This window comes from Persicirhabdus sediminis, assembly GCF_016595495.1.
Taxonomy (GTDB): Bacteria; Verrucomicrobiota; Verrucomicrobiia; order Verrucomicrobiales; family Akkermansiaceae; genus Persicirhabdus; species Persicirhabdus sediminis.
The window spans coordinates 1-57,671 of the sequence record NZ_JAENIM010000046.1; the positions used below are offsets into that span (position 1 = coordinate 1).

General features: G+C 49.6%; 47 protein-coding genes (1 of these 47 running past the window's edge). 20 read left to right on the top strand and 27 right to left on the bottom strand.

All coding sequences use genetic code 11. The annotated features are described in order from the left end of the window. Window positions 1-1,138: 1,138 nt before the first annotated feature. Window positions 1,139-3,451, bottom strand: a complete 2,313-nt coding sequence (ftsH, locus tag JIN82_RS15290) for an ATP-dependent zinc metalloprotease FtsH (protein ID WP_325099526.1) — start codon at window positions 3,449-3,451, stop codon at window positions 1,139-1,141. A gap of 248 nt (window positions 3,452-3,699) precedes the next feature. Between ftsH and JIN82_RS15295 the strand changes: the two genes are divergently transcribed. After that, window positions 3,700-7,254 (top strand): ATP-binding cassette domain-containing protein, encoded by a 3,555-nt coding sequence (locus JIN82_RS15295; RefSeq protein WP_200312543.1) that lies wholly within the window; start codon window positions 3,700-3,702, stop codon window positions 7,252-7,254. 47 nt (window positions 7,255-7,301) lie between these two features. Here the strand turns inward: JIN82_RS15295 and JIN82_RS15300 are convergent, their stop codons facing one another. The 4 genes from JIN82_RS15300 to JIN82_RS15315 all read right to left on the bottom strand — a co-directional run bounded on the left by JIN82_RS15300 (window position 7,302) and on the right by JIN82_RS15315 (window position 12,042). Continuing rightward, entirely contained in the window at window positions 7,302-9,683 is a 2,382-nt protein-coding gene (locus tag JIN82_RS15300; protein WP_200312544.1) for a tetratricopeptide repeat protein, read from the bottom strand. A 594-nt stretch (window positions 9,684-10,277) separates the two neighbouring features. Further along, window positions 10,278-10,655 carry an ExbD/TolR family protein gene (locus JIN82_RS15305; protein WP_200312545.1) on the bottom strand — a complete coding sequence of 126 codons (378 nt, stop codon included), beginning with the start codon at window positions 10,653-10,655 and terminating at the stop codon, window positions 10,278-10,280. 134 nt (window positions 10,656-10,789) lie between these two features. Beyond that, window positions 10,790-11,203: an ExbD/TolR family protein gene (locus JIN82_RS15310; RefSeq protein WP_200312546.1), complete on the bottom strand. Its 414-nt coding sequence runs from the start codon at window positions 11,201-11,203 to the stop codon at window positions 10,790-10,792. Between the two features lie 17 nt (window positions 11,204-11,220). Beyond that, a complete protein-coding gene (locus JIN82_RS15315) occupies window positions 11,221-12,042 on the bottom strand; it encodes a MotA/TolQ/ExbB proton channel family protein (RefSeq protein ID WP_200312547.1) in 822 nt (273 codons plus the stop codon). 139 nt (window positions 12,043-12,181) lie between these two features. Here JIN82_RS15315 and JIN82_RS15320 point away from each other — a divergent pair, with 139 nt between their 5' ends. Both JIN82_RS15320 and JIN82_RS15325 read left to right on the top strand, forming a co-directional pair. Continuing rightward, window positions 12,182-13,732, top strand: coding sequence for an excinuclease ABC subunit UvrC (locus JIN82_RS15320; protein WP_200312548.1), 1,551 nt, complete (start codon window positions 12,182-12,184; stop codon window positions 13,730-13,732). A 140-nt stretch (window positions 13,733-13,872) separates the two neighbouring features. Then, window positions 13,873-15,588: a glucoamylase family protein gene (locus JIN82_RS15325; RefSeq protein ID WP_200312549.1), complete on the top strand. Its 1,716-nt coding sequence runs from the start codon at window positions 13,873-13,875 to the stop codon at window positions 15,586-15,588. Between the two features lie 30 nt (window positions 15,589-15,618). On the opposite strand, the gene JIN82_RS15330 is transcribed toward JIN82_RS15325, so the two are convergent. From JIN82_RS15330 to JIN82_RS15370, 9 genes are all read right to left on the bottom strand, one after another. Beyond that, window positions 15,619-16,389, bottom strand: a complete 771-nt coding sequence (locus JIN82_RS15330; protein WP_200312550.1) for an SGNH/GDSL hydrolase family protein — start codon at window positions 16,387-16,389, stop codon at window positions 15,619-15,621. 474 nt (window positions 16,390-16,863) lie between these two features. After that, a complete protein-coding gene (locus tag JIN82_RS15335) occupies window positions 16,864-19,416 on the bottom strand; it encodes an FtsK/SpoIIIE family DNA translocase (RefSeq protein ID WP_200312551.1) in 2,553 nt (850 codons plus the stop codon). A 189-nt stretch (window positions 19,417-19,605) separates the two neighbouring features. Further along, a complete protein-coding gene (locus JIN82_RS15340) occupies window positions 19,606-20,487 on the bottom strand; it encodes a S1C family serine protease (protein ID WP_200312552.1) in 882 nt (293 codons plus the stop codon). A 61-nt stretch (window positions 20,488-20,548) separates the two neighbouring features. Further along, window positions 20,549-20,944, bottom strand: coding sequence for a hypothetical protein (locus JIN82_RS15345; RefSeq protein WP_200312553.1), 396 nt, complete (start codon window positions 20,942-20,944; stop codon window positions 20,549-20,551). 11 nt (window positions 20,945-20,955) lie between these two features. Then, window positions 20,956-21,564: a sigma-70 family RNA polymerase sigma factor gene (locus tag JIN82_RS15350; protein ID WP_200312554.1), complete on the bottom strand. Its 609-nt coding sequence runs from the start codon at window positions 21,562-21,564 to the stop codon at window positions 20,956-20,958. A 141-nt stretch (window positions 21,565-21,705) separates the two neighbouring features. After that, entirely contained in the window at window positions 21,706-22,065 is a 360-nt protein-coding gene (locus JIN82_RS15355) for a dihydroneopterin aldolase (protein WP_200312555.1), read from the bottom strand. Beyond that, window positions 22,062-22,682, bottom strand: a complete 621-nt coding sequence (locus JIN82_RS15360) for an HAD family hydrolase (RefSeq protein WP_200312556.1) — start codon at window positions 22,680-22,682, stop codon at window positions 22,062-22,064. The genes JIN82_RS15355 and JIN82_RS15360 overlap by 4 nt, the downstream gene beginning before the upstream one ends. A gap of 2 nt (window positions 22,683-22,684) precedes the next feature. Then, window positions 22,685-23,047, bottom strand: coding sequence for a DciA family protein (locus JIN82_RS15365; protein ID WP_200312557.1), 363 nt, complete (start codon window positions 23,045-23,047; stop codon window positions 22,685-22,687). A 28-nt stretch (window positions 23,048-23,075) separates the two neighbouring features. Beyond that, window positions 23,076-23,309 carry a ferredoxin gene (locus tag JIN82_RS15370; RefSeq protein ID WP_200312558.1) on the bottom strand — a complete coding sequence of 78 codons (234 nt, stop codon included), beginning with the start codon at window positions 23,307-23,309 and terminating at the stop codon, window positions 23,076-23,078. A gap of 214 nt (window positions 23,310-23,523) precedes the next feature. On the opposite strand from JIN82_RS15370, the gene JIN82_RS15375 reads away from it, so the two are divergent. Both JIN82_RS15375 and JIN82_RS15380 read left to right on the top strand, forming a co-directional pair. Beyond that, window positions 23,524-24,552 (top strand): hypothetical protein, encoded by a 1,029-nt coding sequence (locus JIN82_RS15375; RefSeq protein ID WP_200312559.1) that lies wholly within the window; start codon window positions 23,524-23,526, stop codon window positions 24,550-24,552. 30 nt (window positions 24,553-24,582) lie between these two features. After that, window positions 24,583-25,182: an acyl carrier protein phosphodiesterase gene (locus tag JIN82_RS15380; protein WP_200312560.1), complete on the top strand. Its 600-nt coding sequence runs from the start codon at window positions 24,583-24,585 to the stop codon at window positions 25,180-25,182. 80 nt (window positions 25,183-25,262) lie between these two features. Here the strand turns inward: JIN82_RS15380 and JIN82_RS15385 are convergent, their stop codons facing one another. Beyond that, window positions 25,263-26,531 carry a glutamate-5-semialdehyde dehydrogenase gene (locus tag JIN82_RS15385; protein ID WP_200312561.1) on the bottom strand — a complete coding sequence of 423 codons (1,269 nt, stop codon included), beginning with the start codon at window positions 26,529-26,531 and terminating at the stop codon, window positions 25,263-25,265. A gap of 148 nt (window positions 26,532-26,679) precedes the next feature. Between JIN82_RS15385 and JIN82_RS15390 the strand changes: the two genes are divergently transcribed. Further along, entirely contained in the window at window positions 26,680-27,315 is a 636-nt protein-coding gene (locus JIN82_RS15390) for a hypothetical protein (RefSeq protein ID WP_200312562.1), read from the top strand. A 1,890-nt stretch (window positions 27,316-29,205) separates the two neighbouring features. Here JIN82_RS15390 and gdhA read toward each other — a convergent pair. Further along, a complete protein-coding gene (gene gdhA / locus JIN82_RS15395; protein ID WP_200312563.1) occupies window positions 29,206-30,582 on the bottom strand; it encodes an NADP-specific glutamate dehydrogenase in 1,377 nt (458 codons plus the stop codon). Window positions 30,583-30,938: 356 nt separating this feature from the next. On the opposite strand from gdhA, the gene JIN82_RS15400 reads away from it, so the two are divergent. From JIN82_RS15400 to nrdD, 10 genes are all read left to right on the top strand, one after another. Beyond that, complete coding sequence (locus tag JIN82_RS15400) at window positions 30,939-31,145, top strand: cold-shock protein (RefSeq protein ID WP_200312564.1); 207 nt, start codon at window positions 30,939-30,941, stop codon at window positions 31,143-31,145. A gap of 441 nt (window positions 31,146-31,586) precedes the next feature. Then, complete coding sequence (locus JIN82_RS15405; RefSeq protein WP_200312565.1) at window positions 31,587-32,561, top strand: AAA family ATPase; 975 nt, start codon at window positions 31,587-31,589, stop codon at window positions 32,559-32,561. Next, window positions 32,558-33,427, top strand: coding sequence for a DUF58 domain-containing protein (locus JIN82_RS15410; protein WP_200312566.1), 870 nt, complete (start codon window positions 32,558-32,560; stop codon window positions 33,425-33,427). Before JIN82_RS15405 ends, JIN82_RS15410 begins: the two co-directional genes overlap by 4 nt. Before the next feature lie 4 nt (window positions 33,428-33,431). Beyond that, a complete protein-coding gene (locus tag JIN82_RS15415; RefSeq protein WP_200312567.1) occupies window positions 33,432-34,199 on the top strand; it encodes a hypothetical protein in 768 nt (255 codons plus the stop codon). Continuing rightward, the gene (locus JIN82_RS15420) at window positions 34,196-35,257 is read left to right on the top strand and encodes a vWA domain-containing protein (protein WP_200312568.1); all 1,062 of its coding nucleotides are present in this window, start codon (window positions 34,196-34,198) and stop codon (window positions 35,255-35,257) included. The genes JIN82_RS15415 and JIN82_RS15420 overlap by 4 nt, the downstream gene beginning before the upstream one ends. 13 nt (window positions 35,258-35,270) lie before the next feature. Next, window positions 35,271-37,466 carry a VWA domain-containing protein gene (locus tag JIN82_RS15425; protein ID WP_200312569.1) on the top strand — a complete coding sequence of 732 codons (2,196 nt, stop codon included), beginning with the start codon at window positions 35,271-35,273 and terminating at the stop codon, window positions 37,464-37,466. A gap of 4 nt (window positions 37,467-37,470) precedes the next feature. After that, window positions 37,471-40,092: a BatD family protein gene (locus tag JIN82_RS15430; RefSeq protein ID WP_200312570.1), complete on the top strand. Its 2,622-nt coding sequence runs from the start codon at window positions 37,471-37,473 to the stop codon at window positions 40,090-40,092. Window positions 40,093-40,282: 190 nt separating this feature from the next. Further along, complete coding sequence (locus tag JIN82_RS15435; protein WP_200312571.1) at window positions 40,283-41,734, top strand: Gfo/Idh/MocA family protein; 1,452 nt, start codon at window positions 40,283-40,285, stop codon at window positions 41,732-41,734. Between the two features lie 299 nt (window positions 41,735-42,033). Then, a complete protein-coding gene (nrdG, locus tag JIN82_RS15440; RefSeq protein ID WP_234042096.1) occupies window positions 42,034-42,507 on the top strand; it encodes an anaerobic ribonucleoside-triphosphate reductase activating protein in 474 nt (157 codons plus the stop codon). 20 nt (window positions 42,508-42,527) lie between these two features. Next, on the top strand, window positions 42,528-44,309 hold the full coding sequence (gene nrdD, locus JIN82_RS15445; RefSeq protein WP_200312573.1) for an anaerobic ribonucleoside-triphosphate reductase: 1,782 nt from the start codon (window positions 42,528-42,530) through the stop codon (window positions 44,307-44,309). 60 nt (window positions 44,310-44,369) lie between these two features. Here the strand turns inward: nrdD and JIN82_RS15450 are convergent, their stop codons facing one another. Next, window positions 44,370-44,645, bottom strand: a complete 276-nt coding sequence (locus JIN82_RS15450; protein ID WP_200312574.1) for a hypothetical protein — start codon at window positions 44,643-44,645, stop codon at window positions 44,370-44,372. A 316-nt stretch (window positions 44,646-44,961) separates the two neighbouring features. On the opposite strand from JIN82_RS15450, the gene JIN82_RS15455 reads away from it, so the two are divergent. The 3 genes from JIN82_RS15455 to JIN82_RS15465 all read left to right on the top strand — a co-directional run bounded on the left by JIN82_RS15455 (window position 44,962) and on the right by JIN82_RS15465 (window position 47,709). Beyond that, window positions 44,962-45,360: a hypothetical protein gene (locus JIN82_RS15455; RefSeq protein ID WP_200312575.1), complete on the top strand. Its 399-nt coding sequence runs from the start codon at window positions 44,962-44,964 to the stop codon at window positions 45,358-45,360. A 24-nt stretch (window positions 45,361-45,384) separates the two neighbouring features. Beyond that, complete coding sequence (locus tag JIN82_RS15460) at window positions 45,385-46,638, top strand: BaiN/RdsA family NAD(P)/FAD-dependent oxidoreductase (protein WP_325099527.1); 1,254 nt, start codon at window positions 45,385-45,387, stop codon at window positions 46,636-46,638. A 90-nt stretch (window positions 46,639-46,728) separates the two neighbouring features. After that, window positions 46,729-47,709: a KpsF/GutQ family sugar-phosphate isomerase gene (locus JIN82_RS15465; protein WP_200312576.1), complete on the top strand. Its 981-nt coding sequence runs from the start codon at window positions 46,729-46,731 to the stop codon at window positions 47,707-47,709. A 261-nt stretch (window positions 47,710-47,970) separates the two neighbouring features. Here the strand turns inward: JIN82_RS15465 and JIN82_RS15470 are convergent, their stop codons facing one another. The 10 genes from JIN82_RS15470 to JIN82_RS15510 form a co-directional block, all read right to left on the bottom strand. Beyond that, window positions 47,971-48,375: a hypothetical protein gene (locus JIN82_RS15470; protein WP_200312577.1), complete on the bottom strand. Its 405-nt coding sequence runs from the start codon at window positions 48,373-48,375 to the stop codon at window positions 47,971-47,973. Between the two features lie 495 nt (window positions 48,376-48,870). Continuing rightward, window positions 48,871-49,083, bottom strand: a complete 213-nt coding sequence (locus tag JIN82_RS17390; protein WP_234042097.1) for a hypothetical protein — start codon at window positions 49,081-49,083, stop codon at window positions 48,871-48,873. A 294-nt stretch (window positions 49,084-49,377) separates the two neighbouring features. Then, entirely contained in the window at window positions 49,378-51,024 is a 1,647-nt protein-coding gene (gene groL, locus JIN82_RS15475; RefSeq protein WP_200312578.1) for a chaperonin GroEL, read from the bottom strand. Window positions 51,025-51,062: 38 nt separating this feature from the next. Further along, window positions 51,063-51,353, bottom strand: a complete 291-nt coding sequence (locus JIN82_RS15480; RefSeq protein ID WP_200312579.1) for a co-chaperone GroES — start codon at window positions 51,351-51,353, stop codon at window positions 51,063-51,065. 79 nt (window positions 51,354-51,432) lie between these two features. Further along, window positions 51,433-53,364, bottom strand: coding sequence for a molecular chaperone DnaK (gene dnaK, locus JIN82_RS15485; protein ID WP_200312580.1), 1,932 nt, complete (start codon window positions 53,362-53,364; stop codon window positions 51,433-51,435). Between the two features lie 352 nt (window positions 53,365-53,716). Continuing rightward, window positions 53,717-53,881 (bottom strand): hypothetical protein, encoded by a 165-nt coding sequence (locus JIN82_RS15490; protein WP_200312581.1) that lies wholly within the window; start codon window positions 53,879-53,881, stop codon window positions 53,717-53,719. A 792-nt stretch (window positions 53,882-54,673) separates the two neighbouring features. Further along, a complete protein-coding gene (locus tag JIN82_RS15495; protein ID WP_200312582.1) occupies window positions 54,674-56,146 on the bottom strand; it encodes a PP2C family protein-serine/threonine phosphatase in 1,473 nt (490 codons plus the stop codon). 82 nt (window positions 56,147-56,228) lie between these two features. Next, a complete protein-coding gene (locus JIN82_RS15500) occupies window positions 56,229-56,744 on the bottom strand; it encodes an STAS domain-containing protein (protein WP_200312583.1) in 516 nt (171 codons plus the stop codon). Between the two features lie 163 nt (window positions 56,745-56,907). Beyond that, window positions 56,908-57,294 carry a hypothetical protein gene (locus JIN82_RS15505; protein ID WP_200312584.1) on the bottom strand — a complete coding sequence of 129 codons (387 nt, stop codon included), beginning with the start codon at window positions 57,292-57,294 and terminating at the stop codon, window positions 56,908-56,910. A gap of 31 nt (window positions 57,295-57,325) precedes the next feature. Then, window positions 57,326-57,493, bottom strand: a complete 168-nt coding sequence (locus JIN82_RS15510; RefSeq protein WP_200312585.1) for a hypothetical protein — start codon at window positions 57,491-57,493, stop codon at window positions 57,326-57,328. Window positions 57,494-57,558: 65 nt separating this feature from the next. Here JIN82_RS15510 and JIN82_RS15515 point away from each other — a divergent pair, with 65 nt between their 5' ends. Further along, window positions 57,559-57,671 carry the 5' end (the start) of a Fur family transcriptional regulator gene (locus tag JIN82_RS15515; RefSeq protein WP_200312586.1) on the top strand. 376 nt of this gene lie beyond the right edge of the window, so only the first 113 of its 489 coding nucleotides appear in the window; the start codon lies at window positions 57,559-57,561; its stop codon lies beyond the right edge, outside the window.

The following is a 57,671-nucleotide window of genomic DNA, read 5'->3' on the forward strand; positions in this document are numbered from 1 at the left end:
AACCATACTGCACATCTCGCAATGCACAGCGCACAATTCAATCTTTCCTACTCCACTTAGTTGTTTCTTCGCTTCTGAACATGCTAGTCAGAATCGCAAATTACTTTGCTTCATCTGGCACGCTCCTTGCTTAGAACTAGGAACTAAGTTAAGTACACTCTGTAAAAGAACTAATACGAGGAGATAAAAAACCCGACTGGCTACTGGAGCTCGTCGGCGTTTGCTTCTCTCTCGTGCCCCCTTTCGGCTGGCGGGGCGCAACCTACTCAAAATTCGGATTTGCGCAAGATAAAACTACAGCGAAAGTGACAATTTCTTCACCCACCACCCGCAAAGCCCACAAAATCAACCCTTAGCGATTTTTACAAAAATCCACCACCTCAGCAAACTACCCACACCACAGCTGGCCAAAATACAATTTTGCCAAATCAACATGCACCACATCCCCAGCAAAATCGCCTAACCGCCAGCCAATTCAGCAAAAAATCCAGCCAGAAACTCCCAGCCAGCCAAGCCTCCCGCCTCACTCAATGTGAATAAGTGGTGAACAACCCCAGCGGGCTGGTCATCAACTGAAATCACCAGCGCACAAAATCTCTTCTCCTGCAAATTTCAGCCAGCTGAGGAGCTGCAGGCAAAAGATCAGTTTCGCTCTTTCAGAGCTTTTTTCTTTAGGGCTCCTTCTCCTTGGGTTGCGTTGCCCCTTCGGGGCTGCCTTACCCAAGGCTAGGCTGTTTCACGCCTTCGGCGTAGGCATGCCAGCTGGAACCGAAAGCGGTGCTAAAGCACGCACACTCTAAACACCGCTATGCCAGCAGCTGAGGATCTTAGCTATACTTTCCACTGAAGCGATGTTTACCTTTCCTGCTAGCAGGAAAGCACACCTTTAGCGCAGCGCCCCTTAGACCTTCAGCGCAGCGAACCTTAGACCTTCAGCGCAGCGAACCTTAGACCTTCAGCGCAGCGAACCTTAGACCTTCAGCGCAGCGAACCTTAGACCTTCAGCGCAGCGGACCCTAGACCTTCAGCGCAGCGAACCTTGCACCTTTAACGCAGCCCGTGCATGCTGCGCAAAAAAGCTCCTCAACGCACTGAGCGATGAGAAGCTTGGTAAAATTAAAGTTTATCTTGATTGAGCCTAGGCTGGAGCACTGACTACATCACCAGCAACTGGGCCATCATCTTCATCTTCGCCAGACTTGCGTGGTGGCTCAGGTGCAGATGTTTGATTGCCGTCTGGAGTAGGCGGCGGCGTTGGTGAACTTGGTGGGTTTGACATGGAACCTTTCTCCATGAGGTCAACAATCTGCTGGCCGTCTAGAGTTTCGTATTCAATCAATGCCTGAGTTACCAGCTCGAGGGTGTCGCGGTTGGCCACGAGCATTTCGGTCGCCTTGACGTAGGCTTCGTCAACGAGACGCTTGATCTCACTATCGATCGTATTTGCGGTTTCCTCAGAGTAACCACGGCTACCGCCAGCATCTCTAGCGTAAACGACTTCACCTTGGTCACTACCGTACTGGATCATGCCGAGTTTTTCACTCATGCCCCATTGGGTGACCATTTGGCGGGCAATATTTGTCGCCTGGCGAATATCCCCCATGGCTCCATTAGTCACATTGCCAAAGATGATTTCTTCCGCAACGCGTCCGCCCATAGCAACGACCAGCTGATCGAGCAGCTCGTTAACGCGGTAGTTGAAGCGATCTTCTGTTGGCAGGAACATTGCCATACCGAGAGCTGGACCGCGCGGAATGATGGTTACCTTATGAAGTGGATCTGTGTGCTCTAGGAGAACATTGAGAATCGCATGGCCAGCTTCGTGGTAAGCGGTATTCTCTTTTTCTTTTTCACTAAGCGCCATACTACGACGTTCACGCCCCCAACGAACTTTATCACGAGCTTCTTCCAGCTCCTTAATCGTCACCTCTTTGAGGCTACCGCGAGCGGCAAGCAAGGCAGCTTCGTTGATCAAGTTTGCCAGCTCAGCACCAGAGAAACCAGGAGTTCCGCGAGCAATGATTTCGAGATTTGTATCCGCAGCTAGCTTGATATTTCTCACGTGCACGTTGAGAATTTCTTCACGTCCTTTGACGTCAGGAAGACCAACACGAACTTCACGGTCAAAGCGACCCGGACGCAGCAGAGCTGGATCCAGAACATCAGGACGGTTAGTAGCCGCAATGATGATAACACCAGATGTGGCATCAAAACCATCCATCTCCACGAGAAGCTGGTTGAGTGTTTGCTCACGCTCATCGTGACCACCACCTACACCGTGTCCACGGTGACGACCGACGGCATCAATCTCATCGATGAAAATCAGACATGGAGCGCTCTTTTTGCCCTGCTCGAACATATCGCGCACACGGCTAGCACCCACACCCACAAACATCTCAACGAAGTCTGAGCCGGAGATAGAATAGAATGGCACATCAGCCTCGCCAGCTACAGCACGCGCAAGCAATGTTTTACCGGTTCCCGGAGGGCCCACCATCAATACACCTTTAGGTAACTTGCCTCCGAGCGTTTGGAATTTCTTAGGATCGCGCAGGTAATCAACGATTTCCCACAGCTCTTCTTTGGCCTCTTCAATACCAGCAACATTTTTGAATGTCACCTTGTTGGTCTCATGATTGAGCAGCTTGGCTTTGGATTTACCAAAACTCATTGCGCCCTTACCAGCGGACTTCATCTGCTGGCGGAATAAGAAAAAGAGCACTAAGATGATGAGCAAAATTGGCAGCAGATTGAACATCAGCATTTTCAAGTTGCCAGTCTCAATCTGAGTTTTGGCAATGCTTGAGATGAAATCTTTTTCGTCTTCTGGGAAACTTGCGTAGTTTAGATCCACTTCAAATGGCGCCAGCTTGATGTCCTTTTCATCAGGATTAGCAATGCGCTCCACCTTGTTGTAGCGGCCGAGAATATACGCAGAATCGCTACCATTGATAGAAACGATGGATAATGGCTCTTCTTTCGCATTGGCCAATACATCACCACGAGCAATACGCTCGCGAAGATCTTTCAATGTGAGAGAATCACGACCTTCAAGAGATGGCACTGCGTCAGCGCTGACGTTTGGCACATTCAGACCTCTGAGGATCTGATTAACCTCTTTGACGTTGAGCTGCTTGTCGATTGTGACCACAAATGGGAACTCCCCTTTGTTTTCGTATTTAAAGCCGTCATTTTTTGGATCGCTATAATAATAGCCTTTGAGTTTAGCAGTAATACCAGCATCCCCCACAGCAATGAGGCGATGTTTGGTATTTGGCTCCACACCTTCAGTTGGATCAGGCAAATCAGTCTCAACGACAATTTTGCCCTGATCGACCATGGTGCGGAATTCGCTATAATCAAAAACCTTGGCTTTCTCTGAGCTCATGGTCATCGCGGCAAACAATATCGTACCGCCAACTAGAAGGAGAATTAGTACACGCCAATTCATGCCCCCTGATTGTGGGTTTTTATCATTAGGTCGCACGGGAGGCCGATTTTCTGGTGGTTTCGGTGATTCGGGTGGTCGTTGATCAGACATTCTGTATCTTATTTTCGGGTAAAATCATTTATCGCACAGCGGCGAGCCAGCATAGCACAGGAATCCTGAGCAGGCTAATCAAGCAGGTGAGTTGATAGGCCGGATGGCGTGCGCAACGTAACGCAGCTTGAAAAAAAGAAAATCCTTTTTTCAACAGCTTGCGCCGAGCGCCATTTCACGCCACCATCGGTGCCGTGGCAAGCAATCAACACAAAGTCAGCCTAAAAAGTAAGCTTTTAAGTCGATTAGAGACACTTCCAGGCATTCAACGCATGGTTTCGCGCGAGCCTAGAAGCATGACACATGCTGGCTCGCTGATTGATGTTTTTGCCGCATTTGTCTCGCTGGACAATCAATTTGCCCAAGGCGAAGCCAACGTGGCGCTAGACTTACTTCGCCATGCCTTCCCCGAGGCCGACCACGGGTGGATTGCCCGCCGACTTCGCCGTGCACTGCGCTCGCCAAAGTCAATCGACGAAATCAGCGAACAGATCCAAGGGTCGATTCAAGCCGAAGAACTCGTGCACGGCTGCATGCAACTCTACTTGCTCGTAATGAGCTCGGGATCTCAACAAGTGAGCACCGCAGCTTTCAAGCAACTGCTAGACGCAGTCAATGCGGCTGATTTGGCCGAATCGATCATCACGGAATTTTCCGGCAAGGCCGATAGCAAAAAGCTGCCCTTTGACAAAATCACCCTAGCCCACCAAGACGCCGATATCCTGCTGCCCGACCACGCCATCGGCTGCGCACTGAATGCCTACCGCAGCGGCAACATCATCATCATCCGCAACATGGGCGCCGAACGACTATGGTTGAGCGGAACCTCGCTAGCATCAGGCGACTGCCTGCGCATGCGCAGCCACCAAGTGATCACCATTTCCAGCTGGAGCCTGAACTATGATGACCTGTCATTTTTCCTCAATGCCAAGCGTACAGGCGTTGGCCAGACGCTATTTTTACATGAAACGGAAAATGGCCTGAGTATCGAACGCGTAAAAAGTAGCCAGAGCTGTTTGAAAGTCACCATTGGCACCAAGGTGGAAGTGGAAGCAATCCGCGACGCGGCGCTGATCGCGCTGCAGCCGTATGCTCTTGAGCTCAACCAAGCCATCCAGCTAGCGATGAGCGAGAGCCTCAACCTCAGCTCGGGCTCGGCAATGACCATGGACCAGTTGCGGCTGCAGGCGATGAAAGTTGGTCGTAGATTTAAAATCCAAGCTGGCAAACAACAATGCCGACTCTCTAATGATGCCTCCGCGCTGAAGCGTGGCGACGTGTTATTATCCCCAGGTCTAGCTAGACGATGCATTCTCGACATTCGCTACAATTCTAACTCAGGAAGTGGTAGTGTTCGGGTGGTAGAAGCCGAGCGTACTATCATTGTGGATGGCGTGCCAATCAGACATCAGACACGCCTACACGAAGGGTCACTCATCCAGCTGAGCGCCAACCAAGCAGTACGCTGTCGATTCAAAGACGGCATTCTAGCAGAGGAAAGAAATGTCATCAACGAGCTGTCACTCAACAGCCTAACACACAGTTTTGGTTCTGGGCAAAAAGCGCTAGATAACGTGGATTTCTCCATCAAGCGCGGTGAGATGCTCTGCATCATTGGTCCCAGTGGCAGTGGTAAAAGCACTCTGCTCTCAGTCATTGCTGGCCAGCTGCGCCCCGACCGCGGGCAAATCCAGCTGAATAACCACTCACTCTATCACCAGCTCGACCGCCTGCGCCCATTCATTGCCAACATGCCGCAAGAAGAAGCGCTTAACCCGCAGCTAACGGTACGCGAACACCTCAGACACGCGTCGATGATTAGACGCCCACACCTGTCGCAGCGCGAACACGAAAAGCGCGTGGACCACGTGCTAGACGAACTTGCTCTACAACCACTCGCCCACCGTCGGGTTGGTACAGCTGGCGACAAGAGTCTATCAGGCGGAGAACGCAGCCGCCTCAACCTTGGCTTAGACCTCAGTAGCGGTGCCGAAGTTTTCCTATTTGATGAACCTATCTCCGGTCTATCATCCAAAGATTCAGAACACGTGGCTGAGTCATTACGCGCGCTGGCTAGAAATAAAATCGTCATTGCCTCATTGCACCGCCCCGGTGCCTCAGTGCTGTCGATGTTTGATAAAGTATTAGTGTTAGACAATGGCGGCAAAGTAGCCTTCTACGGATCGCCTAATGAAATGGTGCAATATTTTGCAGATGCCTGTGACGACTATCAAATCACATCAGCCAAACGGCCAGATGCGCTAGAACACACATTTTCAGCTGGCGCTGACTTTGTCTTCGACGTTCTCGAGACAGAGATGTTTGACAGCGGCGGCATGGGCGGAAATAGACGATTTTCATCAACCTTCTGGCAAGAACGCTTCGAGAGTAAAATGCTGATCACGCGGTACAACGAGCCGCAGCAGATGGATACCAAGGAAGCTGATCAACGAAAAGAAGATGGCGGCATCCCAACTCCCCTACTCAAACGCTACCAGCGCTGGAAAGAATGGCATCGATTGTTCCGCACACATTTTGAGCGATCATTTCTATCAAAGTTCCGCAACCGCGGCACCATCTATAGCATCATTTTAGAAGCCCCGCTGCTCGCCTTACTCATCGGCCTAACATTACGTGCATCTTCTGAGGGAACTTATGAATTCTACACCGGGCTACATATCCCCGTGTATCTATTCCTCACCGTCACTATCGGCATGTTCCTCGGCCTAACCAACAGCGCTAACGAAGTCTTGCGCGACATGCCCGTACTGCGGCGCGAGCGCAATACACGCTTTAACGCCTCCCTCTATCTGCTGGCAAAGTTTTCCTCTTTAAGCATCCTAGCAGGCTTGCAATGTGCCATCTACACAGTAGTTGGCCATTTCATGCTAGAAATCCATAACATGTGGTTTGATATGTGGTTATGGATGACCATGACGGCATTGTGCGGCACCTGTATCGCCCTGTTTGTATCTTCATGGGTCAATAGCGAGCGAGCAGCTCTCAGCTCAGTACCGCTTCTGCTAGTACCCCAGTTATTGTTAGCTGGCGCACTAGTACAGTTCGGCGAGATGAACCGTGGCCTGTTTCGCGGTGCTGAGCACGCACGTGCAGCTGGCGAAGAACCGATGCCAGCTAGATTCATGCCACTGCGCTACGCGTACGAAGGGATATTAGTCACACAAGCGACAGAAAATCCATTCGAGCAAAACCGCCGCACTCTGCAAGAAGCGATAGATCCACTGAGTGAGCGATCATTTAAGTTTGAGCAAAACCTCCAGCTGAACGAAAAAGAACGTGAACGACTACGCACGCTAACAAATGCCCTAACCTACCTCATGGGCACAGGTTCTAATTCCGCAAAAGAAGCCAAAGAGCTCAATAGACAAATCACAGAAATTGGCCTGCATGGCACGACTGATGACTTGGAAAAACTGCAAACCTGGCCGGAAGATGAGCATGAAGAAACCCGCGGCAGCATGGAGTTTTTTGTCAACTCACGCACTAACTTGCTAGTCGGCAAAGCAGACATCGAGCGCATCGACTACCGCAAAGAGGAAGAGAGAAATATCTTCCTAGCTGAATACAAATTTCCAGCTGGGGTAAAAATGCACACAACCAACTACTGCATTGCGGCACTGGCTATGGTTAGCTTCCTCTCGCTACTGATGAGCCGCTTGGTGCTCGCGCGCAAGATGAAGAAGACAAGCTAAGCCAGCTAGTTAGAAACTAGCTGGCTAGGAAAATTCCAGCTGGCAAATTAGTCCATTTTAAAATCAGGAAACTCACGCTTGAGGTCGTCTAAATAACGTTGAGCTTCAGCTTGATCACCCTTCTTGCTGAGTGCCTGATAGGATTTGTACAATGCCTTTGGTTTGAGATCTTTATCATCCACAAAGAGCTGAACAACCACAACATAGTAGCCAGCTGCTTTCTCGTAGTCCTGACGGGCAAAAGCAACATCGCCAAGAACCAATCGCAGCTCAGCATTCACGCGGCCTGATGGCTTCATGGCTAATGCCTGGTTAGCAATCTCCTCAGCATCATCCACACGGCTCAAGCCTAGCAGAGCAATACTTTTATCCAGCAATGCCTCAGCTTTCCAGAATCCATTGTCAGCAACATCAAGGAAATGATCGATAGAAACCAGTGCGGCTTCAAAGTTCCCATTGCGCACCTGCGACTTACCTAACAATCTCCAAAATGCCTTAGGCGTTTCGCGTGGTTCATCAGGAGTCACACCTAGCGTTAGGAACAACTCGGCATCTTTGAGCTCATCTGCTTTTTCACACTGCACGCCTAACCAACGGTAAACTGCCTTAGGTACTTGCTCGCCGAGATCTAACTCACGAACGTCGAGCACAGCTTCTTTCAGCCCCACTCTATCTTTCAGCGCGTATTCGCACATGACGATCAACATGCCAGCCTGTTTCCCGTAGGTTTGCGGCTGCATTTTCTTAGCCTGCTGGAGAGCAGGCAATGCGTGCTGGTAATCATCAAGTTTGTATTTTCCCCAGCCAACCCAATAATATGCATTCGCTTTGGTCTCATCTCCCAGTTCAGGGAAATCGCTGAGCAGGCGCTCGTAACGCAGCACCATTTCATCAAACTTCTGCTCTTCCTTTTTGATACGCGCACTGTTCTGCCATGCCAGCGCAGCTAGCTTTGACTTAGGGAACTTCTGCACTAACATGTCGAAGTCGCGCAAGGCGGCACCATCTTGGCTGAGATGCTGATAGGCTTCACCACGCTTGGCGATAGCCTGTGGTAATCTATCATCTTTAGGAAACTTGTTGATGAAATCGGTGAAGTTTTTCACTGCACCTGAGAAGTCACGCGACTCTGACAAACACCAGCCACGTTTGTAGTAGAGGCTCGCTAAGTTTGCCTCACCCACTTTGCTCGCGCGGATCGCATTGTATGAAGCCGCTGCTTGAGTAAACTTGCGCTCTGAGAATAATGTCTCAGATTTGAGCAATAGCGCCTTGTGAATCTTCTCGTCGTTAGAGTAGTTGTGAGAATAAATCTCGAGGAAAGCATCTACCTGATCTGGGATATTAACTCCCTCCATGTTATAGAAACAAAGCAGTCGCATGTAGTTTGCCTCAAAAGCTAACTCACTAGCAGGAAGCTCTTGCTCCACTTTGATGAATGTTCTAATCGCTAGATCGTAATTTTTCAGCTGATAGGCACTCTTCGCCGCAATCATTGCCTGGCGAGCGCGCAGTGATGCAGTGCCCTGAAGGTCTCCAGCGGCATAAGTTCTCAGCACCTCACTGTAGTTTTTTGATTGGTACTGGCTATTCATCAGCGCCACCTGAGCTTGTGCCATCCACTTAGACTTAGGGAAAAGCATCACCATATTGTAATACTTTTGCGCCAGCTCGTCTTGCTTCAGCTTGGAAGCAACGAGGCCAGCGTGCATGGCAGCTTCCACGCGGATATCTGGCTCAACCTGCACACCTGTGAGTGCTTCAAATTGCGGCAATGCTAAGTCGTATTTTTTCTGCTCGAGGAAGATATGCCCGAGCGCTAGCTGAGCCGCTTCGCGGTAGGTAACTGGCGCTTCAGGATCATCAACGATCTGTTTATTGATACGCTGAGCTTGGCCAACATTGCCGTCAGCACGGTAACAATAAGCCTGCATGTAGAGCGCGCGGAAACGATCTTTAGCGTCTGCCGCAGTCTTAGCTGGGATATCAAAATACTTCGCTGCAATACCAAATTGCTTTTGCGAATAGGCATCGTAACCAAGGCGATAAGCCGCAGCGGCAACAAATCGTCCTTCGCGGTGTTTGCGCACCACGTCAGCGAGAATGCGTTTGGCCTCGTCTGTAAAGTCGATCTGATAATACGACTCACCTAGATAATACTGAGCCGCTTGAGCATTGGCGTGCTCCGGGAATTGCTCCAGATAGTTTTCAAACATCGGGATGGCACGGCGGTAAAAATCCTGTGCCTGCGCACGGTTTGAGCTCGCCTTAGCCGCATCATAAAATTGTTTGCAACGATTGAAAAAGTCTTCGCCCGGATTGGCTTGCAAGGGCACCTCGTCTTCCTCCACTGGCTGAGCAACGGGAGCCTGAGCCATTACTGCTGGAGCGGTGGCTAATAGTAGAAAAATGAGTTGGCGCGTAGTCATAGAAATTTCAATGCTTTGAAGCTGCGGCAGTCTACCGACCTATACCAGCTGTGGCAAATGAAACATTCCAAATGCGTGCATTTTGACAAATCTCAAGGATCCAGCCAAGGCATACGCCATGCTAGCTCGCACTGCCTAGCGATGTAAAAAATCGCCATGATGACAACAAATACCAAATCACCAGCTCGCGGGTCAATTTCCCACCAACGCGTGATAGTCACTGACGAGCCAGACAAACACGGCTACAAAGACTGTCAAATTAGGCTTCAATGACAAATCGCAGTCGAATAAATGCATTTACCGCAAAGCGATCTCATCTTAGCTGAAAATGGCTGAATGTTCGGCCTCCGGACCCCGTATTGATCAGCGTTACTAGTTATAGTTTCGTATGTGTATTCGTTATGCGGGGGTGGGTGCCCCCGCATATTTTTTTGCCTAAAATGCACCATCTGTCAGACAGACGACATTGATCACGCTTAAGTGACCATTTTCAAAAAATAGATCTAGCTGGAAGCCAGCTAGACCTAAGAAAAAATATCTAGCTGGCAGGAAAATGTCCCCAGCTAGAGATATGTTATTCAGCTAGAAATAGGATCACTTTGCCAGCTCGGTCGTGGCAAAAGTAACATTCCACAGGCCAGCTTTTTGGCAGGCATCAATAGCAACCACCACCTTCTGATACTCAACTTTAGCATCACCAATGATCTTAACCGCTTGATTTTTGTTCTCAGCACTTAGCGCTGCTAGAAGTTTAGCCAGCTCCTTCGAGTTCACCTTTTTGCCATCGAGTGCGAACGTGCCGTTAGTATACAAGCGTAGTTCAGCTGGTTTGGCTTTTCCTGCTTCAACATGCTTTTCAGCATGCTGCTTAGATTTCTCAGCTGGCAACTTAGCGAGCTCATCACCAACAGCGGCAAAACTTATAGTCACAGAAGATATGATGGCACTGAGTGTTGCTAATTTGTAGATCATTAATTTAGTATAAAAATTTCTAACTAAAGCGTACAGAAAAAAAGATCCAGCTGGCAGCCAGCTAGATCTAAATAGTCATCCAGCTAGAAACAAAAGCTTCTAGCAAAGATTGAGTTCTATGGAAATCAACTCCCTTACGGTTGTTTCACTGAGGTAGCGAATGAAACATTCCATACGCCAGCTTTTTGGCAGGTATCGATGAGTTCAACCACCTTTTGGTACTCAACTTTGGCGTCACCACGGATACGCACTGCTTGGTTTTTTTCCACCGCGGCAATGCGGCCGAGGCGATCGTAGAGTTCTTCACGAGTATACTCGCGGCGATCAACAATGATCACACCATCTTCGCGCAGGTTGATGGTGATTTCGCCAGCAGTTTGCGTGGCATCAGCACCTTCTTCAGCTACTGGAACGTCTACATTGAGCTCGCGTTCATTTTGCGAAAACTGCCAGCTGACAATGAAAAAGATGAGCAGCAAAAAGACCACGTCAATCATGGGCGCCAGCTGAAACCCTGCTTGCTCTGGTTCTCGTTTCTGAAACTTCATAGCTCTAGATAATTAGATTAGAGGTGCAGCTCAGGACGATCATTGACCGGTAGCTCACCTTCAGGAAAATCATCTTCGTGATCTTTATTGCTAGCGTAGAGCGGGCGCGGAGCAGCGCCTCCTCGGCGGTTGTACTGCGCTGATAGAAGTGCCAGCAAATGTGTTGCAGCGGCTTCCAGCTCAGCGATGTATTTCTGAACTTGGCCGCGGAATAGTGAGTAAAAAATCGTCGCTGTGATACCAATGACGAGACCAGCAGCTGTAGTTACCAGCGCCTGATAGACACCTTCAGCTAGACCCATGTGTTGGACGCCAGCTACTTGACCTTCTGAAATACGCATGAATGACTGAATCATACCAATCACGGTTCCTAACAAACCAACCATAGGTGCAATTGTTCCCACATCCATCAGGTAGCTGATACGCTGAGTGAGCATGCCAGCTTGGCGGCCACCTTCAGCTTCAGCCACCTCACGCACATCATTGAATGATGCTCCTGGGTTTTTGGTCATGAAATCCAATGTCTTCTCGGTAACACGCGCGACACTTTGGTTTTCGCGGTTACAATGCGCAACCAATCCGAGATAGTCGCGTTTACGAATCAATGCTTCCGCAGCATTCATGAAGTTATTACTAACTACGGCATTGCGACGGATCGTTAGAATGTAAAAGAAAATAAGAATCACAGCCACCACAGAAAGCATTGCCAAGACATACATGACAAAACCGCCCATCTGCAGGATTTCTAGCAAATCCTTTTGCTGCTCTTGTGTCTCCGCAGCAGATGCGCTGAGCATGCCAAGCAGGGAGAATCCTATGGTAAAAAATGCACTTTTCATTTGATGAGTCGTGAGTGTAACGAGTATTTGCCAATGCGCAAGCGTGGGAAATCCGCAAATTAGGATTGTGGTGGACCGGCTTGCAGACTGCTGCTGCATGCACTACGCTGCCCCGCCCCGCAATCTTTCCAGACATATCATGATCGACCTAAAAGCGAAACTGCGCACCGTGCCCCACCAGCCAGGTGTCTATCTAATGAAAGACCGGCTCGGCGGCATCATCTACGTGGGCAAAGCCAAAGATCTGCGCAAACGCGTTGGCAATTATTTCATGCCATCACGCAAAATGACGGCCGACGTCAAAACGCGCGCGCTGATAGAAACTATCTGTGATTTCGACCTCCATCTGGTACGCAACGAAGAAGAAGCACTGGTGCTGGAAAGCAAGCTGATCAAACAATACCGACCGCGCTACAACATCGCACTGCGAGACGACAAACGCTACTTGATGGTGAAAATCAAACTGCACGATCCATTTCCAGCCTTCGAGATTACGCGTTTGAAAAAGGACGATGGCGCGCGCTACTTTGGCCCATTTGTCCACTCGGCGGCATTGCAGTCGACACTTGAATGGCTCAACCGCGAGTTTGGTTTAAGAACCTGCCGACCGCGCATTCCCACAGAAAAAGACTACCGCCACTGCCACGCTGATATTATTCGTAAATGCTCGGCACCGTGCATCGGTAGAATTTCCCCTGAAGCCTACCGAGAAAATGTCGCCGATGCGGTGCGAATTCTCGAAGGCAAAGGCAAGCGCGACCGCGTCAACCAGCTGAAAGAACAGATGCAATCTGCCGCCGCGAGGATGGATTTTGAAAAAGCCGCCAAGCTGCGCGACATCATCGACAACTTGGAAAAAACGCTCAACCCAACACGCCAGTTCAACAAAGCGCATTACGTACCGAGCACAGTGAATCCAAAACAAGACGTCAAGGAGCTCCAAGAAGCACTTGGCATGGACGAACCCATTCACGTAATGGAATGTTTTGATATTTCAAACGTCTCCGACAACCACATCGTTGCCTCAATGGTACGTTTTGTGGATGGCGTACCCAATAACCAAGGGTACCGGCGCTACCGCATCAAAACGGTCACCGGACAGAACGATTTTGCCTCCATGGCTGAGGTGGTGCGCCGCCGCTATTCACGCATCTTATTGGAAAATACCAAAGCCAACCCAGAGGTAGCCGCTGAGACTCAGGAGTCGCCGATAGCCGCATTGCGACGTCTGGCCAAGGAAGGAAAATCGCCCATTCACCTGCCAAATTTGGTCATCGTCGATGGAGGTAAAGGCCAACTCAGCGCCGCCTACGATGAGCTCAAACGCCTCGGACTCGCCGAGCTACCCATCGTTGGTCTGGCTAAACAATTTGAAGAAATATTCAGCCCCGGTGAAAGCGAATCACTGCGGCTCGACCACAATACCGGCGCACTCAAGCTGATGCAGCGCATCCGCGATGAAGCCCACCGGTTTGCCAACAACTACAACGAGCTCTTGCTCAGCCGGAGGATGCGCGAGAGCTTGCTCGACGACTGCCCAGGCATGAGCCGCAAACGCAAAGAGGAGTTACTCAGGCGATTTGGCAGCGTGGCAAAAATCCGCAAAGCCAGCATTCCAGCGCTCAAGGCAGTGCCGGGCATTGGTCCAAAAACAGCCGAACAAATATATCAATGGTCGCGCGGTAGCTAATTCCCCCCACTCAAGCCGCCGTGTGGCTGCAAAATCATCTTACCTACAATGCTCATTAGCCCGCTGGTGAGATAACTACGCAGCTCAGCACAAGGCTATCGACCAGCATGATTTACAGCGGCTGACATTATGTCTGTTAAATGCAATTTTTGCACTTCCCCACACGTATTCAAGGTATCACTGTGCGCGCGCGTTCATCACCTGCTCGCCGCCACATCACCACCTACCCGCCTTCAATGATTTCGCGAAATTCCATCGCCCCAATGTGGGGTCTCATGCTGCTCGTTTTTCTGACTGGATTCCAGCTCGGCTCAGCAGCAATGAAACCAATTCCTATTCGCCAAATTGAGGCCCTACCACGCACCATGCGGGTGGATATCATGTGGCAAGAATCGCTCGACCAACAAACATGGCAGCTGCCACTGGTCTACGAAATCGAGCGATCAAGTAGCAAAAATGGCAAATTTAGCAAAATTCACGACGGCTACCTTCAGCTGCCCATGTACTCAGACTACATCGGCAAAGCAAAAAAAACATTCTACTACCGCGTGCGCTCGATCGTGCCCAACCGCGGCAAAGCCAAATCCAAATCTAGCTCAAATACCTCAAAATGGAGCAAAGTAGTCAGCGCCACCACAGCGGCGTATAATAAAGAGCAATTTCTCACTGAAATTCAGGAAGCTGGATTTCGCTACTTTTACCACCACGCACATCCGGTATGCGGACTCGCGCTGGAAGGTGCACCTAACCGCAGCAAAAGCATCGTCGCCACCGGAGCGAGCTCGATGGGCATGTTCAACATCATCGTTGGCGTGCGCCGTGGGTTTATCACCCGCGAAGAAGGTGCCGCTAGAGTTTTGAAAATTCTCACCTTCCTCAATGAAAAAGCCGAACGCCACCACGGTGCCTTTTCTCACTGGATGGATGGCACCTCAGGCAAGATCGTGCGCTTCAGCAAAAAAGACGACGGTGTCGATCTCGTAGAAACTGCATTTCTAGCGCAATCGTTCATCATGATGCGCGAGGCCTTTTCTGATGACAATCCCACAGAACTAAAAATCCGTGAAACCGCAGATAAGCTGTGGCGTGATATCCAATGGGACTTTTTTGTGCAGACAGATAAAAAGTCAGGCAAAAAATACCTCGCCTGGCATTGGTCGCCAACAACTGGTTTCGAGCAAACCATGAAAATCACCGGCTTCAACGAAAGCCAGATTGTCTATCTACTGGCAATGGTTTCCCCTACCCACCCAATCTCACACAAAATCTACAAGTCCGGGTGGCAAGGTGGACGCTACTCAACACCGCGCAAAGTACTCGACGTCGACGTCGAACTCGGAGGGAAAATTGGCGGGCCATTATTCTTTCTCCATTACTCATACATGGGCTTAGACCCACGCAAGATCAGCCACAACGGCAAATCTTACTTTGACCATTTCACCGCCATCACCCAAGTGCAGAAAAACTACGCTCTGAGCATGGCCGACAAATTCAAAGGCTACGATAAAATGTGGGGCATCACCGCCAGCTACGGTCCCGATGGCTACTTTGCTCACGCACCTAACCATGGAGATAATGGCACCATCGCTCCAACAGCCGCTCTATCATCCATGCCCTACCTGCCAGACGAAGTGTTCAACTGCGCCATTGAGATGTACCGTAAGGCTGGCAAACTCTGGGGACCATTCGGCTTCTATGATTCATTCAACCTCGAGCGCAACTGGGTAGCTCCGGGATACCTAGGCATCGACGTCGGGCCAATTGCTCCGATGATTGAAAATCACCGCACTGGTATGTGTTGGAAAATATTCATGCGTGCGCCAGAGCTCAAAAAACTCAAAGGCCTCACACTCTAACGCTCGCAGATAACAATCATTTCTAGCTAACTAATCAGCTAGAACCTGTTTGATTACCTTGGCCACTTGCTCAGCCTGAGCGCGCTGCCCTTTGCTATTGTAGTGTACGTCAGTTGGAGCCTTGGCCCACTCACTCTGATGCGGCTTGCTCAGCGCATACAAATCATTGACCACAATCTCAGGGTAATCTTTCAGAACCTCAAGAGCCGCTTGGTTGTATTTCTTGGCGTCACCAGCAATGCGACCGCGAGAATTCTCTGGCACAGGAGTGGTGGTCGCAAAGATGATTTTCGCCTTCGGGTTATTCTTTTTCACGTCGTCGAAGATTTTGCGCAGATTCGCTTGGTAATCTTCTATCGATCTAACTTGCTTGCCGTCCTCAACGGTATAGTTGCCTTTTGCATCGAGGTATTTCATATCGTGCAGGCCAAAGTTCAGCTGGATCACCTGCCAATCAAAATCCCAGTGACCCTCTAACTTAGGATCACGCATCACTTCATTTAGAATCGGCATGCGCTCAAAATAGCGGCCAGTATCACCACCGTTACAATACATGCGATAGACATTAGCCACACCATCTAACTCTTCACGTAGCGGCTTCATGTAATGCATCGAAATCGAGTCACCGTAAATGAACACGTTAGGGAGCTTCTCGTTGCGCTGCGGATACGCGAATTCACTGCGTCGCATCATTTTTTTTGTCACTAACTTTGCCCATGCATCTTTCGCATCGTCAGCAGCTAGATTTCCAGAACAGACACAAACAGCAGCCATCGCTAAGGCTAATAATCTAAACTTCATGATGTTATTAATAACATCAAAACTAACTAAACAAGCCTGAATCTAGTTTCCGTCCAGTCAACCTGCCACACAGAAGCGGCATGCAACATACAGACAAAGAAAAGAAACCTTTGAGGAATAACCAATCTATGGTTTACTCTAATAGCTGAGTTTATTGGAAAATTCACTAAACCACTGACAAACAAACAAAATAACAACTATGAAAAAATTCGCAAAATGCCTCTCCATCGCCTCGCTATTCGCAGCTTCAGCATTTGCTATGAGCTCATGCGCCTCTAAGACTGAGTCATGCCCAGCTGGCTGCTCTAAGCCATGCTGCGCACAATCATGCTCAGCCAGCTGCACGAAGTCATGCTGCTCAGTTAAATAATTTCTTACACCGAGCATTTCATCCCAGCTGGCCGATGTCAGCTGGGAATTTTTTTGCTCATTTCCAGCCAGCTGGCGCTGAGCTGGAATATTCAGCAAATGGTATTACTTCGCATCGTGAATGAGAATATCGCGAGGTTTGGCACCATCTTGAGGTCCGATAATACCACGCTGCTCGAGAATATCCATCATGCGAGCGGCACGTGTATAACCTAATCTTAGGCGGCGCTGCAGCAGCGAGGTTGAAGCCTTCTGCTCTTGATAGATGACCTCGAGGCATTTCTTAATTGTTTCCTCGTCGGCGTCAGAAACGGCATTCTCTTCGTCGTCGCTACCGCCACCACTTTCGATGCTTTCTTGCACAGCTTTCTCGAATTTCTGATCCACTTGATTAGAGCAGAAATCAACAATGCGCTCGACTTCTTCGTCGGAAACAAAGGCGCCCTGAGCTCGTTCTAACTTCGCAGAGCCAGGCGGCAGGTAAAGCATGTCCCCCTTACCAACCAGCTTATCAGCACCGCCGACGTCGAGGATTACTCGGCTATCTAACTTGGATGAAACCTGGAAGGCAATTCGCGAAGGAATGTTAGCTTTGATGATACCAGTGACCACATCAGCACGCGGCGTCTGCGTAGCCACAATCAAGTGAATACCAGCTGCACGAGCCTTCTGCGCGATACGCGCGATGTTCATTTCAACATCAGCTGGCGCGGTCTGCATGAGATCAGCTAGCTCATCAATGATGATAACGATGTATGGAATGCGGTCAGGAATCTCGAGCGCAAATTCATCAAACTCTGGATCCACAGCCTCAGGACCTAACTCGCCATCAGTGAGCGCGCTAACAATAGAGTCAATGTGCTCCATGTCTGGCTCCTCTTCAGGTTCAGCTGGAGTTTCCACCTCTTCAGGTTCTGGCTCTTTTTCAATCGGTCGCTTATTGAAGCTATCGAAGTTGCGCACGCCAACTTTAGCAAAGATCTTGTAGCGGTTTTCCATCTCGTTGACCACCCAGCGCAGGGCAGCGACAACTTTCGCTGGATCGGTAACCACTGGCACCGCTAGGTGAGGCAGTGAATTGTACATCTGCATCTCTACCACCTTAGGGTCAACCATGATGAAACGTAGTTCGTCAGGGCTAAATTTATAGAGAATACTTGTGATGATAGAGTTGATGCAAACCGACTTACCTGAACCAGTAGCACCGGCGACTAACAAGTGAGGCATAGCAGCTAGATCGCCAATCACAGTATTGCCGTAGACATCTTTACCCAGCGCTAGAGGAATGCGATTCTTCGCGCTAGCAAATGATTTGTCCTGCAGCAACTCGTGCAGCGGAACAGCCACAGCCTTATTGTTAGCAATTTCAATCCCAACAGTATCCTTACCTGGAATCGGCGCGAGGATGTTGATGCGCTCAGCACAGGTTGCACGAGCAATGTCTGCTTCTAGCTGGGTAATGCGGCTAACACGCAAGCCAAGGCTCGGGTAAACTTCGTAACGAGTAATCGTTGGGCCACGGGTAATATCCCCCGGGCTCACCTCCACACCAAAGGCTTTGAGCGTTTCGACAATCTTCGACTGCACGGCTAACAGCTCACCTTTATCAGCTTCTGGCTCTTCTTCTTCGACATCGTCAATGTTGAGCAAGTCAAAACCTGGCAGCTCGTATCCTTCGTAACCGTCGGTATTCAAACCGCCAACAGCTGGCTTTTTATCAAATAGTTTATCCCCCGGCTTGGCGGCTGGCGTTTTCTTGCGCTGTGAGGCGTCGATGATCTGCGGTGGCGGAGTCGTTTTCAGCGGCAGCTCTGGCTGCGGTGACTCATCAGCTGATGTCTCAGCCGGCTTAGTTTTCGCTTTTTTCCGAGAGGCGCGTTTTTTCTTCGGTTTTTCTTCCGCGCTAATGTCGAGTTCTAGCGAATCAGAGTTGTTGCCTTCTCGCTGGCGCTCGCGCTTAAGTTTTTCTTTTTCACGCTCTCTTCTGCGTGCTTCATGACGTTCTTTAGCGCGCTTAACTTGCTCTTCAGATCTTTGCTTCCACCATGCTTTGAGTGAGCGAATGCAATGGCTAATAAAGGTCATCGGGTGAATGCCAGTCACAAGAATGAGGCTCACCAGATAGATGCATAACAGAACGATGATAGCGCCCGCTTTGTTGAGCAGGGCGACTAAGACCTTTTGACCTAGCAAATCACCTAGCAATCCCCCGGGACCGATGATGATCATTTTATCAGCCCAATCGGTAAGGATCCAATCCTGTACACCGAGAAATGCCGCCGCGCTGATAACAAAGATTCCACCGCCCAGCCAGTTCCTCCAGCTGGTCGCTTGTTCTTGGAAAATTTTAGCAAACCCCAACAGCAATAAAACTGGCGGGACCAAATACGCCGCTGCGCCACAAATTTGTAGCGTAGATAAACCTAAGATGGCACCCACGGGTCCAATCCAGTTAGTGCGAGGCAGATGCGGTTCCGCATCGGTCGCAAAGTTAGCAAACCACTTCCAATCAGTAAGTGGTAGGTCGCGTGGTGAATAGGATAACAGCGAGAGCATCAACAATGCCCCAAACCCTAGCAGGATGATTCCCTGCACCTCATTAGCCCAGGGGGGAGCTTCCTTTTGCTCTGATTTTTTCTGATTCTTTGCTGTCGCCATAATGACCTCCGTCTTTGCTAGCCGCAGCCAATCAAAATGCTGCGCCTTCGCTAATAGGTAACGCAACGCGCCTATAATTTCAATAACGCATTATATTACGCCACGCTTAAGTGACTAGACTACTAGACAACAAAGCCTTAGCAAGCAAGATTGCCGCAGTCTAATCAGCGGAGGTCGACGATGGGTCAACTATGGTGTCATGCCCGGCACCAGCTCAGGCGTGACATCTAACTCCACCAGCTGGGTCCCACGAAGAACTTTGAACTTCACGGCCTCACCGGAGACGAGATAATAAAATGCGTCGACGACGTCGGCGTAATCAGAAGTTTGGCGGTCGCCTACGCTGATGATGACATCACCTTTAACGATGCCAGCTTTGCGCGCAGGAGACGCTGGTCTGACACCAACAACCACTGGCGCTTCGTTTTGCAACTCCATTGCAATACCAATCCAACAACGAGCAACTCGCCCTTGATCTTGGCTGACATCAATGGCGCGCATGAGCACCTCGATAGGTAGAGCATAAGTGCAGCCTTCTACATCGTAAGCTGGCTGGTGAACGAGTGCGACCATGTCGCCAGCTTCGTTATAAATCGGGCTTCCAGCTACGGGAAGTTCACCGTCGTGGTTCACTCGATAGAGTGCTAGAGGAAGGACTTTTCCCTGAAATCGTTTATCTTTGCTGACCAAGCGGCTGACTTTATTTTGATCATCATGATCGAGATAGAGAGCCTGCGCAGGTTCTAGCATACTACCATTGCCAAACTTCACTTTGTCCGCGGACTTGAGTGATTCTGGCAGCTCGTAGAGAGCGATGCGGCTAACATCATCAAAGGCTAGCAATTTGAGATCTTTGTTACCATCAGCTAGTACCAACTGCGCTTTGCTAGGATCAGATCCAACAATAGCCACACTGGCTAGAATACCTCTGCTAGGCACGGGCAGCGCCATGGCTGATAGTGCCTGATCTTTAGCTTGAGGGTTTGCTAGTTCGATAGCTACGGAGTCGGCCAGCGCTGAGCTAACCATCATTGCGCTAGCCATCACAGCAGCCGAGATAGAAAATTTCATATTAAATCAATTAACAAGGAATGGGCGATTCTGCCAATGACAGAAATGGAAAAAATGATTTCTAGAAAACTTGCAGTTCCCCAACAGGCATCGCCTGTGGGCGTAGATCCACTACCTGCATGTGCTCCATCGGCTCGTAGCTATTGGCATTGCTAGCTGGCTGAACAACCAGACGGTTTGTTGGAACCTGTTGGTCATCTGGCTGCAGCGTGAATAGCAGAGCGATAGCGGCAAAAGCAGCGCCGCCAGCGTAGGCCCATTTGACACGACCAAGACATGAAAACCAAGTAGCTAGACGCTCGATGAATAATTCATGGGCTGATTGCTGCAGCATTTCCTGGCGCTGGCGCTCGCGGAATTCTGCATGAAATTGGTCAAAGAATTCATCACTAGGTTGCTCGTATTTTTTAAGAGCAATCAGCTTGGAGATTTCTGAGGTATGATCCTGTTTGTCCATGATGTGTTATTCTATTGCTTGTCGTGTTCCACAAACTCCTTGAGGTGACCTTGGAGCAGTTGGTGGGCGTAGTGAAGTCTAGATCTCACCGTACCTACCGATACGGATAAAATCTTACTAATTTGCGCGTGTGGCATCCCCTGAATGTCAAACATGGTCACCACGGCTCTATGATCGTCAGACAACATTTGCATCGCCTCGTTCAATCTTTTTTGCAATTCACCTATATTTGCTTGCCTGCGCGGGTTGGAAAAGTGTTTTTGATCAATAAATGCAGGGTCATGTTGCAGCCCTGATGAAATGTCATCATAGCTGTAGCTGGCGCGGCGCTTACGTTTTTTGAGAAAGTTGAGTGTCATGTTCACCGCAATCGCGTAGATCCATGTGTAAAAGCTGGATTTTCCCTTGAACCGCTTCAGCGATCGATAGGCTTTGGCAAAAATATCCTGCAGCAGATCACTGGTATCCTCGTTGTTTGAGGTCATGTTATAAACTAGCCCATAGAGCCGGCGAGAATACCGCTGCACCAGCACGTCAAATGCCTTGAGATCACCAGCTTGGGCTCTCGTGACTAATTCTGCATCATCACTTGCGGATTCTGTTTCTAATTCTGGCTCCATGCCTTGGGCATCTAGTTGCTAACTACGATCAATTCATTAGCTAGCTGATCAATCTAGCGGGGTATTGGCTGATATCTTATATATACCAACTCATCATGCACAGACAAACGACATCAGCGCGCGTTCAAATATTTCTACCAGTTAGCAAGAAACTCGCTCGCGCTTGATGCGCACACCGACAAACTCGGTATCCGGCAAGATGAATTTATGCAATTCCAGCTCAACGGATAAAAGGTCAAATTCCGCCAACGCCATGGTCACCACATCGTGAGCAAATGTCTCAATCAGCTGGCGAGGTTTTTCCCCAGCTAGCTGGTGAATCCGCTGAGTCAGCTGGAAATAATCCACAGTTTTGGCGATATCATCGTCCAGCTGGTCGAAGGTATTGCTAGGCTGCAGCCACAAGCTGAGCTCGAGCACCTGCGGCATAGCACGTTCTTCAGCCGGCACACCGATGTGTGTGGAAATACGTAAATTTTTGATAATGATTTGATCACTCACGACGAGATGAGCTTCTGCAATAATCCGAGATCACGCAAGATCATATCTGGCTCAGCTTCAGCCAAAGGCACCGCATGGTTGTAGCCAGTCAAAAGCGCAATCGAGCTGATGCCGCCAAATTTAGCCGTCTCCACATCATGATGCATGTCGCCGACAAATACGGTATCAGATTTTTCTAGCTGGTGGGTGTCCAGCAGCTGAGAAATGCAGTCGCGTTTATCAACAATGCCCGCGTAGATGTGCTCGAAAAATGGCCTCACCCCCAGCTGGCTAGCATTCAGGTGAAACGCATCTTCACCAATGGAGCTGAGAATAAACATGCGGAATCCTTTGCCGTGAGCAAATTGCAAAAACTCCAGCGCATGCGGCAACAAGGGAGCCTCGGTATTTGATTTGGCAAATCCCTCGCGGAAAACTGGCTCCAGCTCGTCGAGGTCCACACCAGGTAAATATTTTTCGTAAAACCCAGTATAAGGTAGCTGGAATTGACGGCGAAAAGTTTCGCGATCCATTTCCTCCACACCAAAATGGCGAAATACGTAGTTAGTAGCATCAATCACCAATGCCAAGTCGTCCACTAAGGTGCCTGACCAGTCGAAAATCCAATTTTTATACATGCTTAACCAATTTTGAAGCGGATCTGGCGCACCACATTTTTGCCGAGATCGCGCTGCAGGTTTCTGAGCAAGCGGCCACTTTGTTGTTGCAGCTCAAAACGCATCGTCGGCTGCACGACGTGTAATACCAAGATGCCGTGCTTGAGCGACTCAGGTCGCGCGTGTTTGGCGACAAATTCGCCAGCTACTGACTGCCAGACAGATTCAAGTTTCTGTTGATCAAATCCTTGATCAATGCCGGCATTTTTTAAAAGCGATTCCACATACTCCTTTGGGGTATGCAGATTGCGGCGCGGGTCTGGTCTCTCCCAGACGCCACGCCATTCACTAAGAACTTTCGCCCGAATCTTTAATGACTCGGGCAATTTTTTAGTTCTTCGAGAAGTTGACCGTTTAGGCTCCATCGTCACCAATGGCCTCAACTGGGCAACCTTCCATAGCCTCAACGCAGAGCTCACGCTCTTCATCGTTTTCTGGCTGTTTGAAGATGTATGAATAGCCTTCATCTTCTTCACGCTTGAAGTTGTCAGGTGCGGTCTCGCGACAAAGGTCGCAGTCGATGCACTGGCTATCTACATAAAACTCTCCATCAACATTCTCTGAATTACGATCTTCTTTATCTGCCATAATATTTAAAACTAGGTGGATTGCTAATTCGCCTAAATTGCCATAGCTAGCAATCTAAAATTGCAGCAATCGCTATATTTGCCGAAAAAGCAACAATACGTGCGTAGAACTAGCACAGAATACGACTTGCGGATAGTTATTTCTGGCCATCGCACTCATCTCGTATTAAATCATCTTAGGCCTATCACTAATCATCCAATTTCTTCAATCTGACATGCACAACGAGTCCCAAAATTCACCTGACCCACATCCTGCACCTGAAAATCATACTCATGATGACTTCTGGGCACTCGATGACGGACTCGACAAAGCGAGCAGCATCCCTGGTGCAAAAACACCACTAGCAGATTATCAACCGCTAGATACTGACGCGCTGGAGGAAGTAGCCGCCGCAGAGATAGATGAAGTCGCCGCCATCGCCCCAGCTACTACAGATTATCCAGCTGCCAATGCTGCTAGCCCGCGTATCGAAAAAACCGCGCCGGTTGACACGCTTCTACCAAAAGACGATCTCACGCTGGATGATGATTTTTTCGAAGACGACCCAACAGATGCGCTGGCTGAGAAATTCACCCCATCGTCACAAAGCATCCCATCACCTGCATCCGCCCAACAAGCCGCAGATCCAGCTGCCGCAGACAAACTTGTGCTAGAACTTCCAGCTGAAGAGCCAGAAGTGAAGGCTCAGCCAAAAAAATCAATTTCCGGGCTGGAGAAAATCTGCCTAGCAGGATTTGCAGTCGTGCTCGTTTCCTGCATCAGCTACGGCGCGATGGCAATCAAAGATCAAATCCCTAGCAAAGTAGTCTTACCATACACACCAGCACTTCCGCTAGAGGGAAAATTAGCTGTAATTACTGAGGTAGAAAGCTACTGGGTAGATCCATCTGTCGCCACAGCAGTAAACCTAAACACCGTGCATGCACCTGCAGTTAGCATCGAGCTAGACAGTGCTGCTAGCAAATCAGGCGCCCTGCGCGTCTTCTTCTACGACAGCAAAGATAACAAAGTGGGAGATACCAAAACCGTTGCTTTCACCAATGGCCAATTCCCCAACAACAGCAACAAAGCACTCATCGTGGGCTCCAACGGATTCCACTCACAATCTGAGTTCGACGCCTACAGGCTCGACACCAACGAAGTCTGGAGCGTGAGAATTTTTGAAGCGCCTAGCCGTGATTCACGCGGTGCAGAATTCCAAGAGCTCACCCGTATCCAGCTCACCAAATATTCCAAGGAATAGCCACCCGCTATTTCCAGCCACTTCTAAACATTGAACTTTCTCGCCCACCTGCTCTTAGCGGACCAATCTGACGCTGGTCGTATTGGTAATTTTCTGGGCGATTTTGTGCGCGGTCGTATCGACTCGCTCGACGGCCAATGGCCAGCTCAGGTGATAGATGGCATCGCCCTGCACCGCAGCATCGACCAGTTCACTGATTCACACACCGATTTCCGTGCCTGCCGCCAGCTCCTCGCTCCTGAGCGCCGTCGCTTTGCCGGCATTATCGTCGATATCTACTTCGACCACTTCATTGCTTCCAACTGGCACCGCTATCACACCGAGCCGCTAGATGACTTCATTGCGCAATTCTATCAAAGCTTGCTAGATAATCCGGCATGGCTCACGCCCATGCTCCAGCAAATCATGCCGCGAATGATAGAAGAAAACTGGCTAGGTTCTTACGGCTCGCTAGACGACCTGCGTCTCACCTTTGAACGCGTATCGTGGAGGTCACCACGCATCTCTATCATTCGCCATGCCGTTGATGATCTCGAAGCCAACTACCAGCCACTGCAGCAGCACTTCGAGTCATTCTACCCACAGCTAGAAACACACGTCGCCAGCTGGAAAAACCAGGCAAAGGGATAAAGTTCACAAGCTAACAACCATAAAAAAAGCAAGCCAGCTAGAATCAGCTGGCTTGCTTGTTTTGAAAAATAGTTAGTCGACTACGACTTAGTCTGACCATTACCACGCACGCGGTACTGGTAGGATGTCAGCTCGCGCAGCGCCATTGGCCCACGCGCATGCAACTTATCGGTAGAGATACCTATCTCAGCGCCGAAGCCATATTCTTCACCGTCGCTGAAGCGAGTAGATACGTTATGATAGACACAGGCACTATCAACGGTTCTGAGGAAACGCTCAGCGTTCTCTTCGTTAGTTGTCACAATACAATCACTGTGCTGCGAACCGTAAGTATTGATGTGAGCAACGGCAGCGTCTTGGTCAGCCACTACTTTTACTGATAGAATGTAGTCGAGGTACTCAGTGCTCCAGTCTTCTTCAGTAGCCGCTACCACTTTGTCGCCAAGAATCTGCTGGGTGCGATCATCGCCACGCAGCTCCACATTCTTTGCCCATAGCGCTTCAGCTACCTTTGGTAGAAATTCGTCAGCAATCTTCTCTTCCACTAACAATGTCTCCAGAGCATTACACACACTTGGTTTCTGTGTTTTGGCATCCACGGTGATTTTCACCGCCATTTCTTGGTCAGCTTCAGCTTCTACAAAAGTATGGCAGATGCCGTCGTAATGTTTGATCACTGGCATTCTTGCTAGAGACACAACAGTCTCGATGAGCCCTTTACCACCGCGTGGAATGATGAGGTCTAGCCATTTGTCCATACCTGCTAGAACAGCCACACTCTCGCGGTCAGTGAATGGAATCAGCTGGATCGCATTGGCTGGAAGTCCAGCTGGCTCGCCACCAGCTTGCAGAGCATCTGCAATCGCGCGGTTAGAATGGATAGCCTCAGAGCCACCACGAAGAATCGTTGCATTGCCAGACTTCAGGCATAACACAGCCGCATCGCTAGTGACGTTAGGACGGCTTTCATAAATAATGCCAATCACGCCGATAGGCACACGCACCTGTTGGATCTCCATGCCATTGCCCATGACTTTTTTATCCAGCTCTTCGCCTACTGGATCAGCCAGCTCAGCTACCTGCTCGATGCCACCAGCAATCGCGTCGATACGATCGGCATCGAGACGCAAGCGGTCCAGCATTGCAGATGTCAGGCCGCGTGCTTCGCCAGCGGCAATGTCCTTGGCATTCGCTTCGAGAATCTCACCACTGCGAGATCTCAATCCTGCTGCCATCGCACGCAAAATGTCATTTTTCTTCTCAGCGCTAAGCACTGCGAGCGCATGAGCCGCTGCATTTGCCTGTTGGCCCATTTGGTAAATAGTATCGTGGATTTCCTGAGAATTCATGCCGCCAAGGTTGAGGAATTTTGGAAAGGTGCAAGTGTAAAAACCAATTCATCGCCACCAGCTAGGAAATTTCACCCAAATATCGAGTGAAATATTTCCCACGATCTATAATCGCCAGCTGGCCACAGATTGATTAATTTACCACATCATGCCCAACGAACTTGTCCCAGCCGACCAATACAACGACCAATCCGCGCTTGTGGTGCGGGCGATTCGTGAGTTTGCCGCTCATATTCCCAAATCCGACGAACCCATCGCCATCCACCCAGACGAGCGCGCTCGTGAAATCGTCAACCGCGCGTGCATCAAAACCGCAGGAATCGCCGGCACACTGGCCATTCCTCCCGGTCCAGCTGGCATGGCTCTCATCATCCCAGATCTCGTCGCCGTGTGGAAAACTCAGCAACAAATGGTCTCCGACGTCGCCGCCTGCTACGGCAAAACTTCTACGCTAAACTCCCAGCTGATGATCTACTGCCTATTCAGACACGGCGCCGCAGTAGTCACGCGCGACATCGCCATCCGCGTCGGCGAGCGCCTGCTCATCAAACATGCCAGCCTCAAAACCATGCAGAATATTTTGGCCAAACTCGGCATCAGCGTCAGCCAGAAACTTATCGGTAAATCTATTAGCCGCTGGGTCCCACTCGTCGGCCCCGCCGTCATGAGCGGCTATTCGTATCTCGATACCAAACGAGTCGGCAAAACCGCCATCGAATCATTCCAAGGCCCCATCGAAATGATAGATGCCAACACCGAGCAGCTAGAAACCCCAGTCAGCTAGAAATCTCAACCAGCTAGAAACCCCAGTCAGCTAGAAACCCCGGTCAGCTAGAAACCCCGGTCAGCTAGAAACCCCGGTCAGCTAGAAAACCCCGGTCAGCTAGAAACCCCAGTCAGCTAGAAATCTCAACCAGCTAGAAATCCCAGCTGGGCCGAAGGTCCCAAAGAACAAAGCCCAGGGCTTCAGCCCTAGGATAAGTCCCTCCACAATGCCAGCCTGCTGAAAGTAGGCCAGAACCGCCAAGTTGAGCCATTCCAGCCAGCTAGAAATCCCAGCTGGGCCGAAGGTCCCAAAGAACAAAGCCCAGGGCTTCAGCCCTGGGATACCTCGCCCACGTGATAAGCCTGCTGAAAGTAGGCCAGAACCGCCAAGTTGAGCCATTCCAGCCAGCTAGAAATTCCAGCCAGCTGGCTAGCCCGGAGGGCTATAGGACTTTAGCCGCGGGTAAGCGAGCTCAGCGAGCGCAACCCGTGGATAGCCGCCCCAAAGACAAAATTTCCCGAAGGGAAAAGGGAAAACGCAGCACACCAAAATTGATAACCCTGCTAAAAACATGCGACTAGCCAGAATCTATCGCCTCAACACCATTCCATTCTGCCTCCGGCAGACCATCTAAATCCAAGCTTCCGTGGGTGGCACTCGCTGAGCTCGCTTACCCACGGCTAAAATCTTTAAAGCCTCCGGCTTTGGAAGGCTGTATTTCGAAAAGAAGCCATTGGTCTCTCAGCTAGCCCCAGAGCAGATAGAAATAACCAGCCCGTTAGCATCCCTACCAGCTAGAAACCCCAATCTGCTAGAAACCCCAACCAGATAGAAACCCCAATCTGCTAGACCAACCCAGCCCGTTTGCATCCCTATCAGCCAGAAACACCAGCTGGGCCGAAGGTCCAACAGAACAAAGCCTAGGGCTTCAGCCCTGAGATACCTCCCCCACATGATAAGCCTGCTGACAGTAGGCCAGAACCGCCAAGTTGAGCCATTCCAGTCAGCTAGAATTTCCAGCTGGGCCGAAGGTCCAAAAGAACAAAGCCTAGGGCTTCAGCCCTAGGATACCTCGCCCTCATGATCAGCCTGCTGAAAGTAGGCCAGAACCGCCAAGTTGAGCCGTTCCAGTCAGCTAGAAACCCCAGCCAGCTGGCTAGCCCGGAGGGCTATAGGACTTTAGCCGCGGGTAAGCGAGCTCAGCGAGCGCAACCCGTGGATAGCCGCGCCAAAGACAATATTTCCCGAAGGGAAAATGGAAAACGCAGCACACCAAAATTGATAGCGCTGATAGAACTATGCCAATAGCCAGAATCTATAACCTCACCTCCATTCCATTCTGCCTCCGGCAGACGATCTACATCCAAGCTTCCGTGGGTGGCACTCGCTGAGCTCGCTTACCCACGGCTAAAATCTTTAAAGCCTCCGGCTTTGGAAGGCTGTATTTCGAAAAGAAGCCATTGGTCTCTCAGCTAGCCCCCAAGCAGATAGAAATAACCAGCCCGTTTGCATCCCAACCAGCTGGAAACCCCAATCTGCTAGACCAACCCAGCCCGTTTGCATCCCAACCAGCTAGAAATTCCAACTGGGCCGAAGGTCCAACAGAACAAAGCCCAGGGCTTCAGCCCTGAGATACCTCCCCCACATGATAAGCCTGCTGACAGTAGGCCAGAACCGCCAAGTTGAGCCATTCCAGTCAGCTAGAATTTCCAGCTGGGCCGAAGGTCCAAAAGAACAAAGCCTAGGGCTTCAGCCCTAGGATACCTCGCCCTCATGATCAGCCTGCTGAAAGTAGGCCAGAAAGCAAGGCCTCGGCATCCAACTGCCCAGCTGAGCCCAATAATTCAGCAAAAAAATCAGCCAGCTAGAATTTCCAGCTGGCTGAGGTGAGTGAAATAACAAACCAAGTTAGACGGCACCGTAACCACACATGGCATCAGCCACCTTGATGAAGCCGGCGACGTTAGCGCCGGTTTTGTAGTCGACTGAGCGGCCAGGTCGCTGGCCATGGACGATGCATTTGTCGTGGATTTCTTTCATAATCCCCTGCAGTCGTCCCTCAAGCTCTTCGCGTGACCAGCTGATGCGCAGTGAGTTTTGGCTCTGCTCTAGGCCCGAGACAGCCACACCGCCAGCATTGGCTGCTTTAGCTGGCCCAAACAGAACATCCTTCTCGAGGAAATAATGCATGGCCTCAGCTGAGGTTGGCATGTTAGCACCTTCAGAAATTGCTAACAGACCATTTTTGACCAGCTCTTTGGCGTCATTGAGGTCTAGCTCATTTTGCGTAGCACACGGCAGGGCGATGTCACATGGCACTGACCATGGATTTTCTCCAGCGCGGTATTCGGCACCAAATTGCTCGGCGTACTCGGAGATACGACCGCGGCGCTTTTCTTTCAGATCTATCAACCAAGCTAGTTTATCTCTATCAATACCATCTCTATCATAGATGGTGCCGCCAGAATCTGAGGCGGTGTGCACGGTGGCTCCTAGATCTAATAATTTCTCAATCGCATAAAGCGCTACATTGCCAGATCCTGATACGCTGGCTTTTTTTCCAGCTAGATCAATGCCGGCGTGCTCTAGCATGTTTTGCACAAAATACACGGCACCGTAGCCAGTGGCTTCTTTGCGCACCAGGCTACCACCGTAGGAAAGCCCTTTGCCGGTGAGCGCACCGTGCCAGCGATTTTCTAGCCGCTTGTATTGGCCAAACAAATAACTAATTTCACGCGCGCCCACACCAATATCACCAGCTGGAATGTCGCGATCTGGGCCGATGTGACGGTGCAGCTCTATCATCAGCGAGTGACAAAAGCGCATCACTTCGCGGTCAGACTTGCCTTTTGGGTTAAAATTACTGCCACCTTTAGCTCCCCCCATCGGCAGCCCCGTCAGGCTATTTTTAAAAACTTGCTCAAATCCGAGAAACTTCAGAATGCTCTGATCCACGGATGGATGGAAACGCAGACCACCTTTATATGGCCCTATCGAGTTGTTAAATTGCACACGCCACGCACGGTTGGCACGCAGGTGGCCTTGATCATCTTCCCAGGTGACACGGAAAATAATAATGCGATCAGGCTCAGTCATGCGCTCTAGAATGTATTGATCACGATACAGTTGGTGCTCAGAGAGAAATGGAATCACACTCTCAGCAAACTCGCGTACCGCCTGGTGAAAAACCACTTCACCTTCATTCCGGCGGATCAGACCATGCATAAAACGCTCGATCTCGTTGTCAAAATAGCCCGTTGGCTTGGCAATCCATGATTCACTCATAATCCATATTATTTCACATATTAGTACATTTCACAAATCCGCAATGCATAAAACTATCAGTAGAGGGGGTATCATTTGTCATCGCTTGTTACTGAAAATGAAGTTTTTCCAATGCAAAGCTTGTGCTTAACTCAAATCTGTGCACATTTGCGTTCGTAAGTCGCAGCTCAATAGAGACAGTAGCCGTGCAGCCACCCTTTGATTCATCGGCTGGATATTTCAACTAACTAACCCAACGTAAGCCTACCCCGCAGCTGTCCTCGGTGTACCTTACTAATATCAACACCCAACAACCGAATTCACGATGGTGATACAGAATTTGGTCCTTCAATTTTCACCACAGAAAGAAAAACAATATGAGTAAAGGTACAGTTAAGTGGTTCAACGCTGAAAAAGGATACGGTTTCATTTGTCCTGATGACGGCGGTAAAGATTTGTTCGTTCACCATTCAGAGATCCAATCTGGTGGCGGATACGCAAGTCTCGACGAAGGCCAGAACGTTGAATTTGAAATTGGCCAAGGCCAAAAAGGCCCATGCGCCACTGAGGTTAAGCCTCTCTAATAGATTTCCGAGTAATACTATTTTATAGAAAGGCGACAGTGTTTACACTGTCGTCTTTTTTTGTTTTAAATTCGCTAGCAAAAAACTAAATCCACATAGCTGCAGTAAGCTTATTTTAACATCAACAATGCTCACTCAATGGTGTATCTCCCCCAAGTAGATTTTATTCCTTATCACATGCCATTAGCAATGGGTGCAATAAACTCGCTAAGCTAAGTCACTTCGGAGAAATCCACAGCAACAACAATCAATACAACTAATCAACCATCAAACGCTTGCCAGATACTCCGCACCGCCTGATAATAGGTCATTAAAAGACTATTTCCCCTCAACTCACACCTCATAGCCAACTAAACGGCCCAAGAATTTCATCCAGACACTGAAATATCAGCCGTATTCAAGTTGTATCTCACATCAACATTCTTATCTCATCTTATCCTTATGCAAAAACAAATAGAAGACGCTCAAGCAAAGCTAACTGCTGTACGTAACCGCCTCGGAGAAGTCGTCGTTGGCCAAGAAGTGCTTGTTGAACGTCTCATGTTAGCTCTCATCTGTGGCGGCCACGTGCTCATTGAAGGTGCTCCCGGCCTAGCAAAGACACTCACCGTAAATACGCTCTCCCAAGCATTAGACGCCAATTTCAGCCGCGTACAATTTACCCCAGACCTTCTACCAAGCGATCTTACCGGTACACTCGTCTACGATCCAAAGGCGCATACATTCACCGCAGAAAAAGGCCCGATCTTCGCTAACATCGTTCTTGCAGATGAAATCAACCGCGCGCCAGCCAAGGTGCAGAGTTCACTACTCGAGGCCATGCAAGAAAAGCAGGTTACCCTTGGCAAAGAAACTTTCCCGCTGCCTCAGCCATTTTTAGTTCTCGCTACACAAAACCCAATCGAACAAGAAGGTACCTACTCGCTGCCAGAAGCACAGGTAGACCGCTTCATGTTCAAGCTCAGAGTCGACTACCCAACTCTGGAAGAAGAACTGGAAGTCATGCGCCGCATGGGACGCCCAAATCCAACTCTCGACGTGAAGGCTGTGATGACACTTGACGACATCGTCGACATCCGCGACCTCGTTGGCCAAATCCACCTCGACGAGCAAATCGAGCTCTACATCATCCGCCTCATCGATGCCACCCGTAACCCAGAAAAATACGGCATGGATACCAGCAAGTACGTCCGCTTTGGCGCTTCACCTCGTGCTTCTATCAATCTATCACTCGCGGTACGCGCGCACGCACTCATGCAAAACCGCGACTACGTGGTACCTCAAGATGTCAAAGACGTCGCTCCAGACGTGCTTCGCCACCGCCTAGCCATCACTTACCGCGCAGAAGCTGAAGGCCTCATCTCAGACGACCTCATCAAAGACCTGCTCAATAACGTCCCAGTGACTCAATCATGATCGAGGGAAATGACAGCGCACTCCACTTGTTGGAGTTGAAATGCAGACGTCCAGTCGAGCACCTACTCTCTGGTGAATACCGCAGTGTATTCAAAGGTAAAGGCATTGAATTTGAAGATGTTCGTCCCTATCAGCCAGGTGATGATGTTCGCACCATGGACTGGCGCGTCACTGCAAAAACCGGCACGCCGCACATCAAAAGGTTCATCGAGGAACGCGAACAGCACTTCTACCTGCTCGTCGATATCTCAGCCTCCATGCTGTGTGATGCTACTGGAAAAAAACGCGATACCCTCGCTCAGTTAGGATCATTGCTCACACTCACAGCCGCCAAGAATAATGACCGCGTCGGCCTCACGCTGTACTCAGATGAAGTCGAGCTCATGATTCGCCCTAGCAAAGGCCGCCAACATGCCCTGCGCATCATTGATACCTTGATGAATGTCGAGCCCAAGGGCACAGGATCTAACCTAGCGGAAGCAATTGCTAACCTTGGTCATGTCGTTGGTAAGCGCTCAGTCATTTTCATCCTATCAGATTTCTTCTGCGAAGGCTATCAAGACGAGCTACAAGCACTCGCCCATAAGCACGATCTTATCGCCGTCAACCTTATTGATCCACAAGAAGTCACCCCTCCTAACTGTGGCCTCGTCAGAATTTCTGACTCCGAAACTGGAGCCCAAGCCACCGTGGACCTCAGCCAAGTCAAAGAAAACCATCGTCAGCGATTAGAAAAAATCAGGAACGAAATGATGGAATCTGGCGTCGACCTCATGGAGGTCATGCACGGTGAAGATTGTGTCAAAGCACTGATCTCATTTTTCAATTCTCGCCAGCGCCGCGTCGCTGATGAAACCGGAGGTTAATCCAATGTCTCTCACATATAAAAAATACTACTCCTGGCTGCTAGCCTGCGTGCTTTTGTGCTTCCAACTGCAAGCCGCAGATGTCGACAACATCGAACTCTCCGTCTCTCCCTCTGAAATTAAGCCTGGCGATGTCATCGAACTAACGGCAAGCTTCACTAGCCATGATTACTGCAAATTTACCATGCAGTTCAGTCGACCTAACGAGCTCATCGCTATTGGCAGACAAAAACGCCCAGTCACACTAACCGACGACAATAAATTCGTCCACAGTGAAGTCTACACCATGCAGGCTGCTGCACCTGGTTCATGGCCGCTAGAAAACCTAGCTGCCGTCATCCAACACCCCGATGGCTACGAGACCACAATCAAAATCGTACCCGTCCACATCGAGGTATCTCCCGTTGCCCTGCTAGAAAATGCAGGAGGCCCCGAGCCTCTCCCCGAGATAGCTGATAAAGCTGCCGAAAAATCCCAGCTAAGCATCATCATAGCAATCGTCGCCGCCGTCCTTCTCATTGCCACCGTGGTCATTTTAATCGAGCGCAAGCAAACTGACAATGACGGCGAAGACAATAATGATGCAGTCGATCAAGCGCTGCAATCACTCAAAAAAGGCGAAATTCCAACATCACTTTTACACAGCCTGCTAGAACCATCATCCAGCCGCCTTAGTGATGGCAGTAAAAGCCAGCTGGAACACGCAATATTCAGCGGTAAACCATCCGCTGATGCGATCATTAAAATTCTAACGAAAGAGGTACAATCATGAATTCATGGATCCAACTACCTGACGACCTCACACTCGTCTACCCTTGGCTGCTTGTCCTCATCCTAGTCATTGGCTGGTTCTGCCTGCGCAAGGAAAACAAACCTAGCCTAACTATTGCAGCCACCGAGCTTTGGAGTGATCTCGATCAAGGCAGAGCAAAATACCTACCATGGCTAACCGCATTCAAAGCATTAGGGCTAATTGCCTTAATCACCGCCATTGCTAGGCCTCAAGCTATTGTTGACCAATCATACCAAAGCAATGAAGGCATCGCCATTCAAATGCTTGTCGACATTTCTAGCAGCATGGAAGCGGAAGTCACCCTCGTGGATGGCCCAGCGCAAACACGCATGGAAGCATCCAAAGAGATCGTCGAGCGCTTCATTGCTGGTGATGGAAACGAACTCAATGGCAGACCTAACGATCTTATTGGCCTCATCACTTTCGCCCGCTATGCGGACACCCGCAGCCCTCTAACATTTGGTCACTCAGCGCTGGTAGAAATCGTGCGTAGCATCGAATCACAGAATCGTCCTAACGAAGATGGCACCGCCTACGGTGATGCACTGGCACTCGCTGCAGCGCGCCTCCACCAGCTAGACCAACCATTAGCTGACGGCAGCGCCAACCAATACGCGCACATTACCAGCCGCATTGTTGTTCTCCTCACCGATGGTGAAAACAACTCTGGTAGCCACGAACCTCTAGCAGCAGCTAGCTTGGCTAAAGAATGGGGATGCAAGGTTTACATCATCAGCTTAGGCGACGAACCCTACTACGGCAAAAACCGACCAGTTGATAAAGAAGACGTGCTCACTCCAGCTGAGCAAGTGCTAGAAAGAATCTCTAAAGAGACAGGCGGTATTTATCGCAAAGCCACCGACTACGAATCATTGCTCTCAGTTTACGAGGAAATCGACCAACTGGAAAAAAGCAAGATTGCCACCAAGAGCTACAAAATTACTGAAGAGATCTTCTGGCTGCCCTTGGCATTTGCCTTCCTCTTCTTGCTCTTAGTTCTCGCCCTGAAGTCAACCGTTCTGCGCATTGCTCCATAAGCACCATTTTCCCATGATTCCCGAAATCACATTTCAAAATCCTAACGCGCTCTATCTGCTCGTCCTGCTCTTGCCACTCGCGTGGTTGATGGCCAGAGCGCGTAAGCTCAACAAAGAGGTGCGCGACCAACTCAATGGCTCATCACCTAACCGCCCAGCTTGGCGTGACCATGTGCGCATTCTAGCTGCAGCCATCATTGCGCTCTGCTTAGCCAAGCCTGGATATAATCCAGTTCCTAGCCAGCTAGCCAGCGCAGGCCGCGACGTCGTCTTCATTCTCGATGTTTCCCGCAGTATGTTAGCTGAAGACGTTCAGCCTAACCGCCTAGAATCAGCTAAACAAGCCATCCGCGATACCGTCGAAGGTTTCACCAGCCAGCGAGTCGGCCTTGTTCTCTATGCAGGAAGCACATCTATCGCTTGCCCACTAACAAGTGACTACGATTTCCTTCGCTACATGCTAGACCAAGCTTCACCATGGGCAGTTGAATTTGGTGGCACAATGCTCAACGACGGGGTGGAAAAAACTCTCGAGCAAGTCTTCACCGACGACCGCGTCGGTTTCCAAGACATCATCCTCATCACTGACGGTGAAGATCACGGCCCCGATATGCAAAAAGTCGCAGCTCGCATCAGCGAAGCTCAAGTAGGGCTGTTAGCGATCGGTCTAGGTGACGCCGAGAACGGTGCCAAAATCCCGGAAGAGTTAGAAGATGGCACAATGTCCTTTGTGCAATACAAGGATGAAGATGTGATTACCAAGCTAGATAACCAGTCATTAGAAACGCTCTGCTCAGCTAGCGAGAATTTCACCTATTTCAGTGCTGGCACTCGCCCATTCTACCTAGCTGACACCTATCAGGACTTTGCAAAAAATAAACAGCAACAGCTCAGCGTCGGCAATGATACCTTCATGATCTACAAAGAAGCCTCGTTCTTCCTCATGCCATTGGCCCTCATCTTACTTGTCATTCCTCACCTGCGCATCAAAACAAATTCTATCGCCGTGATTCTTGTGGTGATGGCGGCAATGCCAAACAGCTCAGTCTATGCGCAATCCAAACAATTTGTTAGCAAGTACGACATGGCTATCGATCACATGAAGCTCGAGCAAATGGAAGAAGCTCAAGCACTTCTCATCGAGTTGCGCAGTAAACCTTCTGACATTCCTTCAGTCGATGCTGCAGTCTTGCTCAACCTTGGCATTTGTACCGACGGCCTAGCTAAGGAAATGCCGACCCCGCAGGAGCAGCTAGACCTAGCAATGAGTGCTCAGCAATACTACCTGCGTGCCGCTCGTATGCAGCCAGGATACCATCGTGCGGCGCACCAACTGCAAGTACTCCACGGCAATATCCTCGCGCTGCGAGAGCAAATTGCTAACGAAGCCGATGATAGCCAAGACATGAACCAATCGATGCAAAAACTCATCGAGGACTTGGAAGAGCTCAAAGACAAGCTGATTTCAGCTAGAGAGAAAGTCCAACAGGTAAATCCTCCAGCTCCGCGCAGAAATAGAAGACACAATGATCCACCACCACCAGCGGCACCAGAACACGCTGCCGCGGCTCTAGCCAATTTGAAGACTCAGTCTAACGAACTCAAAACCAGCGCCGATCAAATTCATGAGGACATGAAAGAACTTCACGAAGTGATGTACGCGATGCTTAGAGAATCAGCAGGCCTCAGTGTGCTCGATCCATCAGAGTTAGATGACTCAGTCGACCTCAACGCTCCTGTGGATAATGCTAAGATTGGTGAACATGTCGAAGTGGATGAGCTCGAAACAATCTTTGAGGAACCTCTCAAAATCATGCCAAAAGTACCTGAGCAAATCACTGTGGGCAGCAACCAACTCAACCAGTGGAATACGGCATTTCACTCTCTCAGACACTATAACATCGCCGCCGAGCACGTTCAGGAAATCCTCGACCTACTCGCCAATAGTAACAGCTCACAAGATTCTGATAGCGAGGAATCTGAAATGGATGAATGGGACGACTACGAATATGATGAAAGCGATGGCGAATCCCAAATGATGTCCATGGCTATGGAGGGTGACTTCAACTCTAGCGAAAGCATGCAACAGCTGCCGCCGCCTAACTTCTCACCGGAAGATATTCTCCAAGAAGAAATGGCTAGCCAGCAATTCCGCCAAAAACAACAGTCAAAATCAAAAGCGGCTTCAGCTGTAGAAAAAGATTGGTAATATCATGCATCTAAAATTTTACATTCCCGCGCTGATCTGCAGCCTGAGCCCATTGATGGCCCAATCTCCAGCTGACGCAGATAGCTCCCAACAGCAACCAGCTGGCACCTTCGTGCCGTCTACCACAGACAGCGCTGCAGTTGATGACGTCGTGGCAAATCACCCGCCGCTAGATGAAGAGGAGCCTGAAATCATCGTCGAGCCAGAAACTCCCGAGCTGAATTTCAGAGATCGCAGTATCTTTGTCAATGAAGCGACCATGCTCATCTATCGCTTCAAGTCAGAAGTAGAGCCTGAGTTAGAACTGCCAGCTTCAACTGAAAACCTAGCATTCCTCAATGTTAGTTTTGAAAAACTGAAGAAGAGCCAAGGCTTCAACTACGCAGCATACGTCTACATCGTACCTCGCACTACAGGCCTAATCACCCTGCCATCACTGCCATTCACCGTTGGTGAGGTCGACTGTAAATCCGCCATCACCCAATTCACCGCCGGTCAGATCAAGCAGGATTCGTCCATGCGCCTCACCTACACACCGGCAAAAACTCAGGTCTACGTCGGTGAGCCGGTGAAAGTTGATGTCCACTGGCGTAGCCCGTACTCAATGAGTGCGCTCCGTCAGCTCAATGTGACTCCAGCATTTTTCACTAATCCTAACATCACCTCAGTCGTGCCTCGTCCGCAGTTTCCAGAGGAACAGCAAATCGGCCTACCATTTGGCGGACGTCGTGTCATTGCTCATAATACCAGTAATGAAAATGACCCGCTAGGTGACGTTAGATTCACCATCTACCTGAGCTTTGACAAAGTGGGCAGCTACCAACTTGAGCCGACTCGCCTACAAGTTCAGCGTCTGCTAGGTAAGGTTTCACACTATCGTAGATACGCCGCCTACTTCGACAACAGCTTCTTCGAGCCAGCTGAAAACAACCAACTATTTGAGCGTCTTTATGTGGACTCAAATACGATGGACTTCGAAGTACTGCCGCTGCCAGCTGATGATTCAGCACCAGTTTTCAGCGGCCTGTTTGAGCCCGTTGATATCGAGCTCAGCCTGAACCCACACGAAACGCAAGTGGGCCAACTGATGGAAGCCACCGTTAAGGTGAAAAGTGAAGTCGACCCACAATTCCTCACCATTCCCCCATTAAATACTCAAAAATCACTACGCAATCGTTTCTGGACTAACGAAAACCAGGCTCGTTTGTGGCAGCCAGACGGTCGCCAGTTCACCATGCGCATGCGCCCATTGAGCGCCGACCTCAATACCCTGCCACCGCTACAGTTCAAAACCTTCGATCCAGCTGTTGGAGAATATAAAACCTACACTACCGAAGCGATCCCAATCAAAATTACACCAGATGGCGATGAACGCTTCTTCGACATCAGCAAACTACCAAATACAACCATCTCTATTGAAAGCAACGCCGCAGGAGTGTGGCACAACCAACCCAACAAGCCCATGGACAACCTCGTCAACACCATCGTCAATAGCCTTGCTAGCCAATTCTGGATCTGGCTCATCATTGGCCCGCTGGGCTACTTCATCATTGGCCCAATCCTGCGCCGCAAGTATCTGCTCGCTACTAACGAGAGCTTTAGACTGCGCTACGAGGCGTGGATGAAACTTCGTAAGCAGCCAACTAACGAACAGGCATTTGAGGACTATCTGGCTACCGCGCTTGATATGGCTCCAGGTTCACTAACAACAAAAGACCTTACCACGGAATTGCAAAAAAATGGTGCTAGCGAAGACCTAATTGCAAACGTCAACGACTACTTCAAACAGCGCAATGCCAGCCAGTTTGCAGCGAGCAAACCAGCTAGCGATCACGCACCACTCGTCCAGCTAGCCACAAGTATCCAGAAGGCAATGAACCGTAGTTTGTTAGCGATTCTCGGGTTCGCCCTCATCAGTCTAGCAAGCGTAGTGGATGTTCAGGCTGATACTTTTGCTGATGCTGAAACACGTTTTGCCAATGCCCTAACCAGCACCGACTTTACTGCTGACTCACAGTTTGCCACCGCTGCTTTGCTATTTGAAAAGGCAGCTGAAGAAGATCACAATCCAGGCATCGCCTACTACAATGCAGGTAATGCATGGACCAAAGCGGGTGAAATCGGACGAGCCATCGCAGCCTACAAACAAGCTCTACCGTACCGCCTTCACGATGCTAAGCTACGCGAAAGTCTCGACGCAGTCAGAGGTCTCCGCAAAGACAAAGAGCTACAAAACTTAGATCCAGCATGGTGGCAATGGCCGCTGCAGTGGGATCTAGCAGCTCTGATTATTGCTTGGTTAGTATTCTGGCTACTGATCACATTAAGAATACGCTTCCGCAATCAAAAGCTAAACTTCACCGCCTATGCCGTTGGAGTGATCACACTTTTGCTAGCCATTGCCAGCGTAGCAAAGTTCAGCCAGCAAAGCGAACAAGGCGTGATTATCTTAGATGAAGTGCAAGGACTGAAAGGCCCAGCCGCCTCATACTCACCGGCATTTCACGGTGCCCTGCACAACGGCCTCGAGTTCAAAGTCGTCAAAACAGAAAATGACTGGTTGTATATCCAGCTGGCAGACAAACGTAACTGTTGGATTCCAGCAAGCTCTTGCAGTATTTTCTAAAACAAATTAGAAACTTCTATCTACATCTAATGAAAGCCGTTCACCTGAGTGAACGGCTTTTTTCGTTTAATCATTCAACAGCGAAGATAAGCAAAAATAACAACTCTCAATCACTATCGTTAAACCGCACGTTGGCATGAAATTTTTATCCCTATGGATGGGTAATTAAATCAGACAATCAATTTATAAAATGAGTTCATCACGAAGACAATTCATCAAACTACTGAGCGGGCTGGGAGCAGCTGTTGGCTCAGCCAACATACTCAACGCACAAAACAAAGCAGCAGAAGCGCCAGCGCCAGCAGCTGGGAGCATCTATATGGGTGACTTCGCAGCCCCTAAGCTATCTACCATTAAAGTAGCCATCATCGGCTGTGGTGCTCGCGCCAGCCTACATTGCCGCACACTAGCTAGCTATCAGGGCACAGAAATCGTTGGTGTTTGTGACATCTATCCGGATCTGGTAGAGAAAAGATTAGAACTCATCAAAAAGTCAGCTAAGGACGACAGCAGACATAGCAACATCAAGGTTTATCACGGTGATAAGCATGCTTACAAAAAGATGTTAGCTGAGACCAAACCAGATCTCGTTTACATCATTACTCCATGGCAATGGCACGCACCAATGGCCATCGACGCGATGAATGCTGGTGCCCATGCTTGTGTTGAAGTCCCTCTCTGCACCACGATTGAAGAAGCTTGGCGCATCATCGACACCTCTGAGAAAACTCAGCGTCACTGCATGATGCTAGAAAACTGCAACTACGGTCGCGAGGAACTCATGTACCTCAATTTGTGCCGTCAGGGCGTGCTTGGCCAACTTCTCCACGGTGAGGCAGCTTACATTCACGATCTCCGTCACCAGATGGCATCCATTGATAGAGGACGCGGCACTGGTTTCTGGCGCACTCCAGAGTGGGCAAGCAAGAGCGGTAACCTCTATCCAACACATGGGCTGGGACCAGTAGCCCAGTACATGAACTTGGCTCGCGGCGAAGATAACTTCCGCAGGCTCGTATCCTATTCATCACCTGGCCTGAACCACGAACTTTACGTCAAGGAACGATTCCCAGCTGAAAGCAAGCTCAACCAGATAGACTTCACCCCTAGTGGCGATATCAATACCTCTATCATCAAAACTGAGCTGGGAAGAACCGTCATGGTGCAGTGGGATGAATCCAGCCCACGCCCGTACAGCCGCCACAATCTCATTCAAGGAACTCGCGGCACTGCAGCTGGATACCCTAGCCGCATCGCCCTAGACTACGGTGAAGGCGAAGGACTAGCTGAGAAAATATTCAACATGTTGCCGAAAAAGCGCAACCGCACTAACTTCCACAGCTGGTGCACCGACATCAATGCCTTCTACGAAGTCTACGATCACCCGCTGTATAAGCGTACGCTGCACCACGCCAAAGAAATGGGCGGTCACGGTGGCATGGACGCGATCATGAACTTCCGCGTCGTCGAATGTCTGCTTAACGGTGAGCCGTTAGATCAGAACGTTTACGAAGGCTGTTACTGGTCTGCTGTCGCCCCACTATCTATCAAGTCAGTGAAAGAAGACGGCATGCCTCAGGATTTCCCAGACTTCACACGCGGACGCTGGAAAGAAACAAAACCTCTCGGCATCGTTTCATAAATTAATCGCTTCATCATTCATTACAGATCCATCCAGCTGCCGCTGGATGGATTTTTTTTTGCCCACTACCGCTAGCCCCCTGCGAAATCACGCTGCGCCCGCCGATGTTGAATTATCAGTCATTCTGGCGCAGCTCAGCAATTTTGTAAAAATTAACAAACCACAACATATTGATGTCAACGTTTTATCATACTACTTCATGTAGATATTTTCCCGTTGACCAAAACTCCAAAACAGCATTTAAATTCATCTCACCTCGCGGCCGGTTAGGTAGCGAACAACATGCCCCATTGCAAGATATGAACTTCAGCTACCCACAAATTGTTATGCAGGAAATTCCAGGCGAAATCACCCTCGCTCTGTCGATTTCTGGCTGCCCGCTCAAATGCCCTGGCTGCCACTCAGCATTCACATGGGATGGCAATTTTGGCCAAAAACTGAATAAAAGCTCATTGATTCAACTTCTAGATAAATACGAAGGTTTGCTGAGTTGTGTCTTATTTTATGGCGGCGAATGGGAAGCTGACACCTTGCTAGACCTGTTGGCTATCGTACGCGAAAGGGGCATGCTAACAGCGCTTTTTAGCGGGCTCGAATCACTGCCCGAGAGCATCACCTCACAGCTGGATTTTGTAAAATTGGGACCGTGGAAACGAGAGCTTGGCGGGCTGGATTCTGCGATCACTAACCAACGACTCTACGACCTACGCAGCGGGGAATGCCTGAATCATCACTTTGTTAAAAAAGACTCCTCAGTCGAACTTACTTTCTAATTATACCTAACTCTATCAATATGCTTACCGACGCACAGATCTCCCAGAAGCAAAACTTTATCCGCAACTACATCAGCGCAGACAATGCCGCTGACGGCTCACAGCAAGACCCTAACGCCAACGTCACTCAAAAGAACATCGCGACGCTGGAAAACGAGCTCTTCAAAGATTACTTCCGCCAGATCAACCGCCGCATGATGTACGACCGCATCGGCGAAATGTTTGACTCCGAGCTGGCTGACGAATACCTACGCCAGCTGGATACTCACGAGATCTATGCTCACGACGAAACCAGCATCAAACCTTACTGCGCATCTATCACTCTCTATCCATTCTTGCTAGATGGGCTGACAAAAATTGGTGGTGAATCCAAGGCACCAAAACATCTAGATAGCTTCTGCGGAAGTTTCATTAACCTCATCTTTGCGGTTTCTAGCCAGTTTGCGGGCGCTCTCGCCACGGTTGAGTTTTTGATGTATTTTGACCATTTCGCCCAGCGCGAGTTTGGCGACGAATACCTCGAGACTCAGCGTGAACTGATCAACAGCCACCTGCAACACGTCGTTTACTCAATCAACCAGCCAGCTGCCAGCCGTGGCTATCAGAGTGTGTTTTGGAATATTTCCGTCTACGACGAGCACTACTTCGAAGCTATCTTTGGTGACTTCGTTTTCCCTAACGGCGACAAACCTAACTACGATCGTCTAGCTAAGCTACAATCGCATTTCCTCAGCTGGTTCAACCACGAGCGCACCCGCTCAGTACTCACCTTCCCAGTCGTTACCGCAGCTCTGCTCAACGAGGGAAATCAAGCTAAGGATAGAGAATTCTCCGCGCTACTGGCCAAGGAAATGAGCGAGGGCAATAGCTTCTTCATCTATCAATCTAGCAGTGCCGACAGTCTTTCATCATGCTGTCGCCTGCGCAACGAGATCTCAGATACCAGCTTTTCCTACAGCCTAGGTGCTGGCGGCGTCAGCACTGGCTCGCTCAATGTGATCACGCTGAACATGAACCGCCTTGTGCAAGACGGTCGCGATCTGGCTACTGAGATTGATAAAATTCACCGCTATCAAGTGGCCTATCACAGCCTGCTTGGCGATATGAAATCTCAGAACATGCTGCCAGTCTATGATGCTGGATTCATCACCATGGAAAAGCAGTTCCTAACGATCGGCATTAACGGATTGATAGAATCAGCTGAATTCCTTGGCATAGCTGCAGAAAATGACGCCAGCTACATCAGCTACCTGCAAAAACAGCTGGGAACGATTTACGATCTCAACCGAGCTGCTAGTAAGAAGTATGGCTGTAAATTTAATACCGAGCTAATTCCAGCTGAGTCACTTGGCGTTCGCAATGCACAGTGGGACCGTGAAGATGGCTACCAAGTGCAACGCGATTGTTATAACAGCTACTTCTACCGCGTAGAAGACGAGCAGCTGAGCATGCTCGATAAGATGATTTTACACGGCAAGCAGGTAGTCGATTACCTCGATGGCGGCAGCGCACTTCACCTCAATTTGCACGAACAACCGAGCAAAGAATCATTAGTCAAGCTGATCGACGCGGCTGCCAGACTGGGCACTAACTATTGGTGCATCAACGTCAAGTGCACGATCTGCGACGACTGTGGCTACATCGACAAAAAAACCTGCGTCAAATGCTCTAGCTGCGGGTCAACTAACATCGCCTACGCTACCCGTATCATCGGCTACCTGAAACGCATCGATCACTTCAGTAGTCCACGACAAAAAGAGGCCGCCGTGCGCCATTATACTCGCCAGCCAGTTTCCAGCTAGAAACTAACTGCGATCATCCATTTACCATGCCAGCTGGGAATTCCAGCTGGCATTTTTTTATCATTCATCCAACGACGCCGCAGCTGAAGGCAGCATCATAGCAATCGAGCAGCTGGCAAAACCAATGAAACAAGCGAGCATCACCCCCGCTAGAGGGAATAATAGGCCAGCCCAATTGTAGGGAGACGAAATCCCTGATAACATAAACTTCCAATAATCAAAGTAGCCATAAATGCAACAGGCAGCCAGCCCTAACGACCCAATGGCAAACTGGCCCATCACACCACAGAAAATCATTTTGCGGCGACGCTTAACAAGAACTAGTACAGCTATCATTGAGCTCAGCACTATAGCTAACCAGCCAATCCACCCCATGAAACTCAGAAGCTCCATAATTAGCGTAAGATTTGATTTTTCTATCATCATTTCTAATCACAAAACTAATCTCTCAATCTAACTAAGCCAAGACATTTGGCTCACAAATAAAGAAGCAGACCAGCGCTATACCTAACTAGTTAAAGAATCCAGCTAGCTGGCATGGTTCCATTTCTAGCTAGCTCGAGCTGGCATATTTACAAGCGCTTGTGGGAGGCAAAACAATCACTGCAAATCGCTTGCTATTGGTCGAAAGCTCGTAGACGCTCGCGGAGTTATGAGAATCATTTCTATTAAAGACGCGGTTTACGCAAAGATCGAAGAGACACTTGGTGAGAACCAAGACGCCACTGAGCTAGAGAACATTGCTGGTATCGACTGTGATGAAGACGACATCGCGCTGCAGCGTGAGCTTGGCTCTGAAGACCCAGCTGTAGCTATCGAGCTGATCGTGCAGTGGCACGAAGAGTTCCAGGAAGGCATCCTCGACTGGTTCTATCTTCCAGAATCACAAGCGGACTCAGACAAACCTGACATCATGCACGGCGGCGCACTGCTAGCCTTCAACTACAAGGACTCTAAGCTCGACTTCGACAAACTCATCGAAGAAGCGATTCCTGCGCTCAACGAAGCCTGCGAATGGGCTGAGTTTGAACTCGACGAAGACGGCGAGTAAGCAACTAACAAATCGAAACTCATTGTGACTCACACAGACGAAAACCACTGGGACCTCATCGTCATTGGCGGTGGTGCAGCTGGCTACTTTTCCGCGATCTCCGCGGCTGAAGCAGGCTGCCAGCGGGTTCTTATTCTAGAGAAATCGCCCCAGGTTCTGGGCAAAGTAAAAGTCTCTGGTGGTGGCCGCTGCAACGTGACTCACAATTGTCTCGATCCTAAAGCCTTGGTGAAATTCTATCCACGAGGCGAAAAATCACTCATTGGCCCGCTCCATCGCTGGGGCGCGGCTGATACGATAGAGTGGTTTGAAAGCCGTGGTGTAGAGCTGAAAACTGAGGCTGACGGGCGCATATTTCCCGTTACTGATAGTTCACAAACCATCATCGACTGCCTGCAAACCGCTGCTCGCGATGCTGGCGTGATGCTGCGCACACGCTGTGGTGTAGAGTCTATCAAAAAGATTCCAGCTGGCGAAATGGCTGAAGTTTTCCAGCTAGCTGTGGCCGACGGCGAAAGACTAACAGCTACAAATATTTTGCTAGCGACTGGCGGCACACGCCTCGCAGCTGGCGCAAAGTTAGCGGCAGAATTTGGTCACAAGTTAGAACCGCCAGTTCCGTCACTATTCACCTTCAATATCAAGTCACCACTGCTCGCTGAGCTGCCAGGCTTAAGTGTACCCAAGGCAATCATTAGCTCGCCTAAGGTCAAAGGATTAAAAACCGAAGGCCCCTTGCTGATTACCCATTGGGGACTAAGTGGACCAGCTGCACTGAAGTTCTCCGCATGGGGAGCGCGCGTGCTGCACGACTGTGGCTATCAGTTTAAGTTAGAAGTAAACTGGCTAGCTGGCATTGATACACTGGCACGCTTTAGCGAGCTGCGCAACGAATGGGGCAAACGCACCATTTGCAAACGCTCACCATTTTCAGAAATCCCCAAACGACTGTGGGAACGCATGGTGGAAGTCAGCGGAATTTCAGGTGAAATGATTTGGTCGCAGCTACCCAAGCAACAAGCTCAGGCACTTGCGCAAACGATCAATCACAGCCAATTTCAAGCTCAGGGCAAGAGCATCAACAAAGATGAATTTGTCACCTGCGGCGGGGTAAAACTGCCCGAGGTAAACCTCAAAACCATGCAGAGCAAACTCTGCCCAGGCCTTTATTTTGCAGGGGAAATCCTCAATATCGACGGACTCACCGGCGGGTTTAATTTCCAAAATGCATGGACCACTGGCTACCTCGCTGGCATCGCCATTGCGGACGCGAGCTAGTGCCAGCAAAAGGATGTGCTCGATCTTTGCGGCGATATACGCGGCTAATAATCTTTGCATAGTCAGCGAGGCTGGATTAAAAATATCAACATGAAGCCGCACAATCATCTCGAGCGCGCTCGCTCGGTTTTCGCTATGGAAATTGAGGAGTTGCAAAATGTCTACCAGTCACTCGACGAGCAATTCAACCAAGCCGTCGACATCTGCCTTGAGACCCTGAATACACGCGGCAAAATCGTGGTCATTGGTATCGGCAAATCTGGCAACATTGGCCATAAAATAGCCGCCACGCTCAACTCCACCGGCTCCACCGCCGTGGTGCTCAACTCACAAAATGCACTGCACGGTGACCTCGGCCTCGTTTCCGATGGCGATACCGTTATTGCCCTGTCCTATTCTGGCGAAACTGCTGAGCTGCTAGACCTGCTGCCATTCATCAAGCGCTTCGACGTTGGCCTCATCGCCATGACCGGCAAGCGCGGCTCTACCCTCAGCCAGCACGCTGAGGCCACTCTCTACTCAGAAGTCACTCGCGAAGCCTGCCCGCTCAACCTTGCGCCGACCTCTAGCTCAACTGCGATGTTAGTGATGGGCGATGCCCTCGCCATGGCGCTGCTAGATGCCCGCGGGTTCACCGAAGACGACTTTTCTAAATTCCATCCAGGTGGCTCACTTGGCCGCGCTCTGCTCACCACCGTGCGCGACATCATGCGCAGTGGCGACCAGCTAGCTACTGTTAGCCCGCAGAGCTCTGTCTACGACGCGCTAGATGCCATGACTCGTACGCGCACTGGCGCCTGCGTAGTAACCAAAGAAGACGGCAGCCTAGCTGGCATCTTCACTCATGGTGACTTCGCCCGCTGCTCACGCGAGAATGATAACATCGGCCAGAGCACCGTGAGCCAGCACATGACGGAATCACCTATCACCGTACCAGCTGACTCACTAGCAGCCGAAGCCGTCAAGGCTATCGGCCACCACCGCATCGATGATATTATCGTCGTCGACGCAGACGGCCTACCCGTCGGCCTCGTCGACACCCAGGATTTCGCTAGACTCAAACTCGTGTAATTCCCGCCTGCAGGTAGAAAAAAATACTCTCCGCTTAGCAGCTCAGGCGCAGCCTTTGGACTGCGGCGATCCTTCGCCGCTTTTACCTCAATGCTGCGAATTCCCTCAAACAGCCGATCTGCTCTAGCCGGTCATCTCTACCCCACCCAGCTGGAAGAGAAAAAACCTCTCCGCTTAGCAGCTCAGGCGAAGCCTTTGGACTGCGGCGATCCTTCGCCGCTTTTACCTAAAAATCCCGCACTCACCCCAAGCCATCAGCAGCTAAAAATCATCAGCAATACTGATCCTATCAGTTTTATAACTACTCACAGTTTTCACCATTGCGGAGCTGGAGTTTTTACTGAACCAGCGAGCTGAACACCAATCATATTGCTCAGCATGACTGACTAGCCCGTGATGAACTGGGTTTTCGTGAACATACTTCAATCTAGCAAAATATGACGCGGTATAAGTTATCTGTGAATCCCAGTAGTTATGCCAAACTTTTCTACCAGCCACACCGTCTAGCTTGTTGACAAAAATCGCTGATTCGCGGTGGATTTGGCTCAACATCTCAGCCAGCCGTTGCGTGCCATCTTTTGGTGATAGCCCAACAAAGTGATAATGGTTTGATAGAGCTGCCCAGGCCTGTGGCCGCCAGCCATATTGCTCCATTAGATCTAGCATCAGATTGCATAAAAACCGCAACCTCTTGCGGCTAGCAAAGTAGTGCTCCTTTTGGTAAGTCCCAGCTGTAACCATATAGGCACCACTAACGCCTCGATAATGAGGCGGAGCATGAGGCCATTTTATTTCTGCCCCCATACAGTGATTTTAGCACAAGCAGCTTAGTTAAATCTAGCTCGATCTTTTTTGACCTTAACATGAGTGATTGTGGCACTCGTTAGCTGAATACTTATTAGGGAAAGTAGCTTGAGAAGTAGCTGAATACTTAGGGTGTAGCTAGCTTGAACGGTGAAATCGGCGAAGGATCGCCGCACTCCAAAGCCTTCGGCAGAGCTGCCTAGCTGGCGGCAAAAGCAGCGTAGCTAGCTGGAGCAATTCTCTGGGTTCTAGCTAGATGTGGGCGGATAGAAATAATGGGATGGTTAGGAGAAATCGGAGCGTTGCGGTAAAAGCGGCGAAGGATCGCCGCACTCCGAAAGCCTTCGGCAGAGCTGCCTAGCTGGCGGCAAAAGGATCGTAGCTGGCGGCAAAAGCAGCGTAGCTAGCTGGAGCAATTCTCTGGGTTCTAGCTAGATGTGGGCGGATAGAAATAATGGGATGGTTAGGAGAAATCGGAGCGTTGAGGCTAAAGCGGCGAAGGATCGCCGCGCTCCAAAGCCTTCGGCAGAGCTGCCTAGCTGGCGGCAAAAGGAGCGTAGCTGGCGGCAAAAGGAGCGTAGCTGGCTGGCTGCGTATTCAGCAAGTTGGAGGTATTCTCTGGGTTCTAGCTAGATGTGGGCGGCTAGAAATATTGGGATGGTTAGGAGAAATCGGAGCGTTGAGGCAAAAGCGGCGAAGGATCGCCGCACTCCAAAGCCTTCGGCTGAACTACCTAGCTGACAGCAAAAGCTGCGTAGCTGGCGGTAAAACGCGTAGCTAGCTAGACATGAAAAAGCCGCTCGGGGATTCCGAGCGGCTTTGATTTTAAAAACTAATTAGAATAAGTTAGCTAGGAGCAGATGATTACATCATGCCGCCCATGCCACCCATTCCGCCCATGCCGTGGTCGTGACCGTGGCCGCCGGCGTCTGATTCTGGCTCAGGGATGTCTGTGATGAGACACTCTGTAGTGAGAAGGAGACCGGAGATAGAGGCTGCGTGCTGGAGTGCGCTGCGAGTAACCTTAGTTGGGTCAACCACACCGTCTTGCACGAGGTCAGTGAATACGCCAGTAGCGATGTTGTAACCTTCAGTACCTGTACCGTTTTTCACTTGCTCAACGATGAGAGCACCTTCGAGGCCGGCGTTAGCAGCCAGCTGACGGAGTGGAGCTTCGATAGCAGCTGCTACGATGCCAGCACCAGTTGCTTCGTCACCTTCGAGTTCGATAGAACCGAGGTTAGCTTGAGCGCGGATGAGAGCAGCACCACCACCAGGAACGATGCCTTCTTCAACAGCAGCGCGAGTAGCATGAAGGGCGTCTTCAACACGTGCCTTCTTCTCTTTCATTTCAGTTTCAGTAGCTGCACCAACATTGATAACAGCAACACCACCTGCAAGCTTAGCAAGACGCTCTTGGAGCTTCTCACGGTCGTAGTCAGATGAAGTTTCTTCGATCTGGCGACGGATGAGGTTTACGCGGCCGCTGATGTCTTCGCTTGAGCCTTCACCTTCAACAATAACAGTTGCGTCCTTGCTGATAGAAATACGCTTAGCTGAGCCGAGTTGGTCAACTTCAACGCTCTCGAGTTTGATGCCGAGGTCTTCTGTGATGACTTGGCCACCTGTGAGAACGGCGATGTCTTCGAGCATGGCTTTGCGGCGATCACCGAAACCAGGAGCTTTAACAGCAGCTACGTTGAGTGTGCCGCGGAGTTTGTTCACTACGAGAGCAGCGAGTGCTTCGCCGTCTACGTCTTCAGCAATGATGGTGAGCGCTTTGCCAGTTTTGGCAACTTTCTCGAGAACTGGAAGCAGGTCCTTAAGGCTGCTGATCTTCTTCTCGTGAATGAGGATAAGTGAGCCGTCGAAGTTACACTCCATGCTCTCTGCGTCTGTGACGAAGTAAGGTGAGAGGTAACCTTTGTCGAACTGCATGCCTTCTACCACGTCGAGAGTGGTTTCGATGCCTTTAGCTTCTTCAACAGTGATGGTGCCGTCTTTGCCCACTTTGTCCATGGCTTCAGCGATGATGCCACCGATTTCTTTGTCCCAGTTAGCTGAAACTGTAGCTACCTGTGCGATTTCTGAAGTGTCAGATACTTCTTTAGAAATCTTCTTCAGCTCAGCTACCAATGCTTCAGAAGCTTTGAGGATACCGCGCTGCAGTGAGATTGGGTTTGCGCCAGCTGTTACGTTGCGCAGGCCTTCTTTGTAGATAGCTTCCGCGAGTACAGTCGCTGTTGTGGTGCCGTCACCGGCAACGTCAGATGTTTTGCTAGATACTTCACGAATCAGCTGAGCACCCATGTTTTCGTATGGATCTTCGAGCTCGATTTCTTTAGCAACAGAAACACCATCTTTAGTGATTGTTGGAGATCCAAACTTTTTGTCGAGGATCACGTTGCGGCCTGATGGCCCGAGAGTTGCTTTCACTGCTGCAGCTAGCTTCTCTACACCGCGGAGAAGTGACTGGCGTGCCTTTTCGTCAAATTGAAGTTGTTTAGCCATAATGATTGTTAGTAAATTTAGTTAGTGTCTTTTTAAAATTAGCCAACGATGCCGAGGATGTCGGACTCGTTAAGGAGGAGGTAATCTTCACCGTCGATTTTCACTTCAGTACCACCGTACTTAGAAATGAGAACCAGATCGTTCACGGCTACTGAAAATGCAAAGTCGTTGCCATTTTCATCTTTGCCGCCTGTGCCAAGTGCTACGACTTTGGCTTCCTGTGGTTTTTCCTGAGCTGTATCTGGAAGAACGATGCCGCCTGCGCTGATTGCTTCTGCTGCGATGCGCTGAACGAGAACGCGCTGTCCGAGTGGTTTGATATTAGCCATATTGTTATGTTCCTTGTATTTTACGTTTTGAATAAGCCCTCTACCAAATTCATGATAGAGGGCTTGAATAGATTTCTAATTACTTGTCGTCTTCTACGACCTCAGCGTCGACTACCTTGCCTTTAGCTGCACGTGGCTCGCTAGATTCTGGTGCTTCAGCTTCTGGTGCTGCGCCTGGAGCGGCTCCTGCACCAGCGGCTGCTTGTGCTTGCTGAGCTGCTTGAGCGAGCTCTTGCATGGAGTTTTGCAGTTCGTCAGAAGCGGCTTTGATCGCGTCGATGTCGTCGCCTTCGAGAGCAGTTTTCACAGCAGCTACTTTGGCTTCGATGCCAGATTTGATTTCAGCTGGCAGCTGGTCGCCAAGTTCTTCGAGTTGTTTTTCAACTTGGTTAGCTAGGTTCTCAGCACCGTTTTTAGTTTCCACGGCTTCAGCACGCTTCTTATCTTCCTCGGCGTGCTCTTCAGCGTCGCGCTTGGCTTTTTCGATCTCGTCGTCTGAGAGACCGCTAGACCCTTCGATAGAGATCTTCTGCTCTTTGCCAGAATTCTTGTCCTTAGCGGAAACGTGGAGAATACCGTTGGCGTCGATGTCGAATGTTACTTCGATCTGTGGCTCACCGCGGCGAGCTGGCTCGATGCCTGAGAGCTGGAAGTTACCAAGCAGTTTGTTATCACCAAACATCTTACGCTCACCCTGACAGATGCGGATGTCTACAGCAGGCTGGTTGTCAGCAGCTGTGGAGAATGTTTGAGACTTCTTCGCTGGGATGGTTGTATTACGCTCAATCATTGGAGTCGCAACGCTGCCCATAGTTTCGATAGAAAGTGTGAGAGGAGTCACGTCGAGCAGGAGCACGTCGTTAACATCACCCTGAAGAACACCACCTTGGATAGAAGCACCGATAGCTACTACTTCGTCTGGGTTCACACCTTTGTGCGGCTCTTGTCCAGCCAGCTCGTGAGCTGTTTCCTGAACTTTAGGCATACGAGTCATGCCACCAACAAGAACGAGCTCGTCGATTTCGCTAGCGCTAACACCAGCTTCTGAGAGACAGTCGAGAACTGGCTTCTTAGTACGGGCGAAGAGTGAATCAGTGATCTGCTCGAGCTTAGCACGAGAAATGCTCAGCTGGATGTGCTTAGGACCTGTAGCGTCTGCTGTGATGAACGGCAGGTTGAGGTCGTAGTTCTGTGAAGAACTCAGCGCGATCTTCGCTTTCTCAGCTTCTTCTTTAATACGCTGCAGTGCGTCTGGCTGGCCGCTGAGGTCGATGCCTTCAGCTGACTTGAATTCCGCTACAACGTAGTTGATGAGCGCCTTGTCCCAGTCGTCACCACCCAGCTGGGTGTCACCGTCAGTAGCGAGTACTTCAAATACACCGTCACCGATTTCCAGAACGGAGATATCGAATGTACCACCACCAAGGTCATACACGGCGATTTTTTCGTCAGACTTCTTGTCGAGACCGTAAGCAAGCGCAGCTGCTGTTGGCTCGTTGATGATGCGGCGCACTTTAAGTCCAGCGATCTCACCAGCTGCCTTAGTAGCGTTACGCTGTGAATCGTTGAAGTAAGCTGGCACAGTGATCACGGCTTCAGTGATGGTGCTGCCGATCTTAGCTTCTGCATCAGACTTGAGCTTAGCCAGGATCATCGCTGAAATTTCCTGTGGTGAGTATGTTTTCTCTTCACCGCCAACTTCCACTTTGATGTGCGCGTCGCCGTTGTCAGCTTCTACCACTTCGTATGGCAGTTGCTTGTCGTCAGCTGAAAGCTCAGCAAACTTGCGGCCAATCAGGCGCTTCGCTGAGAAAATGGTGTTTTTTGGGTTGGTCACCGCTTGGCGCTTGGCTGCTTGGCCGACCAGACGCTCACCAGACTTGGTGAATGCTACTACTGATGGAGTAGTACGTGCGCCTTCTGAGTTCTCAAGCACGGTAGCTTCGCCACCTTCCATGACAGCCATGCATGAGTTTGTTGTTCCTAAATCAATTCCGAGGATCTTAGACATAATAATTTACCTTTCTTATTTTAGATTAATTGCATGCAAACCAACGTGGTCGCATTCATTCATGCCAATCCTTTATGCAGGTATCATGCCAAGAATACCCCAGTAGACCTCAACCCCTTTAAAACCAAGGAAAAAGAATAATCACCCGAACAAAACAACCATCATAAAGTGACAAAATGTCGCGATTCAAAGCTCACTCAAGGTGACAACATGTCCCACAGTGACACTTTGTCCACACCAACTGGCCAAGCTGGCCCAGCATGCCAGCACGGCCAAAATCATAGCTGGAAAAAAAATAGCCCCGGAGCGCTGAGCTCCGAGGCTATTGGAAAAATTGTGAATCAATTGATGATTACTTGCTAGGCTCCACGTAAGCAGGAGCAGGAACATCATTAAACTGAGAAAGCTTACGAAGTTTAGGTGGGCGTTCCTCACCAGTACAACATCCGCATGAGCTCAATACCATGCTACCGGCAACGGCAGCCATCAGAGATAGAATTTTAACTGTTTTCATCATCAATATTAATTTGAACGCACTGTTAATCGCTAAAATAACATCACCTGACAAGATAAAAAAAGCGAACCGATTACTCGGTTCGCTATTAAGCCTTAACTAAAAGGATAATATATAATCAGAGACTTACTTCTGAATGATTACGTCCGGCTGAGGAGCTGGCGCTGGATCTGGCTTAGAGCATGATGTGGCACTAAGTGCGATGCCTGCTGCTGCGGCCAAAATTGAAGCTACTTTTACAAATTTCATCAGATAAATTATATTGTTTAGATTATGCGTTTCACTAGAAAAATAATTTCTAGCAATCTGCGTTAGAAACAAAAAAAAGGCAGACTTACACCTTCTAACTATAACTAGCTAGAGTGATGTAAGCCTGCCCGATAATAATTACTTAGCAGGTGCTACGTAAGGAGCTGGTTCTGGAGCTGACTTGCTGCAGCAAGAAGCACTTACCATTACGCCGCAAGCTGCGGCTGCGAGAGCGATCATTTTAACGAGTTTCATATAATAATTGATATTGGAGTTCTAACTTCAGCAATAGGGATTACTGCTGGAGTTAAGGTTAATTCTAATTTGCCTTTTAATTAGTGCAAGCTGGAATATCTAAGAATTTAACATCTACGAACCATTAATTCCCCTAACTCTAGTCATTAGAAATTAACAATAAAACCCAAATCACTAATCTACAACAGATTAACAAAATCTATCTAGCTGAGAATTGGCGCATTATTAGCTACAAAGCCAGCAAGATTCTAGCTCAGGCTGGCTTCAAAAATGGCCTATCTACCAGCCAGCTTAGTGCTCCTCAGTAACACTTGAGCTACTAGGACGCTTTTCAATAGCCACTAGTGTGATGTCGTCTAGCTGCGGTTTATCACCAGCAAAACTTTCTACCTCGCGGCGGATAGTGCTAACAACTTCTTCAGCGCCTAGCGGTGCCGCACGCATAAATGCCTGCTTCATGCGCTCTTCACCAAATTGCTCACCATTTTCATCTTCTGCCTCACAAACACCATCGGTATATAATAACAGACAGTCGGCTGACTCTAGCTGAATCTCTAAATCCGAGGTGACGCGGTCAAATACATCTCCCTCGTCAATTCCTAACGCAAGACCCGGTGGCTTCACTTCTACCACCTCTTCTGTAAGAGCTTTATAATGCAGCGGCGCATCGTGGCCAGCTCGCGACAAACTAACGCGTCCTGAGTTAAATTCTAGCACAAGGTAGGCTAGACTAATGAACATGTCTTCCCTGATATCAGGAAACAACAGTCTGTTAGCAGCCGAGAGAACTTCAGTTGGGCTGTATCGCCCACCAGCCTTCGAGCGCAGAACAGAACGGCACATAGCCATCAACAATCCAGCTGGCACCCCTTTGCCTGTAACATCAGCAATCACCACTCCGTGGTAACCTGGCGCTACTGGAAAAAAATCAAAGTAATCACCACTAATCAGCTGAGCTGGTAGATTGATTCCAGAAATACGATAGCCGGGAACTTGTGGCTGGCTTTGTGGCAGCAGAACTCGCTGCACTTCCTGTGCCGTGCGTAGCTCAGCCTCGATTTTTCTCTTCTGTGAGGCTTCGGCATGCATCATCGCATTACCCATGGCAAATGATGATTGCTCAGTAACAAAACTGAAAACCATTCTATCATTATAAGTAAATGCCCCTTTTGAGTGTGGTTTTGCCACAGCTAACACACCAAGGTCACGGCCACTATGTTTCAGCGGCGCGAGCAATGCACTCACGTTCCCCTCGTATTTTACAAAGGCATCGCGAAACGACGGGTGGTTTTTAATATCTTCTACCAGAATGCATTCATCAGCAGCCAAGCAAGCGCCTAACACTCCGCCTGAACTACTCTGTTTCGCCAAGCGAACGTGACTAGCAATCACCCTATCATTTTTCTCCGCGCGTTTGAGGACTTCAACGGGCAAACCTACCAGCGGAGGACAATCCTTGCTGATATATTTAGGCACCAGCACATCTCTATCAATATCGAGTAGATACATCGCGCCGCCATCAGCTTCTAGCACTTCTGCTACGCCATCAACAATCTTGCGATACAGCTGGCCAGTGGTTTCGATTTCCTCAATCGCTACCCCTAGGTGGTGGAGAAAGTTAAGCATGCGCTTTTCCTCTCCCTCAATCTTGTCTCGCTCACTACGCGTGCGCTGCAGGTTGCGGCGCGTTTTCTCAAGGATGATTAAAGTAATCGCGAGCAAGCCAAATCCAGCTGCGAAAAATAAATATAGATGATTGCTCACGTAGATATTGATGACTTAACTTTTTAATAGAGATTCAAGCGAGTCACTCCATCAGGAAAAATGAATCTTAGCTGGGAAAGCATTAGAATCGATCTTGGGAAGAAGCCTCCCCTTCTAGCACGTCTAGTACGGTCTTAAACTTCACTGAATTCTCTTCGTTCAGATCACTAAGTCTGCGGTGAGCCTCCAACACATGAGATGGACGGTTAGCGTCTTGTCCACTTCCTGATTGATACTCACGCAAGCGCTCTCTTACCTCTGCAGTGCTACCACCCCAGAGACTCTCAGCGGGTTCGATGTCTATAATAACACCAAGCCCGAGATCTTCGAGTGACTTGCGGTTAGCCGTTCCAGGTTCTGCAATTTGCAGCACACCTTCCGGCAGTTTAGCTAGGCGCAATGCCAAGCCTGCTAAGGTTCCCATGAATGTGGAATCCATGCCTGTGCATGCCTGCAAATCCACGACTAGAGTTCTCACTCCAGCGTCTATGCGGCTAGCAGCTAGTTCCTTCAGAATTGGGCTATTCTGAAAAGAACACTTTCCCTCACAACGAATCCAATCGAATCCGTCTTCTTGGCTAGTTAAGATAGAGCTCATTATTTCACCGTCTGCGTACACTCACCACACCTGTGGCTAGTGATATGAAACTATGCCGAACTTTGCTTCTGGTCAATGCTACAGAAGTGTAAAATGAATATATTCACACATTCATGACAAATTTTCAGCTAGATCACTCGCTGGATCCCTTGCACCTAAGCAACTACTGCCACAAATACGAATGCTCCATCGACAATTTTTTCCCGCCTCGAAATAACTCAGCTTTCCACGCCAGTATCCGTCCGCCCTCGCGATGAGCCTCACCAATGATATCAAACTCGGCTTTGCCGCTAGTTGTGCTAGCAGGAAATGTCTCGCTCATAACATGTTGTTTGGAAGCCGTGGATGACTGCAAGTAGGTGAAGACAATTTTCACCTCGCCCATGGCAACCTGCTCATCTTCCCAGTTGACGGCAAAATACTCACCGAGCCGGTCGCGACGTTCCTCTTTAGTTACCGCACCGTACAATTTGCTATTCTGCTCACCGCGCAGCATCATTTGATCACGGCTAACTACATTAGTCGTTTTCAGGTGAAGATGCTTCACCACAATAGGATTTGCCTCACTCTTCTCATTTGTGCTACATGCCGATACAGCTAGGGAAATTACTAGCAACACCTTGGACGATACGTTCATGCACGCAGCATTTCATATCCTCAAGTTCTGCCAATGCTAAAAATACATTTTCAACCAGCTGGAGAAATCCGCCAATCGGCCAGCTGTCTATCAAATCAAGCGGCCGACTCATGCAAGTTGTGCTCAACAAATATTTAACATTGGATTTTCACCACAAGCTCACTAGCATCACCGTATATGGATAGCCGCATCGAAGAACGCCTTTCAGAATTTATCCGCAGCAAAGGTCTAAGAAATACACCTCAGCGCAATGCTGTCGTCGATGCCATCTTCAGTGAAGATGAACATTT

What these genes read in the sequence shown, in the direction of transcription:
- ftsH (WP_325099526.1), bottom strand. Translation starts at nt 3,451, where the DNA reads ATGAATTGGCGTGTACTAATTCTCCTTCTAGTTGGCGGTACGATATTG.
- JIN82_RS15300 (WP_200312544.1), bottom strand. Translation starts at nt 9,683, where the DNA reads ATGACTACGCGCCAACTCATTTTTCTACTATTAGCCACCGCTCCAGCA.
- JIN82_RS15305 (WP_200312545.1), bottom strand. Translation starts at nt 10,655, where the DNA reads ATGATCTACAAATTAGCAACACTCAGTGCCATCATATCTTCTGTGACT.
- JIN82_RS15310 (WP_200312546.1), bottom strand. Translation starts at nt 11,203, where the DNA reads ATGAAGTTTCAGAAACGAGAACCAGAGCAAGCAGGGTTTCAGCTGGCG.
- JIN82_RS15315 (WP_200312547.1), bottom strand. Translation starts at nt 12,042, where the DNA reads ATGAAAAGTGCATTTTTTACCATAGGATTCTCCCTGCTTGGCATGCTC.
- JIN82_RS15320 (WP_200312548.1), top strand. Translation starts at nt 12,182, where the DNA reads ATGATCGACCTAAAAGCGAAACTGCGCACCGTGCCCCACCAGCCAGGT.
- JIN82_RS15325 (WP_200312549.1), top strand. Translation starts at nt 13,873, where the DNA reads ATGCAATTTTTGCACTTCCCCACACGTATTCAAGGTATCACTGTGCGC.
- JIN82_RS15330 (WP_200312550.1), bottom strand. Translation starts at nt 16,389, where the DNA reads ATGAAGTTTAGATTATTAGCCTTAGCGATGGCTGCTGTTTGTGTCTGT.
- JIN82_RS15335 (WP_200312551.1), bottom strand. Translation starts at nt 19,416, where the DNA reads ATGGCGACAGCAAAGAATCAGAAAAAATCAGAGCAAAAGGAAGCTCCC.
- JIN82_RS15340 (WP_200312552.1), bottom strand. Translation starts at nt 20,487, where the DNA reads ATGAAATTTTCTATCTCGGCTGCTGTGATGGCTAGCGCAATGATGGTT.
- JIN82_RS15345 (WP_200312553.1), bottom strand. Translation starts at nt 20,944, where the DNA reads ATGGACAAACAGGATCATACCTCAGAAATCTCCAAGCTGATTGCTCTT.
- JIN82_RS15350 (WP_200312554.1), bottom strand. Translation starts at nt 21,564, where the DNA reads ATGGAGCCAGAATTAGAAACAGAATCCGCAAGTGATGATGCAGAATTA.
- JIN82_RS15360 (WP_200312556.1), bottom strand. Translation starts at nt 22,682, where the DNA reads ATGTATAAAAATTGGATTTTCGACTGGTCAGGCACCTTAGTGGACGAC.
- JIN82_RS15370 (WP_200312558.1), bottom strand. Translation starts at nt 23,309, where the DNA reads ATGGCAGATAAAGAAGATCGTAATTCAGAGAATGTTGATGGAGAGTTT.
- JIN82_RS15375 (WP_200312559.1), top strand. Translation starts at nt 23,524, where the DNA reads ATGCACAACGAGTCCCAAAATTCACCTGACCCACATCCTGCACCTGAA.
- JIN82_RS15385 (WP_200312561.1), bottom strand. Translation starts at nt 26,531, where the DNA reads ATGAATTCTCAGGAAATCCACGATACTATTTACCAAATGGGCCAACAG.
- JIN82_RS15390 (WP_200312562.1), top strand. Translation starts at nt 26,680, where the DNA reads ATGCCCAACGAACTTGTCCCAGCCGACCAATACAACGACCAATCCGCG.
- gdhA (WP_200312563.1), bottom strand. Translation starts at nt 30,582, where the DNA reads ATGAGTGAATCATGGATTGCCAAGCCAACGGGCTATTTTGACAACGAG.
- JIN82_RS15400 (WP_200312564.1), top strand. Translation starts at nt 30,939, where the DNA reads ATGAGTAAAGGTACAGTTAAGTGGTTCAACGCTGAAAAAGGATACGGT.
- JIN82_RS15405 (WP_200312565.1), top strand. Translation starts at nt 31,587, where the DNA reads ATGCAAAAACAAATAGAAGACGCTCAAGCAAAGCTAACTGCTGTACGT.
- JIN82_RS15410 (WP_200312566.1), top strand. Translation starts at nt 32,558, where the DNA reads ATGATCGAGGGAAATGACAGCGCACTCCACTTGTTGGAGTTGAAATGC.
- JIN82_RS15415 (WP_200312567.1), top strand. Translation starts at nt 33,432, where the DNA reads ATGTCTCTCACATATAAAAAATACTACTCCTGGCTGCTAGCCTGCGTG.
- JIN82_RS15420 (WP_200312568.1), top strand. Translation starts at nt 34,196, where the DNA reads ATGAATTCATGGATCCAACTACCTGACGACCTCACACTCGTCTACCCT.
- JIN82_RS15425 (WP_200312569.1), top strand. Translation starts at nt 35,271, where the DNA reads ATGATTCCCGAAATCACATTTCAAAATCCTAACGCGCTCTATCTGCTC.
- JIN82_RS15430 (WP_200312570.1), top strand. Translation starts at nt 37,471, where the DNA reads ATGCATCTAAAATTTTACATTCCCGCGCTGATCTGCAGCCTGAGCCCA.
- JIN82_RS15435 (WP_200312571.1), top strand. Translation starts at nt 40,283, where the DNA reads ATGAGTTCATCACGAAGACAATTCATCAAACTACTGAGCGGGCTGGGA.
- nrdG (WP_234042096.1), top strand. Translation starts at nt 42,034, where the DNA reads ATGAACTTCAGCTACCCACAAATTGTTATGCAGGAAATTCCAGGCGAA.
- nrdD (WP_200312573.1), top strand. Translation starts at nt 42,528, where the DNA reads ATGCTTACCGACGCACAGATCTCCCAGAAGCAAAACTTTATCCGCAAC.
- JIN82_RS15450 (WP_200312574.1), bottom strand. Translation starts at nt 44,645, where the DNA reads ATGATAGCTGTACTAGTTCTTGTTAAGCGTCGCCGCAAAATGATTTTC.
- JIN82_RS15455 (WP_200312575.1), top strand. Translation starts at nt 44,962, where the DNA reads ATGAGAATCATTTCTATTAAAGACGCGGTTTACGCAAAGATCGAAGAG.
- JIN82_RS15465 (WP_200312576.1), top strand. Translation starts at nt 46,729, where the DNA reads ATGAAGCCGCACAATCATCTCGAGCGCGCTCGCTCGGTTTTCGCTATG.
- JIN82_RS15470 (WP_200312577.1), bottom strand. Translation starts at nt 48,375, where the DNA reads ATGCTAGATCTAATGGAGCAATATGGCTGGCGGCCACAGGCCTGGGCA.
- groL (WP_200312578.1), bottom strand. Translation starts at nt 51,024, where the DNA reads ATGGCTAAACAACTTCAATTTGACGAAAAGGCACGCCAGTCACTTCTC.
- JIN82_RS15480 (WP_200312579.1), bottom strand. Translation starts at nt 51,353, where the DNA reads ATGGCTAATATCAAACCACTCGGACAGCGCGTTCTCGTTCAGCGCATC.
- dnaK (WP_200312580.1), bottom strand. Translation starts at nt 53,364, where the DNA reads ATGTCTAAGATCCTCGGAATTGATTTAGGAACAACAAACTCATGCATG.
- JIN82_RS15490 (WP_200312581.1), bottom strand. Translation starts at nt 53,881, where the DNA reads ATGATGAAAACAGTTAAAATTCTATCTCTGATGGCTGCCGTTGCCGGT.
- JIN82_RS15500 (WP_200312583.1), bottom strand. Translation starts at nt 56,744, where the DNA reads ATGAGCTCTATCTTAACTAGCCAAGAAGACGGATTCGATTGGATTCGT.
- JIN82_RS15510 (WP_200312585.1), bottom strand. Translation starts at nt 57,493, where the DNA reads ATGAGTCGGCCGCTTGATTTGATAGACAGCTGGCCGATTGGCGGATTT.